The sequence below is a fragment of the Rhizobium sp. BK456 genome (genome assembly GCF_014194045.1).
GTDB lineage: Bacteria > Pseudomonadota > Alphaproteobacteria > Rhizobiales > Rhizobiaceae > Rhizobium > Rhizobium redzepovicii.
On sequence record NZ_JACIAO010000014.1, the window covers coordinates 1 to 54,693 of the forward strand.

The following is a 54,693-nucleotide window of genomic DNA, read 5'->3' on the forward strand; positions in this document are numbered from 1 at the left end:
CTTCTACGCCAAGGCTTCGGTTCAGTACCTCGATCCGGAAGATGCAGACGACTCCACTTCGGGCTACTTCCGCCTGCAGCGTTCGTTCTAATCTGCCTGTTGATGCTCCCGGTCTTCGGGCCGGGAGCACTTCAAATCAGTTTCTGATCCGAGTGACCTCCGATCAGCTACGGGGACGAGTCCGGTCTTCCCTGCCGGGCCGTCCTTGCAGCGTTTTTACGCACAGTCCTCCGGCAGTCTTTCAGCACAGCCTTTCAGGTGAACCGAAGCGGTATGCTGCATATTGCACGGCGGCTTCTCGCCAGCATTGCCTCTCGAGGCACCCACATTTTCAATTTTCAAGTGAGCTGGATTGATCGATAGCATCATCGGCTCCAACCGGCGCGCCGACCTCATCAACGAACGGATCGATCTTGATGTGAGGGCGACCAACGAGCCTGACGATGCGCAAGCTCGACCGGGCGCGGCGCATCCTGGTCGCAAGTCCCTCGCTGGTCGAGCGTACCGGCGGTTTGAATTGCGTGGAAAAGCTCGCCGACCTTCCGACGTTGGCAATGACGTCATGGGTGTCCTTTCATGGTTGGGAATTGATCGCTCCGAATGACGCCAAACGAGTGATTCGGCATCAGCCGCGGCTCACCTGCCGCAGCATGACCGCCATCCTCGACGCGGCCCGGGCGGGTCTCGGCTTCGGGCTTTTGCTCGAAAGCGCCTGCGAGGCCGATCTCCAGGCCGGCAAGCTGGTGCGGGTGCTGCCGGATTGGCAGTCGGAGGAGAGCCCTTTTTATATTGTCTTCACGACCGCCAAGGGCATGCCGCCGGCAGCGCGAGTGTTGATGGATTTCCTCGTCGAAAAATCCCGACAGCATTAGTGAAGCGGCATTGACGAACAAGGGGCTTCGCCTCGAAACCGGAATGCGCTTATTTCAGCCTTGCCAGCAGCTTTTCGCCGGTCAGTTCCTTGACGGCATCCTTGCCGATCCAGCGGGCGGTTTTGTCAGGGCTTTCCGCCAGCGCCTTGGCATGGGCGAGGGCGGGTGAATGGCAGGCGAGATTGCGCTTGCCGATACTGCGGAGTGCCCAATTGACCGCCTTGCGCACGAAGTTTCGAGGGTCGGTGGCATGAGCCTTGATCAGCGGCAGCCAGGCAAGGATGGTGGTGTCGGGTTCGTTCTTGCGATGGACGGCGGCGCCTGCAATCATGGCGAAGGCAGTGCGCCTGACGAATTCACGCTCGTCGTCGGCGAATTCTGAGATGAGTGCGTCCAGTCCGGCCTCGACGAAGAGATCGGCGGCGCAATCGACGATCTCCCAGGAATTGAAATCATTGGCCCAATTCCGGGCTTCTTCCGCCGTCAGCCGTTTCGGCTCGGCAGTGCAGAGGGCGAGCAGGCGGGCTTCACGGATATCGCTTCGCCAGAGTTCGATCGCTCTGGCGTGATTCTTCTTCGCCAGTCTGACGACCGCCCTGATATCGGGATTGGAGATGCCGAGGGCGTGTGTGGTCACGATGCCGAAGCGCGCCATGCCGGCGACGTTCTCCTCCGAACGCAGCGTTTCGAGATGCGCGATCAGTTCTGCCGCATCGGAGGAGGCGTCAATCATTTTTCGAGACGTGCAAGCAATGAGGATGTATCCCAGCGATTGCCGCCCATCGCCTGGACGTCGCCGTAGAACTGGTCGACGACGGCGGTAACCGGCAGCTTGGCGCCGTTGCGGCGGGCTTCGGTGAGCACGATACCGAGATCCTTGCGCATCCAGTCGACCGCGAAGCCGAAATCATATTTGCCGGCGTTCATGGTCTTGTGGCGGTTTTCCATCTGCCAGGAGCCGGCCGCCCCCTTGGAGATCACCTCGACGACCTTTTCGATATCAAGGCCGGCGCGCTTGCCGAAATGCAGCCCTTCGGCAAGCCCCTGGACGAGGCCGGCGATGCAGATCTGGTTGACCATCTTGGTTAACTGGCCAGAGCCTGCCGGTCCCATCAGACCGACCATGCGGGCATAGGCGTCGATGACGGGCCTGGCACGATCGAAGACGGCCTCGTCGCCGCCGCACATCACGGTCAGGACGCCGTTTTCAGCGCCGGCCTGGCCGCCGGAAACGGGAGCATCGATGAAATCGACGCCTTTTTCCTTTGCTGCGGCATAAAGTTCGCGCGCAACCTCGGCGCTGGCGGTGGTGTTGTCGATCAGCACCGACCCCGGCCTCATGCCGTGCAGGACGCCGCTTTCGCCCGATGTCACCGACCGGAGATCTTCGTCATTGCCGACGCAGACGAAGACGAAATCGGCGTCCGCGGCAGCCTCGGCCGGCGTGGGGGCGGATTTGCCGGAGAATTTTTCTGCCCAGGCGACGGCTTTTTCGGCCGTACGATTATAGACGGTGACATCGTGGCCGCCCTTCGTCTTCAGATGACCGGCCATGGGAAAACCCATTACGCCGAGACCGATGAATGCGACTTTAGCCATATGTCCTGTCCTTATCCGGAGTGCGAGACCCTGAGGATTAACCGAAACGGCCGGGCCAGAAAAGCCGTGAAGACGGAGTTCCTTGCGATAGACGGATATGAGGCTGGTCGCCGTTCGCCTCAGCCCTAAATGGAGATCAGGCAAATGTTTCCGGGGGTGACATGCGCGAAACTCCGACGATCGAGCCGCGGCGCAAAGGCCGCAGTGGAATGCAGTCGATGCTTATTCCATCGCAGCAGATGGTCGCAGAGCAGATTCGATCGGCACAGCAAGGTGTTTTCACCGAGCTTGGCGTCCTTCGCCGCCGCCTCGCTGCCGAATACGGGGCGGACGCCTGTTGTCCCGTTACCGTGGAGCGACATCTGCGCGCGATTGCCGATCTGTCTTTCCTCGCCCTACAAAAGGGAGAACCGGTTTCAATGGTCACGCCCTATTGGCGCATGGTCGATCCCATGAGCCTCTTGGCAACGCGTCTTGCGGGTGGGGCGGGCTTTATCCGGGAGCGGCTGGCCGCCGAACGTCAAGAAGGATAGCGGCGGAAGGCTGCTATCAGCAGGCGTTTGCCGGCAAGCGACGGAACTGGGAAAATTATTCCCCCAAGCGGACAACAATGGCAAGTTGATATTGTCGATATAATTTATAGTCTATGCCAGTATTCCGACGAGCGATGGCTCAAGGCATCCGGCCGCGCCATCGATCGACAGGTATTTCAGATGTTCACGCGCAGATGAGCCCGGCATTCCCCTCCCGCCGCACCGCCATCCTCCCAGGCCGGCGCACGTTCTGCACGCTTGCCAAGGGCCAGCTAAACCGCGCGGGCCGACTTTCGAATTTCACAGCAAAGGACCGTTTCCATGACCGCCACATCCGATCCCATCAACTTCCTCTGGTTCATCCCGACGTCGGGCGACGGCACCTATCTCGGTTCCGCCGATCTTAATCGCGCGCCCGAAATCGGCTATCTCACGCAGATCGCCCAGGCTGTCGATCGTCTCGGCTATTCCGGCGTGCTGCTGCCGACCGGGGTTGCCTGCGAGGAGTCCTTCGTGACGGCGGCGGCGCTCGCGGCTAAGACCGACAAACTGCAGTTCCTGGTGGCGATCCGCCCGGGCACGGCCTCACCGGCTTATTACGCGCGTCTGGCGACGACGCTCGACCGCATTTCCAACGGCCGCCTGCTGCTTAATATCGTTGTTGGTGGCAGTCCGGCAGAGCTTGCCGGTGATGGCATCCATCTCGAGCATGACGAGCGTTATGCCCATGCCGAGGAGTTTTTCACCGTCTTTGAGGAACTGCTTGACAAGGGCACGGCAAGTTTCGACGGCAAATATATCAAGGCGACCAATGCGCGCCTCGGCTTTCCCTCGGTGCAGAACCCGCGTCCGCCGCTCTATTTCGGCGGCTCGTCGGATGCCGGCATCGATTTCTCGGTCGGCCGCGTCGGCAAGTATCTAACCTGGGGCGAGCCGCCGGCGCAAGTGGCCGAAAAGGTCGCCAAGGTGCGCAAGGCCGCCGCCGAGCGCGGCCGCGAGGTGAGCTTCGGCATCCGCCTGCACTTCATCGTGCGCGAAACCGACGAGGAGGCATGGGAGGCGGCGGAACGGCTGATCCGTCATCTCGACGACGATACGATCCGCGAGGCGCAGGAGCGCTTCGTTCATGAGTCGGACTCGGTCGGCCAGAAGCGGATGGCTGCCCTTCACGGCGGCCGCCGCGACAAACTTGAGGTCTCGCCGAATCTTTGGGCCGGCGTCGGCCTGGTTCGCGCTGGTGCGGGCACGGCGCTTGTGGGCTCGCCGAAGACGGTGGCCGCACGCCTTGCCGAATATCAGGACATCGGCATCGATACGGTCATCGGCTCCGGTTATCCGCACCTGGAAGAAGCCTATCGCGTCGCCGAGCTGCTCTTCCCCGAACTCGGCATTACCCGCGACCAGCAGCGCCTGGCCTTCAACAACGAGTTCGGCCGCAAGCAGGTTTTCGCAGGCGGCAGCCATGGCGGCAATCTGAAGGTCGTTTCCGGTTCCTGAGGTCGAACGAAGCGGGTAAGTCCGACATCGCCGGAAGCCGCTCGCGGCTTTTGGCGTCCTGTTGCCAACTGACGTGCAGGTGTATGTGGCTATGCCCACTTCGGCTCCTCGTGCCAGCCTAGCGGAAATCGTCCCGGCGCGCGTGAGCTAGCGGAGACGCGTCGATGTATAGTCAATGAGCTATGTTTAAATCGCTGACGGTTTTTTCTCCAGCGGCGAGTTCGTTGCGGGCTCTGGTCAGCAAGCTCACCTATTCAGTGTTTTTCGTTTTAGCCCTTGACTAACGCATACCTGCGTAGCTATACGTTAATCCATAGCTGAATAGGTATTGATCTAAAATGTCCGATGTTCAAGACACGCTGTTCAAAACGCTCGCTGATCCGACCCGGCGGGCTCTGTTCGAGCGGTTGTGCCGGGAAGGGGAGAAGACGGTCGGGGCTCTGACGGCCCGGGCCGGGGTCTCGCAGCCGGTCGTCTCAAAACATCTCGGCATATTGAAGCAGGCCGGATTGGTACGCGACCGCCACGAGGGCCGCCAGACGCATTATAGCGCGCAGCTCGGTGCGCTTGCTCCGCTGGTCGACTGGACCAGCGAGATGGCCGGGTTCTGGCAAAACCGCTTCAACGATCTCGAAGATTTGCTGAAAAGGATGGATCAATGACCGACATATCGACAGAAACGCGCTCCGTCGTCATCGAACGGGAAATCCCTTTTCCTTCGGAAAAGATCTGGCGGGCGCTCACGCAGCCGCACCTGATCCAGGAGTGGCTGATGAAAAGCGACTTCAAGCCGGCCGTTGATCATCGCTTCAGCTTCAACGCTGATTGGGGTTCGGTCGACTGCAAGGTTCTGGAGGTCGAGCCGAACAAGACCCTGTCCTATAGCTGGGATGCCTACGGTCTTGAAAGCACCGTCACCTGGACTCTCACTCCGACCGGTACGGGCACGCATCTGCGCATGGAGCAGTCGGGTTTCCGGCCGGATCAGCGGCAGGCTTACGGCGGCGCCAGGAGCGGGTGGACGCAGTTCCTTGCAAATCTGGAGCAGGTGCTGGCGCGAATGGAGTGAGGCCGCCCGTCGCTTCGGCTGATGCAAACGGGGGGAGGTCCCATTGAACCGGAACAGCTGGTTGCGTCAGCGCCACCGGTGGCTGTCCGTTGCCTTTACCGTGGCGGTTATTGTCAATATTATCGCCATGGTACAGGAGAAATCGACCGTCTGGGGCGGCGTCTTGGCATCGCTGCCGCTTGGCCTGCTATTGCTGACCGGTCCTTACCTCTTCCCGCTGCCTTATGCTGCCAGATGGCGTGGGAGATAGGAGTGACGCAATGGCCGGCAAGACGTCCAAGACCCAGGTGACACTCACCGAGAAGACCGCCGCCAAGCCGGCCGCTGCAGAGCCGACCCTTCTTTCGGGCGGCAATCCGCAGATCGCCAAGGGTTACGGCGAAGCTCCGGTGCAGGCCTATATCGCCGCGATGCCGGGCTGGAAAAGCGATGTCGGGCGCCGCCTCGATGCACTGATCACGCGTACCGTGCCCAACGTGCATAAGGCAGTCAAATGGAACTCGCCGTTCTACGGCATCGAAGGGCAGGGCTGGTTCCTCGGCATTCATTGCTTCACGAAATACGTCAAGGTGGCATTCTTCCGGGGTGCGTCGCTGCAGCCTCTGCCGCCCGGCTATTCCAAGCAGAAGGAAGTCCGCTACCTCGATATCCGCGAGGACGACGAAATCGATGACGCCCAGCTTGCCGCCTGGGTGGAGCAGGCCAGCCAACTGCCCGGCGAACGGATGTAACAACGAATACCCCTCGCATGAGGGCGGGAGGAACTATGAAGAAAGCGACAGCAGCCATGAAGACGAGGGATTCCGGGGACGCAAATGGGGGAGCCTCGCCGTCTCAACTGATCGACGCGAGGATCAAGGAACTCGGCGATTGGCGCGGCGAAATGCTCGCCCGAATCCGTGCGCTCATCAAGCAGGCCGAGCCCGAGGTGGTCGAGGAATGGAAGTGGCGAGGGGTTCCGGTGTGGGAGCGTTCCGGCATCATCTGCACCGGCGAGACCTATAAGAACGCGGTGAAGCTGACCTTCGCCAAGGGCGCCTCTTTGCAGGACCCCTCGGGTCTCTTCAATTCCAGCCTCGACGGCAACACGAGGCGGGCCATCGATTTCCATGAGGGCGACGAGATCGACGAGGAGGCGTTGAAGACGCTCTTTCGCGCCGCCGCAGCCTTGAATATGTCAGCAAAGGCCGCCGCCTCCGGGAAGAAATCGTCGTGATTAGCAGAAAAGCGAAAATGCTCTAAAACGCGTCGCATCAAACTTGATTCATGCGACGCGCTTTAGCTCTTTGTTTTGATGCATGTCGCTATCCCGGAACCGCTGCACACTTCCGGGCGACATGCATCAGTGGATCGGGTTCGCCTCGCGCTCTAGGAAGAGTTCCAGATTGTCGAGGCCGATTTCCGTGCCCTGGAGGCGTGCGCCGTTGTCGGCGTAGCCGTCGAGAAAGACCACCTGTTCAGTAAAGATCATCCTGGTGCCCTCGGGGTCGGCTTCGAAGGCGACGGTGGCGAGCGAGGCGGAGATACGCCTTTCACCGAGCTTCATCTCATAGGCATAGATGATGCGGACATCGGGCACGATATCGATGTAATGGGCGTCAAAAGCATGCAAAAGTCCGTCGGTATCGGCGACATGATTCCGCTCGGTGCCACCGGGACGGAAGTCGAGTCCGTATTCCAGCGGCGCCCATTCGCCGTGGCAGGCGAACCATTGGCGCTTGGCCTCCGGTATCGACCAGGCGCGGAATACGCGGGCGACCGGCGCCTTCAGGCGCCGCTCGATGACGAGGGTGGTGTGTTCGGCGGATCGTGTTGTCATTCGGAAAAGGTCTCCGGCTCTTCGGCGAGATATTGATCCAGCCTGTCGAAGGTAGCGTTCCAGCGGCTCTTTCGCTGTTCCACCCAGCGCTCGACGGCGGCAAGCGCGCCCTGCTGCAGGCGGTAGGTTCGCACCCGGCCGGATTTTTCGGAGAGTACGAGGCCGCTTTCCTCCAGCACCTGCAGATGTTTCATTACCGTCGGCAGGGCAACCGCAAGCGGCGCGGCCAGCTCGGTGACGGAAGCCGGGCCGCGGCCGAGGCGGTCGATCATGCCGCGGCGGCTGCGATCGGAAAGCGCGTGGAACATGCGGTCGAGACCCGCCTGGCCGTCAATCATCCCGCGGCATCCCGGAAGCGGATGGGCAGCCTGTCATGGTAGGGATAGAACTTGAAATAGGGGCGGGCCTCTTCCAGCGCCCTTGCAAAGGATGGGCGGGCGAGCAGCCGGTCGTAGTAGGCGCGAAGCTTCGGCTGCTCCTCTAAAAACGGGACCAGCGTCTCGGCGTAGAAGAGGGCGGGTGCTGCGCCGCAATCGGCCATGGTGAAGGCCTCGCCCGAGATCCATGAGCTCTCCGAGAGCTGTTTTTCGATCATCGCATAGGCGGTGGCAAGCGTTGCCTTGCAGCCGGCCACCTCTGTCTCGTCCTCCTTGCCCTCGGGGCGCCGGCGATTGCTGACGATGGTCTGCATCGGCGCCTGGACATAATTGTCGAAGAAGCGATCCCAGAGGCGGACCTGCAGTGCCCGGTCGATTTCCAGCGGCAGCAGGGAAACGGGGCCGGGATAATAGTGATCGAGATATTCGATGATGATCGACGTCTCGGGAACCGTGCTGTCGCGCGCTTCGTCCCGCAGCAGCGGCATCTTGCCGATCGGCCAGAAGCGGAAAAGATCAGCGCGCGAGGTCTCGTCGGAGAGATCGACGAGGCGGTTTTCGAAGGGTGTGCCGTTTTCGTAAAGCGCGATCAGCACTTTGTGGCAGAAGGAGGCGAGCGGATGCCCATAGAACACGAGCGACATGCGGCGACCTTTCCTGTTAGGCGGAAACTTTACCGACCGACTAAGTATCAGGTCGGAAAGGAATGCGCAACAGATAGTTCGTCGATCGTGAAACTATTGTATCAACCGATATATCTCGCGATCACCAGATGGCCGGGCGTTGGCTGGCCGTCTTCCATGCGCACGTTGATATCCGATATCTCGACGAGTTCGAAACCGGTAGCCGCCAGGCGTTCTTTCACATAGGCGTCGGCATGGGCGAAGCGCTGGTGTGGGCCGACCATGTAGGCGCGGCCTGCAAGGGTCTCCTCCGGCAGGGTTTCCGAGGAGAAGATGAACAGGCCGCCGGAGGTCAGGTTCTCGGCTGCGCCGAAGAACAGCGGTTCGAGCGCGCCGAGATAGGGCAGCACGTCGGTGGCCGTGATGATGTCGAAGGCTTCCTCATCATTGTCGTCGAGGAAGTCCTCGACCTCGGCGACGAAGAGCGTCTCGTAGAGATCCTTCTCATGGGCGATCTCGACCATCTTCTCCGAAATGTCGAGGCCAGTCATATCCGCGCAGAGGTCGCGCAGCGCGCCGCCGGTGAGGCCCGTGCCGCAGCCGAGATCGAGCAGCCGCTTGAACGGCCCGAGCTTCAGCGCCTGCAGCCGCTGGCGCACCAGCATCGGCACGTGATAGCCGAGCTGCTCGACGAGCACGTCTTCGAAAACCTCGGCATGCTGGTCGAACAAGGTCTCGATATAGGCGTCCGGCGCCCTGACCGGCGTCTCGCCCCGACCCATCGCGGCGATGCGCACCGCTGCACCGCCGTGGTCGTCGGGATCGATCGCCAGGACCTCCTCATAGGCTGCAACGGCCGCGTCGACATCGCCGGCCTTTTCCAGCGCCAGAGCGCGGTTATAGGCCTCGCCAAGGGCTTCTTCGTCGATCTTCTTTGCCATAACAGTCCGCCGTCCTTTTGTTTCACGCATGCGTCTAAGGCGGCTTTCGATGTTTTGCAATGGCGTGGCTGTGGGCGCAGAATGGCCAAAAACAAGACGAAGGGAGGAAAAGCCATGAAATCGGAGCAAGAACGGACGTCATCGGTGTTGGAAGGAGAGGCTGCGCGGGCGTTGCTGCTGCCTGGTACGCCGGGCGAGATTACCAATACGCTCAGCCATTATTACCGCGGCGAACTCGGACGGATGACGAGCTGGCGCGACCGCATCGACCGGACATCCAATTGGGCGATCACCGTGGTGGCGGCGCTGCTTTCGGTGTCGCTGTCGACGCCGACCTCGCATCACGGCGTTCTGCTGTTCGGGATGATGCTGGTGACGCTGCTTCTGATTATCGAGGCGCGGCGCTACCGCTTCTTCGACATCTACCGCGCCCGCATCCGCCAGATCGAGCGCAGCTATTTTGCGCAGATTCTGGCGCCAGACGCGGGGGCCGGCAGAGAATGGGCCGCGGTGGTCGCCAGCAGCCTGCGCAAACCGCGTTTCCTGCTCAGCTATCGGGACGCGATGCACCGCCGGCTCAAACGCAATTACGTCTGGATGTATTCCATCCTGTTTCTTGCTTGGTGCCTGAAGATCTCGACGCCGAAACTGCAGACGGAGGGCATGCCGGCGCTGCAGGCGCAGTCCTGGACCTATGTCATCGACAATGCCGTGCTGGGGCCCATTCCAGGCCTTGCGGTCATTGTCATCGTTGCCGTCTTCTACCTCGGCATCCTCTGTTTTGCGCTCAGCCCAGTCCGCGACCAAGGCGAATTCGGCCATGGCGAGGCGCATGTCTGATGCTGCGCAAGCCGGATCAGTGCAGGATGAACTCTCCCTTCAGCGCCCGCCACTCGGTTGCCGAGATCAGCTTGCGGTGGATGTAGCGCACCGAGTGCAGCGGTCCGTCGAGCTTTTCTTCCCAGAATTTCAGGAATCCGCGCATTTCGGGGAAATCGGGGGCGAGATCATATTCCTGCCAGACATAAGTCTGCAGAATTGCCGGATGATCCGGCAGGTGGTAGAGGATCTGGGCGGTCGTCAGACCATAGCCCTGCAGTTGTTTTTCCATGTCCTTGTGCATCGTGTTCACTTCTTCTCGTCCCCACCCGCGCGCTTATTAGCGCTACATGATATGGAAACATGCGAGTGGTTAACGGAAGCTTTACAGATACTTCATAAAAGGACAATTTATTTTTGATATCAATGGCTTGGCAGCATCTCTCCGAGAGTGCTGCCAAGCCGGACCGCAGGGGTCAGCGCTTGAGATGCCGGGTCAGGCGGCGTTCGATCCAGGCCCAGAGATGGCGCAGCGCTTCGACGATGGCGAGGTAGAAGATCGCCGCCCAGAGATAGGTCTGGTAATCGAAGGTGCGGGAGAAGGCGTAGCGGGTTTCGCCCATCAGGTCGAGCACGGTGATGATGGCGACAACAGCCGAACCCTTGATTAAAAGGATGATCTCGTTGCCGTAGGGGCGAAGGGCGACGATGAGAGCCTGCGGCAGGACGATCTTGCGGAAGGCGATGAACCTGTGGATGCCAAGGGCCGCGGCCGCTTCGTGCTGTCCGTGCGGCACGCTTTCGACAGCGCCGCGAAGGATTTCCGCTTGGTAGGCCGCGGTATTGATGGTCATGGCAAAAAGGCCGCAATACCAGGCTTCGCGGAAGAACCACCAGATGCCGACGGCCTCAAGCTGCGGGCGGAATACGCCGAGGCCGTAATAGACCAGGAACAGCTGGGCAAGCAGCGGCGTGCCGCGGAAGAAATAGATGTAGCCATAGGCGAGCGCATTCAGCACCCGGTTCTTCGACATGCGCGCCGCCGCAAGCGGCAGCGACAGAACTGCGCCGCAGATGACGGAAATGAAAACGAGGCTCAGCGTGACCCAGAGGCCGTGGAGGTAACGCGGTCCGTAGCGAGCGAATTTTTCCGGATCCCAGCCGTTTATCACGGAGATCATCAGCAAAGCGCCGAATACCGCCCAGAAGGCGACGAGAATATAACCGGCGATGCGCGCCGGCGTGACCGGCTTCATCACTTCGCGCGGTGCGGGCTGCGGCGGGATCAGCGTTTCGGCGTAGCTCATCGGCGGATCTCCGAACGCTTGGCCCAGCGCTCGACATAGACGAGCAGAAAGGAGGAGAGGATGGCCAGCACCAGATAAAGGCAGCAGGCCAGGCCATAGAAGAAGAAGGGTTCCTTGGTCACGCGCACCGCGACGCTCGTCTGGCGCAGGATATCGGCAAGGCTGATGATCGAGACGTAGGAGGTGTCCTTCAGGAGCACCATCCAGAGGTTCGTCAGGCCTGGCAACGCGATGCGCACCAGCTGCGGCAAGATGATGAGACGTAGCGTTCGGCCGTGATGCAGGCCAAGCGAGTCGCCGGCTTCATATTGTCCCTTGGGAATGGCGCGAAAGGCCGAGAGCAGAACTTCCGAACAGTAGGCTGAAAAAACGACCGAAAGCGCGATGACGCCGGCGAGGAAGGCGTTGATCTCGACCGGCGGTCCGTCATAGCCGACGAAGGTCAGCAGAGACTGGATGAGCATCTGCATGCCGTAATAGATGATGAAGAGCGTCAGGAGCTCCGGCAGGCCGCGGAAGATGGTCGTGTAGATGCCTGCCGCCAGCCGCAGCGCTTTTTCTTCCGACTGCTGGCCGAGCGCCACCAGGAAGCCGATGGCGAGGCCGATCGGCAGGGTGACGATCGCCACCGAAACGGTAACCTGCAGGCCAAGTGCGATCTCGTCGCCCCAGCCGGTGTCGCTACAGGCAAGGATCGTCGACTGACCGAGCCAGGTGAAGATGCCGACGGGTCCGCACAGCGGATCCAAAATGTGCACAAGTGCGCTCCAGAAGGAGCCGAGCGCGGAAAATAATCCGCCCATGCGTGAATTCCCCTCACGGCTTTTGCCGTTTTGATCTTGCCATCTTTGTCAAACAAAAATGGCGGAAGAGCAAGCCTTCCGCCATTACCTTGACTGGCCAGATAGCGAATTTCTTATTCGCCGTAAACGTCGAAGTCGAAGTACTTGTCCTGGATCTTCTTGTATTCACCGCTGGCGCGGATCGCAGCAATTGCCGTGTTCAGCTTTTCCTTGAGCGGATCGCCCTTACGGATGGCAATGCCTGCGCCGTTGCCGTTGATTTCCTTGTCGACCGGCAGGGTCGTCAGGATCTTGCAGCAGGCGCCGGCGTCGGATTTGACCCATTCGGAGAGAACGACGACGTCGTCGATGACGGCGTCGACACGGCCGCTGGAGACGTCGAGTTTGTATTCGTCAGCCGTCGGATAGAGCTTCAGCTCAGTATCGGCGAGGTGCTTCTCGGCGTAGTTGGCATGCGTCGTCGAGGTCTGTGCGCCGATCACCTTGCCTTTGAGGCCGGCAACGTCGGTGATCTTCGAATCCTTCGGCACGGCGATGGCCGGCGGGGTGTTGTAGTACTTGTTGGAGAAGTCGACGAGCTTCAGGCGCTCCGGCGTGATCGACATGGAGGAAACGATCATGTCGAACTTCTTGGCGTTAAGCGCCGGGATGATGCCGTCCCAGTCGGTGCTGACGAAGGAGCATTCGGCCTTCATCTCGGCACAAAGCGCCTTGGTGATGTCGATGTCGAAGCCCTGGATCGTGCCGCTGGCGTCGACGAACTCGAAGGGCGGATAGGTCGAATCGGTGCCGATCACATACTTCTCGCCATCGGCCATGGCCGAGCCGGCGAAAAGGGACATCGCCGCGATCGAGGCTGCCGCGAAAATACGGGTGGAGATATGCATGAGGATCCTCTCTGTTGGTAGCCGCCGCTCTTTTTCTCGTGGGCTGACGGCTGCAGTTCAACGGTCCGAGACCGCCTTGCGGCGATAATCAGACTTTTTTTCATGGAATTGCAACACAAATCCCATCGCAATTGGGCGGTGCAAATTGCAGTCGAGATGAACGTCGGCAGACTGCAACATTCACGCGAGGTTAATCTGCAGCTTCCTAGAACCGGAACAAATCGGCGGCTCGGCGATTGCCATTTCGCCGTTTCGCCTCATTGCGACGCTAGGGGCGGAAGCTGGGCCTGTCGGCCTTCAGGAAGCTCAAACAGGATCGAGGAAACCCGATGGGCATGAAATCAAGATTGTTCGCAAGCGCGGCTTTTCCGCTGCTTTCCCTCTCGCTGGCGTTCCAGCCTGCATCGGCAATGGCTGCCGTGCGCGACGTCGCGACGCAGGCTCAGGCCGTGCGGCAAGTCGAACAGGGCGGTTTCGAGGTGGCCCAGGATGCGCCACAGGATGCGCCTTCCGATGAGGAGCTGCTGAAGAAGAAGCGCAAGCAGAAGGAAGAAGCTCCGGCCGAAAAGGCACCGGCCGCCGAGCAGCCGAAGGAGGCGCCCGCCGAAAAGCCGAAGGCCGAGCGCAAGGAGGCGCCGGCGCCTGAACCCAAGGCTCCTGAACCCAAGGCAGAGCCGGAAGCGCCGAAGGAAAAACCTGCGCCGCAGGCCGAAAGCAAACCCGAGCGGAAAGCCAAGCAGGAAGCCCAGCCCGAGGTCAAGCCGGAGGCCGCGCCTCAGCCGGAGCAGCCTGTAGAGCAGGAGAAGCCGAGGAAGCCGAAGAAGCAGGCCGAGCCAGAGGCTCAGCCGCAGCCCGAACAGCAGCCGGCGGCAAAGGAAGCGCAGCCGGACACGGAGCAGGCGCAGCCGGAAGCCAAGCCGGAAGGCGGCAAGCGCGCCAAAGGGCAGGACAAGGCCCAAGGCAAGGATAAAGGCAAGGGCAAGGCCGAGACTGGTGCTCCCGAAGCCGTGACGCCAGCCGAGGAGCAGGCAAAGCCCGAAGTCAAGCCGGAGGCAAAACCCGCCGCCGAAGCACCGGCGGAGAAGAAGCCGGTAAAGGGCGAAGCCGCAGCACCCGCGGAGAAGCCGGCTGAAGGCAAGGCAACTGAAGATAAGGCAACTGAAGGCAAGGCGACCGAAGATAAAGCGACGGCACCAGAAGCTGTACCCGTCGAAAAGCCGAAGGACGGCGCCGCGGCAAAGCCTGCCGGCGAACAGCCCGCCGGCGCGCAGCCGGCCGCGCCGGCGACCGACACTGCTCAGCCGCTGCCGGATGCCAGCGGCGGCCAGCAGGTCGAGCAGGCCATTCCGGCGCCGGAAAAGGTTTCGCCCGAAGAGCTGGAGCGCCGCAAGAAGATTGCCGCGGATCCGGCCAAGAGCAACGAGACCGTCGTGCTGCCGGTCGAGAACGGTGCGGCCGTGCTCGACAGCGACAAGGATGCCGACCGCAGCAAGGGCCGCGAAGGCCGCCGCGACCGCGACAAGATGCGCGCCGAGACCCAGGAGGTGAAGGTGCCGACCTCGGATGCCGATGCGCAGGCCGCCAGCGGCGCCAAGGCGGCGCCGACGATCAAGCTTGAAGCGGTGACCAGCGAGAAGGGCAGAAAGCTCGATGCGCGGCCGCAATTCGTCCGTCCCGACGGTGCGCGCGTCGACGATAGCACCGACGACAATCGTGTGATCATCCAGTACGACAATCGGGTGATCGTGCGTGGCGACGACGACAGGCGGTTCCTGCGCGACGGCGAACGGCCGAGCTACGAGGAACTGTCGGGTGATCGCTACCGCGAGACAATCACGCGGCCGGAGGGTTATCGTATCGTGACAATCCGCAACCGCTATGGCGACATCATTCAGCGGTCGCGCGTCGACGCCCGCGGGCGCGAGCATGTGCTCTATTATTCGCAGGACCTCTACGACGATCCGGACCGCGACTATTTCGAGGATCCGGGCGCCGACCTGCCGCCGATGCGGCTGCGCGTACCGCTCAACGATTACATCATCGATACTCGCAGTGACCCGGACCGGGATTATTACGAGTTCCTGAGCGAGCCGCCCGTCGAGCCGGTGGAGCGTGTCTACTCGCTTGACGAGGTAAAGTATTCGGCCCGTATCCGCGACAAGGTGCGCCGCATCGACCTCGACACGATCACCTTCGCGACCGGCAGCGCCGATATCCCGATGACCCAGGCGCGCACCCTGCGCAAGGTTGCCGACGCGATCAGCCAGGTGCTGAAAAAGGATCCGAGCGAAACCTTCCTGATTGAGGGTCACACGGATGCCGTCGGAACCGATCAGAGCAACCTGGTCCTTTCCGACCAGCGGGCGGAATCGGTCGCGAACGTGCTCTCCGACGTCTACGGCATCCCGCCGGAGAACTTGGCGACCCAGGGCTATGGCGAGCAATATCTGAAGGTCAACACGTCAGGCCCCGAACAGGAAAACCGCCGCGTCACCATCCGCCGGGTGACGGCGCTGGTTCGGCCGGTGGCTGCCAACCAGTAAATATCGTTGCCCCTCTCCATTATGGGGAGGGGCATTTTATGGCCTTTTCCTTCTTCTCGGCGGGGCGAAGGACGGGATCCACGGGTTGGATGAGGGCGGCCGTCGATGATCTGCTGCCCCCATCCCGCCGGTCCTACTCGCCGGCTTTCCTGGCCGCCTTTTCGATGATGTCGGCGACCTTCTCTGCTTGGGACGCGAAGACGGCGTGGCTTGCCTTGATCTCGGTCACCTCGCTGCCGGCCCGTTTTGCCATCTCGCGTTCCAGGTCGGGGTTGATGGCGCGATCCTCCGTGGCGACGATCGACCAGCTCGGTTTTGTCCGCCATGCCGGCTCGGCGCTTTTGGCGGAGAACGCCTGCTTCGAGGCGAAGACCTGTGACCTTGCCAGGAAGTCGGCTTCGGCTTTCGGCAGGTCGGCAGCGAAATCCGCGGCGAAGGCTGCGGGGTCGAGATAGAGATACTTACCGTCCTTGGTTTCCTTAATATCCATGCTGCCGGCGGGCTTGGAGCTCGCAAGGCTCAGCAGGCTTTCGCCCTTGTCGGGCTGGAAGGCCGCGACATAGACGAGGCCTGCGACATTGGGGTCGTTGCCGGCTTCGGTAATCACCATGCCGCCATAGCTGTGGCCGACGAGCAGGCTCGGTCCGTCCTGGAGGTCGAGAACCCGCTTCGTCGCTGCCACATCGTCGTCGAGCGAGGTGATGGGCTCCTGGACGATGCTGACGTTGAAGCCGCGTTTCTGGAGAATCTCCGTCGCCTTGCGCCATCCCGACCCGTCGGCGAGCGCGCCGTGCACGATCACGATGTTTTTAACGGCGGCAGCCTCTGCTGCGAAAGCGATGACGGTGGTGGCGAAGGCAAGGGCTGCCGTGAAGAGAAGACGTCTGTTCATGGGTATCACTCCTTTGGTCGTTGTCGAGGATCGGAACTGATCAGTCTGCAGGTCAGCCGAAAGTGAAGGCGTAGGCCTGCACTCCGGGATCGAGGAAGCGGATCTGGAAGTTGCGGGCGCCGACCGTGCCGGACTGGCGCACCAGCTGGTAAAGCTTGGTCGCCGTCACCGTGCCGTTGCCGTCGGCACCGATGTCCGAGCCGTGGTCCGGCCCCGGCGCCTTGCCATCGACCGTCACCTGGAAGCGGATCGGTTTGCCGTCGGCGCCAGGCCCCAGGACAAGATGCAGGTCGCGGGCGCTGAAGCGATACGTGATGCCGCCGCCGGCCTCATCAAGCCTCGCCTCATCCTTGCCGACAGTCCAGGTTCCGGACAGGCCCCAGCCGTTGAGGCCGGGTTCGGCGATCGAATAATTCTGCGGCGCGTCGGCCTGCAGTCCCTCGGGCGAGGCAAAATTCGCTGCCTGTTCGTAGCCGAGATAGGTTTCGCCGGAGCGGATATTGCCAAGGTCCGGACCGGCTTCCACGCCCTTGGCATCCGGTGCGACCGCCGTACTTGACGTCATCTGGCCGCCGGCTTCGCGCAGCAGGTCCTGAATGGCTTTTTCGGTCCTGCCATAATTGCCTTCGCCGAAATGGTGGTAGCGGATTTGGCCCTCGGCATCGATGAGATAGCCGGCCGGCCAGTAGCTGTTTTCGAAGGCGCGCCAGATTCTGTAGTCATTGTCGATCGCGACCGGATAGCCGATCTCGAAGTCACTGAGCGCCTTCTTGACGTTGTCGAGCTTCTTCTCGAAGGCAAATTCCGGGGCGTGGACGCCGATCACCACGAGGCCCTGATCGGCGTATTTTTCCGCCCAGGCTTTGACATAGGGGATCGTGCGAATGCAGTTGATGCAGGAATAGGTCCAGAAGTCGACGAGCACCACTTTGCCCCGCAGCTGCTCGGTGGTCAGCGGCTTGGAGTTCAGCCATTCGACGGCGCCGTCGAGCGAGGGCGCATAACCTTCGACGGGCAGATCGCTGCGGAAGGGCTTTTTCGCGTCTGCGATCATCACGTCGTTGCTGGCGACCTCGGCGGAGGCGCCGGCTGCGGGCTTGGCATGCAGCCTGTCGAGCACGGCCTGCTCCAGCGAGGCGGTGCTCGCATAGGAAAGCCGCGATAGCAGACTGGTGTCGAGGCCGAGGGCGATGACGGCAACGCCAGCGAGTACCGCAGCACCGAGACCTTGGCGAATCCGGTCGCCGAAGCCGAGCGAGCGTTTCATGGCGGCGAATATCCTGCCGCCGACAAGCAGGGCGACAGCAAGCGAGGTTGCGGCACCGGCGGCATAGGCGGTCAGCAGGAAGGTGGTCTGCAGGTTGGCGCCCTGCAGGGCGGCGCCTGTGAGAACAAGGCCGAGGATCGGCCCGGCGCAGGGCGCCCAGAGCAGGCCGGTGGCGACGCCCAGGATGAGGGCGCTCTTGACCGTCGGCGCGGCGCGTCCACCGCCGTTGGCGTTCAGGAGATTGTTGCCGAGATCGACGATCGGCCGGGCAAGGGTGCTGGCGAAGCGCGGCGACAGCAGGCTGGCTCCGAAGAGCGCCAGCAGGACGATAGCGGCGAGGCGGCCATATTCATTGGCGCGGATGGCCCAGCTGCCGCCGACCGCGGCCAGCGTGGCGACCAGCGCGAAGGTGGCGGCCATGCCCGCCAGCATCGGCAGCGTGCTCTTGACGAAGGGCTGCCCGGCACGGGCGAAGACGAAGGGGAGGATCGGCAGGATACACGGGCTGAGGATCGTCAGCGCGCCTCCGAGATAGGCAATGATCAGAAGTGTCATCATCGTTTCCTTTGAAACCGATTGATCGGGCTCTGGACGGCGATGGGCCTGAACCAGCAACGACGGGGATATGGCCGGGTCGACGTATCCCGGATGTGTCCGACTTCGCGGGAAAATGTACCGAAGTGTTGCTGATGGGAGATCGCGATACAGAGCGACACAAACCGGGGTCGCAGCAACCGCCAGCGGTGAAAACGGCGCGATTGTATCGGAATGTATCCTGGTGGCCGGAAGTTACATCAGCATTCAATAATGATTGCTCATGACATATCGCTGATACAAGTGGAACGTCTTTTGAAGACGTGATTCATTCGACAGGAGAAACCGATGTCAGAGCAAATCAACCATCACCGCCGCCGCTTCTTCGGCATGACGGCCATCGCCCTTGCGGCCGTCGAATTCAGCGTGGCCGGCACGGCCGTTGCCCAGTCGGCGCTGCCTGCCGTGAAGGCCGGAACCAATACGTCTTTCGAAGCGCTGAAGCGGGTGAATGCCGGGGTGCTCGATATTGGTTATGCCGAGGCGGGCAGGGCGGATGGCCCGGTTGTGCTGCTGCTGCATGGTTGGCCCTATGACATCTACAGTTTCGTCGATGTCGCGCCGCTGCTGGCCTCGGCGGGCTACAGGGTGATTGTGCCTTATCTGCGCGGTTACGGCACTACCCGGTTTCTGGACCAGGCAACGGCGCGCAATGGCCAGCCGTCGGCGCTGGCTGCCGATATGATTGCGCTCATGGATGCGCTCGATATCGAAAAGGCGGTCGTTGCCGGTTATGACTGGGGCGGGCGGACGGCAAACATTATGGCGGCATTGTGGCCGGAACGCTGCAAGGCGATGGTCTCGGTGAGCGGCTATCTCATCGGCAGCCAGGAGGCCAATTTGAAGCCGCTGCCGCCGAAGGCTGAGCTGGCCTGGTGGTATCAGTTCTATTTTGCAACCGAACGTGGGCGGCTGGGTTACGAGAGCAATACTCATGATTTCGCTAAGCTCATCTGGCAGACGGCGTCGCCGAAATGGAATTTCGACGATGCGACTTTCGACAGGTCGGCGGCCGCCTTCGACAATCCCGACCATGTCGCGATCGTCATTCACAATTATCGCTGGCGCCTGGGGCTTGTCGAAGGCGAGGCGAAATACGATGCCTATGAGAAGACGCTCGCCGCATTGCCGATGATCTCCGTGCCGACGATCACCTTGGAGGGGGATGCAAACGGTGCGCCGCATCCGGAGCCCTCGGCCTATGCCGGAAAATTCTCCGGCCGATACGAGCATCGGACGATTAGCGGCGGCATCGGCCACAACCTGCCGCAGGAAGCGCCGCAGGCCTTTGCGCAGGCGGTCATCGACGTGGACCGCTTCTGATCGATGAGGCCGGCCGCAGAGCCTCGTTGCTTGGGCCGGCGGAATATGCGTAGGTCGCGTCAGCCGCCTCGATATCGAGGAGGAGGGCGCGGCCGCTTCTATCGGTAAGGGAACAGGAACATATGGATCATGTCGATCACATCCTGGTCGTCGACGACGATCGCGAAATCCGCGAGCTGGTTTCGGGCTATCTGCAGAAGAATGGCCTGAGGACCAGCACTGCTGCGGACGGGCGCCAGATGCGCAACTTTCTCGAAGCCAACGCCGTCGACCTGATCGTGCTCGACGTGATGATGCCGGGCGACGACGGGCTGGTGCTGTGCCGCGAACTGCGCGCCGGCCGGCACAAGGCGATCCCGATCCTGATGCTGACGGCCCGCACCGACGAGATGGACCGGATCCTCGGATTGGAAATGGGCGCCGACGACTATCTCGCCAAGCCCTTTGCCGCGCGCGAGCTGCTCGCCCGCATCAAGGCGGTGCTGCGGCGCACGCGCATGCTGCCGCCCAACCTGCAGATCAGCGAGGCCGGGCAGTTGCTGAGCTTCGGCGACTGGCGGCTCGACACGGTCGCCCGGCATCTTCTCGACAAGGAGGGGACTGCGATCGCACTCAGCGGCGCCGAGTACCGGCTGCTTCGCGTCTTCATCGATCATCCGCAGCGGGTTCTCAATCGCGACCAGCTTCTGAGCCTGACGCAGGGCCGCGATGCCGATCTCTTCGATCGTTCGATCGATCTCCTGGTCAGCCGCCTGCGGCAGCGGCTGGGCGACGATGCGCGAGAACCGACCTACATCAAGACGGTGCGCAGCGAAGGCTATGTATTTTCCGTTCCGGTCGAAATCACGGAGCTGCGCCAATGAGGGCGATCCCATGGTTCTCGGGTTTGATCTGGCCGAGGACGTTGCGGTCGCGAATCTTCTTGATCCTTTTGATCGGTCTCGCCTTTGCCTACGGGCTGTCCTTCAGCGTGCTCTATATGGAGCGCACCATGTCGGCCAAGGCGGTGATGCTCGGCACGCTGGAGAATGATGTCGCAACGTCTATCGCCGTTCTCGACCGGCTTCCGCCGGGCGAGCGCGGCGATCTCCTCGATCGGCTGAGCCGCGGCAATTACCGCTTCGTGCTCGGGCCCGGACTTCCCGGCGTGCCCGACACGTCAAGCAAAGGGGCCGAGATATCGGGCAAGATCGAGGAGGCGATCGGGCATCGCTTTCCGATCAGCATCGAACGGATTCCGGGTGCGGTGAACCGATTGCAGGCGCATCTGACGCTGAGCGACGGAAGCCCGCTGACGATCGACGTCACGCCGAAGGGCGTCATGCCGATCGCAGCATGGCTGCCCTATGTCTTCGTTATCCAGATGCTGCTGCTCATCCTCTGCACCTGGTTCGCGGTTCGCCAGGCGATCCGGCCGCTGGGTGCGCTTGCGGCCGCGGCCGATGCCCTCGACCCCAACAAGGACGGTCCTGCTTTGAGCGAGGCCGGTCCGAGCGAGGTCGCGCATGCGGTGAGGGCATTCAATGCGATGCGGGAGCGGATCGCCCATTACCTCGAAGAGCGCGTGCAGATACTGGCGGCCATCTCGCACGATCTGCAGACGCCGATCACCCGCATGCGGCTGCGCGCCGATATGGCGGAGGATTCACCCGAAAAGGAAAAGCTGGTGCATGATCTCGGCGAGATTCAGCGCCTCGTCCAGGACGGTATAGCCTATGCGCGCAGCGCCCACGGCAGCGGCGAGAAGAATGCCCGCATCGATCTCGCCTCGTTCATCGACAGCATATCCTATGACTATCAGGACACCGGAAAGGCGGTGACCGTCGTCGGGCTGGTTCAGGGCGCCGCCTTGACCAAGCCGCATGCCCTTCGCCGCATCCTGTCGAATTTCATCGACAATGCGTTGAAGTTTGCGGGTGCTGCCGAAATCAGCGTCGAGCACAATGCGGAAAACAATGTCGTCATCACCGTGATGGATCGGGGGCCTGGAATTCCTGAAGACATGCTCGAAGCCGCCATGCAGCCGTTCTTCCGGCTGGAGCAATCCCGCAACCGGGAGACGGGCGGCACGGGTCTTGGTCTTGCGATCGCCCAACAACTGACGGCCAAGATCGGCGGATCGCTCCGGCTCTACAATCGCGCCGGCGGCGGGCTGGCGGCGGAAGTCACCCTTCGGTGATGCTGGCCTGCCGGAAAAATTTCCGACGGTTTGTATGGGATAATGTCCTGGATGCCGGATGCTACGTTTTGTGACATTTCGGCCGATTTCGGAAACATGCCGGATATAACAGTGGGTCAAACCTCACTCCGTTCAACCCGATCGCCTGAGGCGATCCGATCGCGAGTAGCGACCGAGACAAGGAGTGTTTCCATGACCAAGATCGACAAGGTTCTTTATACCGGCAAGACCCGCACCACCGGTGGGCGCGACGGCGCTTCGCAGAGCGATGACGGAGAGCTAAATATCAAGCTCTCGCCGCCCGGCAGCGCGCGGCCGGGCACCAATCCCGAACAGCTTTTCGCCGCCGGCTGGTCGGCCTGCTTCATCGGCGCAATCGGCATAGCCGCAGGCAAGCTGAAGGTCGGGCTTCCGGCGGAGACCGCGGTGAATGCCGAGGTCGATCTCGGATCGACCGACGGCGGGTATTTCCTGCAGGCCCGCCTCAATGTCAGCTTGCCTGGCATCGAAGCGGATGTCGCGAAGGCGCTGGTGGATGAGGCGCACCGGACCTGCCCCTATTCGAAGGCCACGCGCGGCAATATCCATGTCGAATTGATCGTTGTCTGACGGATAGCGACCGATCGGCCTCGCCGATGGAGGTTTTGATGCGATTGATGATCATCTGCATTCTGGGCGCGACGGTCTTCGCCGCGCCCTGCATCTACGACGTAAGCTCGCGGGAGCCTTCGCCGCTCGCCGGCCTTGTGACGGCGGCGTCCACGGTTTCCTCTTCAGGCCATCAGGGAGAAAGACAGTGAAACTCTATCAGAACGAAATTTCCTCGGCGACCTCAAGAGTTCGGATCGCGCTCGCCCTGAAGGGGCTGACGGCCGAGGTGCTGCCGATCTCCATTCTCGGCGAAGAGGCCGAGAGCCGGCAGGCCGGATATCGCAGCGTCAATCCGCAAGGGCTGGTGCCGGCCTTGCTGACGGATGATGGCGTTCTCATCACCCAGTCGCTGGCGATCGTCGAATATCTCGACGAGGTCCAGCCGCAACCGGCCCTGCTGCCCGACACAGCGGAGGGCCGGGCGCTGGCGCGGTCGATCGCCCTGGCGATCGCCGCCGAGATCCATGCGCTGCTGCCGCCGCGGATCGGGCTACATCTCAAAACGACCTTCCAGGCCGATGCCGATGCCATCGCCGGCTGGAGCCGCCATTGGGTTGGCGAGGGAATGGCGGCTGTGGAGACGATGATTGCCGGCCGGAGGCCGGGCGCCTTCGCCGTCGGCGACCGGCCTGGCGTTGCCGATATCTTTCTCTTCCCGCAGGCGATCAGCGCCCGACGCATGGGCTTCGATCTCGCCCGGTGGCCCAATATTGCCGAGATTGTCGGCAGACTCGAGACAATCCCGGCTTTCCAGGAGAACGCGCCGGCGCCGAGACGATGACGCGATGAAGAAGCGGCCGCAAACGATGGCGGCCGCTTCTGTTCTCAGCGGTTGACCCTTGCCTGCAGATGCGCGGGATAACGATCGCCTTTCACCTTGATGGTGGCGAGCGCGCTTTCAATATTGCCGAGATCCTCAACAGTCAGTTCGACCTCGGCGGCTGCGATGTTCTCGTCAAGCCGATGCAGTTTGGTGGTGCCGGGGATCGGTACGATCCAGGGTTTCTGCGCCAGCAGCCAGGCGAGCGCCACCTGGGCCGGGGTGACCTTCTTGTGCGCAGCGATCTCTGCGAGGAGATCGACGAGCACCTTGTTGGCCTTTCGCGCGTCTGCCGAAAACCGCGGAACGATGTTGCGAAAGTCCTTGCTGTCGAAGGTTGTGGTTTCGCTGATCGCGCCGGTGAGGAAGCCCTTGCCGAGCGGACTAAACGGCACGAAGCCGATTCCGAGTTCCTCCAGCACCGGCAGGATCTCTTGCTCGGGCTCGCGCCACCAGAGCGAATATTCGCTCTGCAGCGCCGTCACAGGCTGGACGGCATGGGCGCGGCGGATCGTCTGGGCGCCGGCTTCGGAGAGTCCGAAATGCCGGACCTTGCCTTCCGCGATCAACGCCTTGACCGTGCCGGCGACGTCCTCGATCGGAACATCCGGATCGACGCGATGCTGGTAGAACAGATCGATGACATCGGTCTTCAACCGCTTCAGCGCCTGGTGGGCCACCGCGCGGATCTGTTCCGGGCGGCTGTTCATGCCGCTCTGGCCACCATTGGCATCGAAGTTGAAACCGAATTTTGTGGCGATCACCACCTCGTTGCGAAAGGGGGCGAGCGCCTCTCCCAGAAGCTCTTCGTTCTTGTAGGGGCCATAGGCCTCGGCCGTGTCGAAGAAGGTCACGCCGCGTTCGAATGCCCGCTGGATTAGTGCTGTCGCTTCCTGAATACCTGTCGCCGGGCCATAACCGTAACTCAGCCCCATGCAGCCGAGACCGATGGCCGAGACATGAAGTCCGCTCTTTCCAAGCTCACGTTTCTGCATAGAAGTTTCCTTTTCTAACCTTGGTATTGCGTGTCGGTGACATGCTCCAGCCAGTCGACGACCTTGCCATCGAGCTGTTCCTGGATGGCGATATGGGTCATCGCCGTCGTCGGCGATGCGCCGTGCCAATGGCGTTCACCCGGGGCGAACCAGACGACGTCGCCGGCGCGGATCTTCTCGACGGGGCCGCCCTCGCGCTGCACGCGACCGCAACCCGACGTGACGATCAGCGTCTGGCCGAGCGGATGAGTGTGCCAGGCGGTGCGGGCTCCGGGCTCGAAGGTGACGCTGGCGCCGGCCGCACGTGCGGGGCTGGTCACGGCAAACAGCGGGTCGACACGCACGCTGCCGGTAAACCAATCGGCTGGTCCCTTTGCCGAAGGTTGCGAACCACTTCGCTTGATATCCATTCTTGTCTTCCTTTCGATGTCGGGCTTTCGATGTCGGGGTGGACATGTCCACTCGAGTGAAAAGGTATTTAGGGTGTGCGCCTGATCGCGATTAGATGGTATAAACGGCAAGAACCCATGAGAAAGTTTCATAAATGCCGCGCCCCGCCGTCAACGACCTCATCGCCTTCCTCGCCGTTGCACGCGCACAGAGCTTCACAAAGGCGGCGGGTAAGCTGGGTGTGTCGCAATCGGCACTCAGCCACACCATCCGCGGGCTCGAGGAGCGACTTGGACTGCGATTGCTGACACGCACGACCCGCAGCGTCGCGCCGACAGAGGCCGGCGAACGCCTGCTCGTCTCCATCGGACCGCGCCTCGACGAGATCGAGAGCGAGCTGGCCGCCTTAAGCGCGTTTCGGGAGAAGCCGGCAGGCACCATTCGCATCAATGCGGGCGAGCATGCGGCCAATGCCGTCCTTTGGCCCGCCTTGGCAAAGCTCCTGCCTGAATATCCCGATATCAATGTCGAAATCATCGTCGACTACGGTCTGACCGACATCGTCGCGGAGCGCTACGATGCGGGGGTGCGGCTTGGAGAACAGGTGGCGAAGGACATGATTGCGGTGCGCATCGGCCCCGACATGCGCATGGCCGTAGTCGGCGCTCCCGCCTATTTCGACACCAGGCCGAAGCCGCTGACGCCGCAGGACCTTACGGATCACAATTGCATCAATCTGCGCCTGCCGACCTATGGCAGCGTTTATGCATGGGAGTTCGAAAAGGACGGGCGCGAGCTCAGAGTTCGGGTCGAAGGGCAATTGGTTTTCAACAATATAGCGCTGCGGCTGAACGCAGTACTGGCAGGTCTGGGGCTGGCATACATGCCGGAGAACTTGGTCGAGGCGCATCTGGCCGATGGACGACTGGTGCGCGTCCTCGAGGATTGGTGCCTGCCGTTTTCCGGCTACCATCTCTACTATCCGAGCCGCCGGCATACGTCGCCGGCATTTGCCCTCGTCGTCGATGCACTTCGCTATCGAGCATAAGCGCTCGCCGTTTCGCACCGCCCGGACAGGCATCTATCCGAACCACTGGTGATCGGCTCTTGCCGGAAGGGAAATCATGCCTGCCAGTGATTTGACATTCCTTCGTTCGCCGCTAATTCACACTTGAAATTGAAGGAAACAGTGAATGAATACTGCGGCACCTGCCACGAAAGCCCGGACCGGCGTGTCCGGTTTGGATACAGTTCTGGCCGGGGGGCTTTCGCCGGGGCACGTTTTCCTCCTGGAGGGAAATCCGGGAGCTGGCAAAACGACGATTGCGCTGCAGTTCCTGATCGAAGGTGCACGGCTCGGCGAGCAGGGGCTCTACATCACCCTTTCGGAAACCGAGAGCGAACTTCGGGCCGGTGCCGCATCTCACGGCATGGTGATCGATGGCAATATCGAGGTCTTCGAGGTCGTGCCTCCGGAAAGCCTGCTGGATGCCGACCAGCAGCAGAGCCTGCTTTATTCGTCGGATCTTGAACTCGGAGAGACGACAAAGGAAATTTTTGCCGCTTTCGAGCGGATCAAGCCACGTCGCGTGGTTCTCGATAGTCTGTCGGAGATAAGGTTGCTCGCGCAAAGTTCACTGCGCTACCGCCGCCAGATCCTGGCGCTCAAACATTATTTTGCCCGACAAGGCGCGACAGTGCTTCTGCTCGATGATCTGACGTCCGAGGTGCTCGACAAGACAGTGCACAGCGTCGTGCACGGCGTCATCCATCTCGAAGAGATGGCACCGAGCTACGGCTCCGAACGCCGACGTCTGAGGGTCATAAAATATCGCGGACAGGCCTTCCGCGGCGGCTATCACGATTTCATCATCCAGACTGGTGGCGTTATCGTCTTTCCCCGGCTCGTCGCCGCCGAACACAGGTCGAATTACGCCCGTGATCAGATTTCCTGCAATATTCCAGAACTGGACCTTCTTTTAGGAGGTGGCCTTGAGCGAGGTTCCAGTACGCTCATCCTTGGTCCTGCCGGCACCGGCAAAAGCACGTTTTCGTTTCAATTCCTGATGGCTGCGGTTGCGCGCGGCGAGAAAGTGGCGGCCTTCATTTTTGACGAGGAGCTGGGCCTGCTCTTCACGCGGCTGAAGGCGCTCGGAATGGATCTCGAAGCCATGCGAAACGCGGGCTATATTCACATCGAACAGCTCGATGCCGCCGAACTGTCGCCGGGCGAATTCGCCCACCGCGTGCGCAATTGCGTCGACAAGTCGGATGCGAAAACCGTCATCATCGATAGTATCAACGGTTATCAGGCTTCGATGCCGGATGAGAATTCGTTAATTCTTCATATGCATGAGTTGCTGCAATATTTGAACAGGCAAGGCGCCAACACCTTCCTCACCGTTGCCCAGCACGGCTTGGTCGGTGATATGAAGGCGCCCGTCGACGTCACCTATCTCGCCGACACCGTCATTCTGCTGCGCTACTTCGAGGCTGCGGGAAAGGTGCGGCGTGCGGTCTCGGTGATCAAGAAGAGGACCGGCTTTCACGAGGATACCATCCGGGAATATCGTATCGACGGTTCCGGCCTGAGGTTAGGTGATCCTCTCGTGGGGTTCCAGGGCGTGCTTCGCGGCGTTCCCGAATTTGTCACGACCTCAACGCCGCTCCTCGCGACCGATGGCGGGGATAGCGGCAATTCCTAATTCCGGCAAACCGAAAGCATTGATCTACACGCCTGCCGGTCGCGATGCCTGGGTGGCGAGATCGTTGGTCGATGAGGCCGGATTGGCATCGATTGCTGCCACTGACCTGCCTATGTTCGCGTCATTGCTCAGCGATGACATTGCGCTTGGCGTGCTGACGGAAGAGGCCGTTCGCTCAAGCGATCTCAAGCCGATTGCCGCCTGGGTTTCGGCCCAACCGAGCTGGTCGGACCTGCCGTTCATCGTCCTCACTCAACGCGGTGGAGGACCTGAGCGAAATCCCGCCGCTGCTAGGCTTTCCGAGGTTCTTGGCAACGTCACATTCCTGGAAAGGCCGTTCCATGCGACCTCCTTCATCAGCGTTGCCCGGACCGCATTGAAGGGGCGCCTGCGCCAATATGAAGCGCGAGCCCGGCTCGAGGCTCTGGGCGAGGGAGAACGACGGTTGCAGACGGCGCTTGCCGCCGGTCGTCTCGGGGCGTGGGAGCTGGAGCTGTCCTCGATGGCCCTGTCTGCTTCGGCGACCTGCAAAGCGGTCTTCGGCCGAGGGCCGGATGACGATGTCACGCGCGACGATCTGATCGCAAGCATCCACCCCGACGACCGGGATAGTGTGCTGGCACGCCTGCGCCAGACGATCGATACTGGACGCGACTATTCGATCGAGCATAGGACGATCTGGCCGGATGGATCGCTGCATTGGACCGAGGTCCACGCGCAGCTCTATTCCGACAGATATGGTTCCGCCAGGAAACTCGTCGGCGTCTGCTCCGATACCACCGTCCGCAAGACCATCGAGGAAAATCTGAGACGGCTCAATGAGAACCTCGAAGAGCGTGTGAGGGAACGGACCAAAGAGGTCAACGCCGCTCACCAGACCCTGCTCGAGGAAGTCGCCCAGCGTGAAAGAGCCGAGGAGCAGCTTCGCCAATCGCAGAAGATGGAGGCGATCGGCCAACTGACCGGCGGCGTCGCACACGATTTCAACAATCTGCTGATGGTCGTTCTCGGAAATCTGGAGTTGCTCGGCAAGCATGTTGCCGGAGATGGCAAGGCGACGCGCCTAGTCGACGGGGCGATTCAGGGCGCGCGGCGCGGGGCGGCGCTGACGCAGCGGCTGCTGGCTTTTGCCAGACAGCAGGATCTGCAGGTCAAGCCCGTCGATCTGGCCGAGCTGGTCTCCGGCATGAACGACCTGTTGCGGCGTTCGGTCGGACCCTCGATCAGCATCGAAACCAACCTGCCGGCGACGCTGCCGCCGGCGCTGGTCGATGCGAACCAGCTGGAATTGGCGCTACTCAATCTTGCGGTCAATGCCCGCGATGCGATGCCGGATGGCGGGACGCTGTCCATATCGCTGCGTGATGCGCAGGTGGCCGGCGATGACGGCATTCTCGACAAGGGCGCCTATCTGGTGTTGGCGGTGGCCGACAGCGGCACCGGCATGGACGCGGAGACGCTGAAGAAGGCAATAGATCCGTTTTTCTCGACCAAGGAACTCGGAAAAGGCACGGGCCTCGGCTTATCGATGATCCACGGACTTTCCGTTCAGCTGAATGGCGCACTTCGGCTGACAAGCGAACTTGGAGTCGGAACGACCGCTGAATTGTGGCTTCCGGCGACCGAACGGCGCCCCGAGCGGGCGATCGAAGCCGAACTGCCCGTTCCCCAAGCTGCATCCAGACTTAAGATCCTGCTCGTCGATGACGATGCTTTGATCGCCATGAGTTCGGTCGACATGCTTGAAGATCTTGGCCACGAGGTCGTCGAAGCAAACTCCGGCGCGCAGGCGCTGGAACTGATCAGCAGCGGTCAGCATTTCGACCTTGTCATAACCGACTATTCGATGCCTGGTATGACCGGCGCACAGCTTGCCCGGGCCGCACGGGACATTCATCCGGCGTTGCCGATCGTGCTGGCGACAGGTTACGCCGATCTTCCTGCCGGCACCGATATAGATCTTCCGAGATTGGCAAAGCCCTATGATCAGTCTCAACTCGCCAAGGAAATCGCCAAGGCGATGGCAAGCGAAACGGCTCCGCTTCTTAGATCCGGCGGCGACGCAGGTGGTTCAAAGCTTCGCCTGTCCAAGGCCAACGGTGCCGGCGATGAAATCGGCGATGGCGCCTGTGTCGTCTAGATCGAAGACCGGCAGGGCTGTATCGGTAACGGCGTGATCGGCGGCGATGGCGCAGATATGGGGATCGCTCGACGCCAGCGGCTGGCGATTGGCGGCTTCCAGCCGGCGGGCCTCGATCTTCGGGATCGGCTCGCGCTTGTAGCCTTCGATCAGCACGAGATCGCAGGGCGCAAGACGCGCAAGAATCTCCTCGAATTCCGGTTCGGGCGCGCCGCGCAGCTCATGCATGATGGCGTAGCGGGTGCCGGAGACGATGGTGACCTCATGGGCGCCGGCCTCGCGGTGGCGGTAGCTGTCGGCGCCGACCTTGTCGATATCGAAATCATGATGGGCATGCTTGATCGTCGAGATCCGGTAGCCACGGCGGGTGAATTCCGTCACCAGCCGGACGGCGAGCCCCGTCTTGCCCGAGTTCTTCCAGCCGGCGATGCCGAAGATTTTGGGTGCGGTCATGCGCGAAGGGCCTCCAGCCAGCGTTCGGCTTCGACGAGATCATCCGGCGTGTTGATGTTGAAGAAAGGATCGAGCAGGCTGGCGCGGGTCGGATGCAGCGGAAATGATACTTCCGTAACGTCATGCCGTGACAGGAAGTCACGCACGCGGCGCTTCTCATCGGTGACGATCCAGGCTTCGAGGTCGGCGGCGAGTATCGCCGGCCAGAGCCCAAAGACGGGATGGCTGCGGCCCTCGGAGGCGGCGATGGCGATCTGCGACGGGCGCTCGAGCGCTGCCGCCAGCCGGGCGACGAGATCGGCCGGGAAGAACGGGCAATCCACCGAGACTGTGACGACATGGGTGATCCCGGGAAGCCCGGCAGCATAGACCATCGCCGCATGGATGCCGGCCAATGGCCCGGCCTTGCCGGGAAAATGGTCGGGGACCGCAGGCACATCCTCGGCGGTGGCATCGGCATTGACGGCAACAGAGAGGACTTGCTGCGAGAGGCGGGTCAGGACATGTCGGAGCAGGCTTTCGGCCCCGAGCATTGCGCCCGCCTTGTCGCTGCCCATTCGCTGCGAGCGGCCGCCGGCCAGCACGACGCCTGCTATATCGGATCTGCCGAGCGAGAATTCAGTCATCATCCTACCTCAAACCGGTGAGCGCGGCGCAGATTCCTGCGCGATCGGCGGCACGCGGCGCTTGGCTTCACGATAGAACGTATAGAGGCCAGAAGCGATGACGATCGCAGCACCCACAAGCATCCAGCTGTCAGGCACTTCGGCAAAGAAGAAGAAGCCGAGCAGCGAGGAAAAGATGAGGCTCGTATAGCGAAACGGCGCGACGAAGGAAATTTCGCCGGTGCGCATGGCGAGGATGACCGACTGGTAGCCAACGAGCACAAGCACCGAGGCAAGCAGAAGATGACCGAGCGACGTGGCGCTGACCGGTTGCCAGCCGCCGAGCACCGGGATGAGCAAAGCGCCGAAAAAGGAGATGGAGATGGCGGTGATGACGGTGATCATCAGCGAGGGAATCTCCGGATCGATCGAGCGGGTGGCGAGATCGCGGCCGGCCGTCGTCAGCACCGCGCCGACGCAGAGCAGGGCGGCAGCGGTGAATCCTTCCGGACCTGGGCGAATGATGATCATCACGCCGACCAGGCCGACAAGGATCGCCGACCAGCGCCGCCAGCCGACGGGCTCATTGAAGAAAAGCGCAGCGCCGAAGGTGACGACCAGCGGCAGCGACTGCAGGATCGCCGAGGCATTGGCGATCGGCATCATGCCGAGCGCGGTGATATAAGTGACGGCGGAGAACATCTCGCAGACGATGCGGAGGATGATGATCGGCTTCAGCACGACGCGCCAGGAGCGCAGAGCGCCCATTTTCCAGGCGATCAGATAGACGAGCAAGCTGGTGAAGAGGCCGCGCAGGCACATGATTTCGCCGGCGTTCATGGAGGCGATCACCGATTTGGAGAGAGCGTCGCTCGCGGAAAACCCGGCCATCGCCATGCTCATATAGATGGCGCCCTCAGTATTGCGTGACCGCGGCATGAAGAGATTCCCTTACCTGTGCGTCCCTTCTTAATCGGGAAGAACAATCAAGGGAATCGGATGAATGTCACACGCTGGATAAATCGATGGTGCAGCGCACAATGGCGCTGACGCTGCGGCAGCTGCGTATGTGGAAAGTCCGGCAAGGCGGCGTTTTGCAACGCGAATTTCGATATTCCGATGCGGCGTCGAGGCTTTTGTCCGCTGCTGCGAGGGGCTGATCGTTGGCCGAAAGCATCGGCTGTCGGCGGTTTTCGTTTGTCCGCGCGGGAAACGGGTGGCTGCATCGCCCGATGTTTGAGATTCCGGATGCCTCGACAATTGAGGAGAAACGGACATGAGACTTCTGAACGACAAGGTCGCGATCATCACCGGCGCAAGCTCCGGCATTGGCCGCGCCGCGGCAAAACTCTTTGCACGGGAGGGCGCCAAGCTCGTGGTCACCGGAAGGCGACAAGAGGCGCTCGACGCCGTCGTCGCCGAAATCGAGGCGGAGGGTGGGCAGGCCGTCGCAATATCGGGCGACATCAGGGACGAGGGGCTGCAGGCCAGGCTTAGTGAAACGGCTGTCTCCCGCTTCGGCGGACTCGACATCGGTTTCAACAATGCCGGCATTCTCGGCGAGATGGGGCCGGTGGCGGAACTGTCGCCGGAGGGCTGGCGCGAGACGATCGAGACCAATCTCACCGCGGCCTTCGTCGGCGCCAAATACCAGTCGGCAGCGATGGGAAAAGGCGGCGGATCGCTGATCTTCACCTCCACCTTCGTCGGCCACACCGCCGGCATGCCGGGCATGGCCGCCTATGCGGCGAGCAAGGCGGGGTTGATCGGCTTCGTTCAGGTGCTCGCCGCCGAACTCGGCCGGCGGAACATCCGCGTCAACGCCCTGCTGCCCGGCGGCACTGACACGCCGGCCAGCATCACCAATGCGCCGGATGCCACGGCAGAAGTGCTCGCCTTCGTCGAAGGGCTGCATGCGCTGAAGCGCATGGCGCAGCCGGAAGAGATCGCCAATGCGGCGCTCTTCCTTGCGTCTGATCTGTCGAGCTTCGTGACGGGGACGGCGATGCTCGCCGATGGTGGGGTTTCGATCAGCCGGACGTAGGATGGGCGAGGGCGGGATCGGCAGCCTATGGCCGCGGACCTGTTGAAATCCATCCGCCACCGATGGCCATGCGCCGCGGGGCTATTGTCGCAACCAGAGACGAATCGTCCTTTAAGCGGCATCGAAACGCGCGGCCGAGCGTGCAATTCATTTGGCGCCGCCAATTCGCGAGAAAGCGGCCAGAACAGTGCGCTCGGACTGCATCAGATACGCCTCAAGTGCCGCGGAGGCTTCGGCCGTCATCCCTGCCTCAAGCTTTTCAAGGATTGCCGCATTAAGATCGACGTAGGGAGCGTGCAACAGCTCGGGATCGGAGAGCAGGCCGAAGCTGAGGCGCAGCTCTGCGGCGATCTGCGCATAGAAGGTGTTCAGACGGTGACTGTCGGCGAGATCTACGATCGCCGCGTGAAAGACCATGTTCTCACTGCCGACCATACCCCAATCCTTGGCCTCGCGCGCGAGCTTGGCACGCGTGACTGCCGCGCGCATTCGTGCCACCGCCGGATGGTTGGGATACGCCTTGGCGAGCGCCTGGCATTCGATCACACGGCGCACGCGATAGATGTCGATGATCGAGGCCATACTGGGTGTGGCGACAAAAACGCCGCGATTGGGCTCGTGCCGCAAGAGCCCTTCTTTTGTCAGAAGCCGGAATGCCTCACGCAAAGAGTTGCGCGACACATCCAGACCGGCACTTAGCGCTGTCTCGGAAAGGCGCTGGCCCGGCTTCAATTCGCCAGCAATCAGTTTGTCGCGGATTTCCTCCGCCAGGCGCGGCGCGAGCGCCGATGTGATATTTTGTTCGACCATCAAATCCCCTAATGCACAGACACGAGTGAAACCTCCGCGCCCTTGCGCACCGGTATAGCGGTTTGCATCTCCGGGAGCCATAAGAGGAGTGGCTTGACCACGCGGACCGGGGCAACGCCAGACGCCGTACATGGCCCCTCGGGCAGACAGAAAGTGAAAGCCCCCGCAACCCGTTCCTTATCGTTGATGCACGAAAGGAGGCAAGAGCCACTTCGGATGTGGCCGGAACTTGCAACAACACCTGGTCCAAGTGCGTTTGTTGCGGCCGAATTGCAGTTATTTGGTAGAACGATACAGCAAAATCGTTGAACAATCTTGACAGAATTGTAAAACGTGTCACCGTGATGCTGTCAACAAACCTAGGCAGCCCGCCGAGATCTCGGCGTCGGCCTGCACATAAGGAGGGGTTCATGGAACAGTCAGCAATTTCAATGACAACCGTTGCGCCGGCGCGGATGTCGGCCAAGTCGCGCCGCGCTGCGCTCGTGGCGGCCATCTTCCTGATGGCCACGTCTGCCATCGGTCCGGGCTTCATCACCCAGACGGCGACGTTCACAACAAAACTCGGTGCGGCCTTCGCCTTCGCGATCCTCGCCTCTATCCTGATCGATTTCGTCGTTCAGCTGAATATCTGGCGGATCGTCACGCTGACGAAGATGCGGGCTTCCGACCTCGCCAACGCCGCCCTCCCGGGCTCCGGCTATCTGCTCGCAATTCTCGTCATCGTCGGCGGATTATTCTTCAACATCGGCAACATCGGCGGCACAGGCCTCGGCATCAATGCGATGATCGGCCTTGATCCGAAGCTTGGCGGGGCGATCAGCGCGCTGCTTTCGATCGGCATCTTCCTGTCGAAGCGTGCCGGCATGGCGATCGATCGCTTCATTGTCCTGGCCGGTATCCTGATGATCGCCTTGACGGTCTATGTTGCCTTCGCATCGGCGCCGCCGGTTGGCGACGCGCTGTTCCAGACCTTTCTGCCGTCCACCATCGATTTCGCTACCATCACCACCATCGTCGGCGGCACGGTCGGGGGCTATATCACCTATTCCGGCGCCCACCGACTGCTCGACAAGGGCACGGTCGGCATCGAGAATCTCGGTGCGGTCAACCGTGCAGCGCTGATGGGCATCGCTGTCACCGGCCTCATGCGCTACGTGCTTTTCCTGGCCGTCCTCGGCGTGGTTGCGGGCGGAGCCGTCATCGATGTTTCCGGCGCGGGTGCGAATCCGGCTGCCCAGGCTTTCCAGGCCGCCACTGGCAACATTGGCCTGCGCATCTTCGGCGTCATCTTCTGGGCTGCTGCGATCACCTCAGTCATCGGTGCCGCTTACACGTCGGTCTCGTTCGTCACGATTTTCAAGAGAGACATCACCGAACGGGCCCGCAGCATCGCGACTGTCATCTTCATTGCCGTGTCGCTGTTCTTCTACGTGATCATCACCACGCCGCCGGCACAGATGCTGGTCTTCGTCGGGGGGCTGAACGGCCTGATTCTGCCGATCGGCCTGTCGATCTTCATCTATGCGGCCTGGGCCCGGTCCGACCTGATGGGAGGCTATCGCTATCCGCGTTGGCTGCTGGTGCTCGGCGTACTGGTCTGCGCACTGACCTGGTACATGGGCTACAAGTCGATCGGCCCGATCTTCGCGCTGCTTGCCGCGTAACGCGGGACGAGGAGGGCGCGGGCGCCTTTGCGCCCGGGCCCCGCTCTGACTTTTTGAATCAATCACGCTTTCGGTTCCGGACAGCCCGGCCTACATCGTTCGTGATTCACAGGGAGATCTGACATGACTGCCATCGATCTGAACAGCGATCTCGGCGAAAGCTACGGCGCCTGGGGCATGGGCGACGACGCGGCTATGCTGGCCATCGTCTCCAGCGCCAATATCGCCTGCGGCTTCCATGCCGGCGATCCGCTCGGCATTCTGAAGACTGTCAAAGCCGCCGCTGAAAGGGGCGTTTCGGTCGGAGCCCATGTTTCCTATCCCGACCGAGTCGGCTTCGGACGGCGCGACATGGGCGTCACCAGCCCGGAACTGACCGCCGACGTCATTTATCAGATCGGCGCGCTGAAAGGCGTCGCCGCTGCTGCGGGCGTCGTAGTCGGCTACGTTAAGCCGCACGGCGCGCTCTACAACCGCATTGCCCACGATCCAATACAGGGCCAGGCGGTGATCGACGGCATCAAGGCGATCGATCCGGACCTGGTTCTAATGGGCCTGGCCGGAGCACCCATCCTCAAACTCGCGCACAAATCCGGCCTCAAGACCGTGGCCGAGGCCTTCGCCGACCGCGCCTATACGGCCGGCGGGGAACTCGTTTCGCGTCGTGAACCGGGCGCGGTTCTGCACGACACAACCGTGATCGCCCGTCGCATGCTGCAACTTGCTCACGAGGGTACGATCGAAGCGATCGACGGCTCGACCATCAAGGTCGATGCTCAGTCGATCTGCGTCCATGGCGACAGCCCCGGTGCGGTCGCGATCGCCCAGGCGATTCGTCAGGCCTTTGAGACCGACGGGATCACCGTTCGCTCGTTCCTGGCGGCGTGAGCAAACATTTGGAGGAAACCATGATTGCGATTGAGAACCTTGGTCACATCGATGCCGAAGCGGCGCGCCTCGCGCGCCGGCGCTATCGGGCCGGTAATGCCGAGCCGACGTCGGGTGTGGCGCCGGGATTTACCCAGGCAAACATGATCGTCCTGCCGCGCGACTGGGCCTTCGATTTCCTGCTCTTTGCGCAGCGCAATCCGAAGGCCTGCCCATTGCTCGACGTTTCCGATCCCGGCTCGCACATGACGCTTCTGGCTCCGGGGGCCGATCTTCGCACGGATCTGCCGCTCTATCGCATCTGGCGCGACGGCAAGCTCGCCGAGGAAATCGCGGATGCGACGACGGCCTGGGCGGAACGCCCCGACCTCGTCAGCTTCCTCATCGGATGCAGCTTCACCTTCGAAACGTCGATGGCCGAGGCGGGCATCGAGATCCGGCATATCACCGACAAGTCGAACGTTCCGATGTATCTGACCAACCGCGCCTGCCGCCCGGCAGGCCGGCTGCGCGGCAACCTGGTCGTATCGATGAGGCCGATCAAGGCGAGCCGCGTCGCCGATGCCGCGACCATCTCCGGTCGCTTCCCGGCGGTGCACGGCGCACCTGTCCATATCGGCGCGCCGGAAGAAATCGGCATCCGAGACCTGTCGAAGCCGGAATTCGGCGAGCCGGTGCGTATCGAGCCTGGTGAAATCCCGGTGTTCTGGGCCTGCGGCGTGACCCCGCAGGCCGCCGTGATGGCATCCGGCGTGCCCTTTGCCATCACCCATGCGCCGGGGCATATGTTCATCACCGACATTCCCGACACCGCCTATCACGCCTGAGGATCCGATGCGCTTCCTGCCCGTCAACCTGACGACCCTTCTGGTCGAACTCGACGATCTCGACCAGACGCTGGCGCTGTTTGCTTCGCTCGAAACCGATCCGGTGGAGGGCATCGAAGAGATAGTGCCGGCCGCACGCACGCTGATGATCGGCTTTCGCGCAGAGAGGCTCACCGCGGAACGGCTTGCCGGCGAGATCGCCACCCGCGACCTTTCGGCCCGCATCGCGCCGTCCGACCAGCTCGTCGAAATCCCGGTTCACTATGACGGCGAAGACCTTGCCGATGTGGCGCAACTGACCGGTCTGTCAGTCGAAGAGGTCATCCGTCGTCACACCGAGAGCACCTTCACCGTCGCCTTCTGCGGCTTTGCCCCCGGTTTCGGTTATCTTGTCGGTGGTGATCCCGCGCTGCATGTGCCGCGGCGCCAAAGCCCGCGGACTCGGATTCCGGCGGGATCGGTCGCTCTTGCTGGCGCCTTTTCCGGCGTCTATCCGCAGGCAAGTCCCGGCGGCTGGCAGATCATCGGCACGACGTTGGAAAAAATGTGGGACCTGTCGCGCGATCCGCCGGCCTTGTTCCAGCCCGGCTACCGGGTGCGCTTCTTCGATCTCGAAAAGCGGACGGTTGCGATTTCCACTCTGGCGACGAAGGTCGCAGATGCGGGCCCGGCCGAGGTCTCCGGCGGGGCTGTCACACTAAAGGTCCTGGCCGCACCCATGCCGGCACTGTTTCAGGATCTCGGCCGCTTCGGGAAGACCGGCCAGGGCGTGTCCTCCTCAGGCGCGCTCGATCGACGGGCACTCAAGGCGGCCAACCGTGTGGTCGGCAATGCTGCCGGCACCCCGTGCCTCGAAATCACCCTCGGCGGATTTTCTTTCGAGGCGTCGGGCCGGACGGTGATGGCACTGACCGGCGCGCCCTGTCCGATATCGATCCGCGATGCCTCAGGGCGCACCATTGCCGCCGAAACCTATCGGCCCATCTCGCTGGAGCCCGGCGATGTGGTGACGCTCGGCCATGCGCCGCGCGGCATGCGAAGCTATTTGTCGATCCGCGGCGGTCTCACTGTCGAGCCGGTGCTCGGCAGCGCCTCGACCGATACGCTTGCCTTCATCGGCCCGGACCCGGTCACGGCAGGGACGATCTTGACACTGCAAACGGCGACGCAGTCTCTCGGCAGCGTATCGCTTTCCGAAGCGCCGGCCTTCGCGTTTCCGGCTTCCGGCGAGATCGTGACGCTCGACGTGATCATGGGACCGCGCAGCGACTGGTTTACCGAGGCCGCCATCACCAGTTTCTCGGGTCAACTCTGGCAGGTGACCCCGCAGTCCAACCGTGTCGGTATCCGTCTTTCCGGCGACATCGCCATCGAGCGTAAGGACAAGACGGAGCTGCCGAGCGAGGGAACCGCAACCGGCGCGATCCAGGTGCCGCATAGCGGCCAGCCGGTGCTTTTCCTTGCGGACCATCCGTTGACCGGCGGTTACCCGGTCATCGGCACGGTCGCCGAATATCATCTCGATCTCGCCGGGCAGATCCCGGTCAATGCCCAGATACGCTTCCGGCCCGTGACGAGGTTTGCCGATGTTCGGCCGCACGTGCCCGACACCAAAGCCCGGCCGCCAAGAAATAAGTGAGGAGACATCCATGCAGAAAGTCCTGATCGCCAACCGAGGCGAGATTGCGGTGCGCATCATCCGGGCTTGTCGCGACCACGGCCTGCAATCGGTCGCCGTCTATGCCGATCCGGACATGGATGCGCTCTTCGTCAAGCTGGCGGACGAAGCCTACGGGCTCTCCGGCAGCCGTCCGGCGGAAACCTATCTCGATATCGACAAGCTGATCGACATTGCCAAACGTTCGGGCGCCGACGCCGTTCATCCCGGCTACGGGTTCCTGTCCGAGCGTGCGGAGTTCGCCCGAGCCGTCATCGATGCAGGCCTCATCTGGATCGGACCGGATCCGCATGTCATCGAAGCCCTTGGCGACAAGGTCGAGGCCCGGCGCATTGCGCTGAGTGTCGGTGCGCCTCTCGTCGCTGGCAGTGACGGTCCGGTCGAGACCGCTGCGGAAGTCACCGCCTTTGCTGAAAAACACGGTCTGCCCGTTGCCATCAAGGCGGCGCATGGGGGCGGCGGACGCGGCCTGAAGGTCGCCTGGAAGATGGAGGAGGTGGCGGAACTCTACGAATCCGCCGTGCGTGAGGCCAAGGCCGCCTTCGGCCGCGGCGAGTGTTTCCTCGAACGCTTCCTCGATCGTCCGCGCCACATCGAGGCGCAGGTGCTGGCTGACAAACATGGCAATGTGCTGGTTCTCGGCACCCGTGACTGCTCGCTACAGCGGCGCAACCAGAAGCTCGTCGAGGAGGCGCCGGCACCGTTTCTTTCCGACGCTCAGCGCCAGTCGATCCACGACGCCGCGAAGAAGATCTGTGCGGCGGCCGGCTACTCGGGGGCGGGAACGGTCGAGTTCCTGCTCGGTGTCGACGGTACGATCTCCTTCCTCGAAGTGAACACGCGCCTTCAGGTCGAGCATCCGGTAACCGAGGAGACGACCGGCATCGATCTCGTGATCGAGCAGTTCCGCATCGCCGATGGCCTGCCGTTGCGCGTCACCGAAACGCCTGCCCCGCGTGGCCACTCGATCGAGTTCCGTATCAACGCCGAAGATCCCGGCCGTGGCTTCTTGCCGACACCCGGCGCGATCACGGCTTTCGACGCGCCCTCCGGTCCCGGCATCCGTCTCGACACCGGTGTCGGCGTGGGCTCGACCGTTCCCGGCACCTTCGATTCGCTGATGGCGAAGCTGATCGTCACGGGCAGTACCCGTGAGGAGGCGTTGAGCCGCGCCCGCCGTGCCCTCAAGGAGTTCAGGATCGAGGGCGTCGCAACGGTCCTTCCCTTCCACCGCGCCGCGATCGAGACAGAAGAATTCATCGGCGAGACAGGATTCAAGGTGCACACGCGCTGGATCGAGACCGGCTTCGCCGATCGGCTTTCGGCCGTCGCCCGGCCCGAGCCGGTTGCCGATGGCCACCTGATCCGCACCCACGTCGAGATCGATGGCAAGCGACATGAACTCGGCATTCCCGCGGCGCTCCTTGCCGGTCTCGGCGGACTTGCAGGCGCGGGTAGTGGAGGTGCGACAGCGGCAAGGACCGACGACGCGGCGACCATAACCGCACCGATTTCCGGCACGCTGCAGGCGTTCAAGGTCGAAGATGGCGCGGAGGTTGTTGCCGGTGATCTCATCGCCGTCATGGAGGCGATGAAGATGGAAACCCAGGTCACGGCATCGCGGGCAGGCAAGATTCGGATCAAGGTAGAAGTTGGCGGATATCTTCAGGCGGGAGCGGAAATCGCCCGCTTCGAGGAGCCGGTGTCCTCCGCTCCACCTACGACATGATCAACCCGCCGTCGACATTGATGGTCTGGCCGGTGATATAAGCCGCGTCGTCGCTGGCCAGGAAGGCGACCAGGCCGGCGACATCTTCTCCTGCTCCAGCCCTTTTCATCGGGATGCCCTCGACCCATTCCTTCATCAATTCGCCAGGGGCGTAATTGCCGAGCAGTTTTCCCCAAGCCTGGTCGTTATAGGCCCACATGTCGGTTTCGATGATGCCGGGGCAGAAGGCGTTGACGGTGATGTTTTCGGTCGCGACTTCCTTGGCCAGGCTCTGGGTGATGCCGACGACACCCATTTTCGAGGCGGCATAATGCGGCGTAAAAATGAAGCCGTCGCGGGCCTGGCCGGAGGCGGTGTTGATGATGCGGCCGCCGCGGTTGTGCTTGCGCATGCGCGATATCGCCTCTTGAGCGCAGAGGAAGACGCCCTTGGTGTTGACGGCCATGACCTTGTCCCACTCGTTCTCGGTCAAGTCCTCGACGCGGGCGATGGTGATGACGCCGGCATTCTGGATCGAGACGTCGACAGAGCCGAATTCCGTCTCGGCCGCATCGTAGAGGGCGATGACGCTTGTTTTGTCGGTAACGTCGCCGATGAAGGAGATTGCCTTGCCGCCTTCGGCCCGGATCTGCTCGGCAACGCCGTGGACCAGATCCTCGTTGGCCGAAACGACAAGGTTGGCGCCTTCGCGGGCAAAACGCCTGGCGATGGCCGCGCCGATGCCGCGGCTGCCTCCGGTAATGACGACAGTCTTTTGCTCAAAGCGTTTCATGCTCTTTCCTTCCGGGTATCGTCGATAAACAGCAAATCTGGATGCCTGCCTTACGGTCATTGTTGAAGCTCAAGCGGCTGCGACAGCCGTTCGATCAGCGCGAAGGGCGGGCAGGCGGCGATATCGCGCGCCGTCTGGCCCGTTGCTCCCTTCAGCGCCTCGGTCTCAGCCAGGGAGGAAGCGAGACCGGTTCACTTTCTGTTGCCGGCAATGCGTCTTCTTATCCATCACCAGCAGCAGAAACCGCCGTCGACGAGAAGATCGACGCCGGTGACGAAACTTGCCGCAGTCGACAGAAGGAACACCGCCGGACCGACCATCTCGTCGACCGCTGCCATGCGCTGCATCGGCGTCTGCTCTTCGAAGAGCTTGGTCTGATGAACCATCTCCGGACGGGTGTTCATGGGCGTCGCCGTGTATCCGGGGGAAATGGTGTTGACGCGAATGCCGCGGTCGACCCATTCCATCGCCATAGACTTCGACATATGGATCACGCCCGCCTTAGAGGCGTTGTAATGCGCCTGGTTCAGCCCCCGGTTGACGATCACACCCGACATGGAAGCAATGTTGACGATGGAGCCGCGTCCATTCTTCAGCATGGCGCGAGCCTCGGCCTGGCAGGAAAGGAAGATGCCTTTCAGGTTGATATCCATCAACGTCTGATATTGATCCTCCTCCATCTCCTCCGCCGGGTTCGCGTTGGCGATGCCTGCCGCGTTGACGGCAAGCGTCAAGGTGCCGAGATCGGCTTCGGTACGTGCGACTGCATCTCCAAGGGAAGATTTGTTCGTAACATCAGCCGCGATCTGGATCGAGCGGCGGCCGGCGACGCTGATATGTTCAGCCGTCCTGGCCAATCCGTCGTCGGTCCGACGGTCGAGCAGGGCCACGTCGGCGCCGCATTGCGCAAGGCCGATGGCAATGCGCTGCCCGATGCCGCTTCCGGCCCCGGTGACGATGGCAACCTGGCCGCTGAGATCGAAAAGCTTCGGGGCGTTCAGAGTGATGTCGGACACCGCTCTTCCTTTCTCTATATGTTTAGATGGTAGCTAGCTCCATGACCGAGACGTCATTTGCCTGGCCACGATCGAGGATCCCCGCCTGCTTGCCTTGGGCAAGCACGAGAATGCGGTTGGAGACTCCGAGAACTTCCTCGAGGTCCGAGCTTACGACGATGACCGCCACGCCCTGTTTGGCAAGATTGACGATGATGTCGTAGATGCCTGCGCGAGCGCCGACATCGATGCCTCTCGTCGGTTCGTCGAGCACGACGACTTTGGGATCACGCATGAGCCACTTCGCGATCACGACCTTCTGCTGGTTGCCGCCCGAAAGGTCGGAGGCGTACTGCTCCGCACGGCCCTTGACGCCGAACTTGGCAACTGCCTTTTGCGCAAACGAGCGCTTGACGCTCGGCGTAATCCAACCGCCGCCCAGTTTGTCGAGATTGGCGTAGATAATGTTCTCGCTGATCCGGTGCCCGACCACCAGGCCCTGTTCCTTGCGGTCTTCCGGAACCATCACGATGCCCTTGGCGATCGCGTCCGCCGGATCGCGCAGCCTGAGTTCCTCGCCTTCCAGCTTGATCGAACCGGCACTGATCGGATCTGCGCCCGAAATCGCACGCACCAGTTCGGTGCGGCCGGCGCCGACCAAGCCGGCTATTCCGAGAATTTCACCGGCCCGCACCTCGAAGGTAACGTCTCGGAACGAGTTGTCGGGCGAGCTCAGCCCGGACACCTGCAGGACTGGACGGTCTGTCGGAACGGGCAGGGTGGGGAACAAGCGGTCAAGCGGGCGTCCGACCATGCTCTCGACAATCGTTCGCACCGGGGTCGCGCTGTCCGAGAATTCCTGCACCCGCTCCCCGTCGCGAAGAACGACGATCCGGTTGGTTATCTGCTTGATCTCTTCCATGCGGTGGGAAATGTAGACGATGCCTACGCCTTCCGAGCGAAGCTTGCGAACCTGTTCGAAGAGGGCTTCCGTCTCCGCGCCGCCAAGCGCGGCTGTCGGCTCATCGAGGATCAAGAGCTTTGCGTCGAGAGCCAGCGCCTTGGCGATCTCGATGAGCTGCTGATTTGCTGTGGAAAGGCCGGCGACCGTTCGCGTTGCCGGGATGTGAAGGTTCAAGCGAGCGAGCTGGTCCTGGGCTCGGCGAACCATCTGGGCACGGTCGACGACGCCGTTCTTCATTGGCCAGCGTCCGATGAAGACGTTTTCGGCGATCGACAGCTGCGGCAGAAGCTGCAGTTCCTGATGGATCAGCACAACGCCCTTGTCGATCGCTTCCCTGGGGGTGGCCGGGGCATAAGGCTGCCCCAGCCATGTCATTGATCCTTCGGACGGTGTGCGTGACCCGGCGATGATCCCCGACAGGGTCGACTTGCCCGCTCCGTTTTCGCCGAGAAGTGCAACCACTTCGCCAGGATAAACGTCCAAGCTGACATCCTTCAGCACCTGGAGCGGCCCGTACCACTTGGATATGCCCCTCAGGGAAAGAACCGGATCTGTCATTGGCACACCTCCTCAAGACCTCGACTTCATTACGGGTGGTTGGCGATGAAGCCTGCCACGTTTTCCTTGGTTGTCAGCGTGGCATCGAGGAGCTGGACCGGGGGCACTTTTTCTCCGGCGACAAGCTTGGCGGCATTTTCAACCGCGTCACGGCCCATCTTCTGCGTCTGCTGTGTCGCAGTGACGTTGAAGACGCCCTTGCTGAGGGCTTCGAGAGCTGCAGTGTCGCCATCGAAGCCGCCAACGACGATCTTCTGCGACGGATTGGCGACCTTGATCGCCTGCGCGGCGCCAAGTGCGAGACCGTCGGCCTGGGCGAACACGATCGAAACGTCGGGGTTTGCCTGCAGCATGTTCTGCATGATCTGGAAGCCTTCGTCCTGGCTCCAGATGTTGGAGAACTGCTCAGCGACAACCTTCACGTCAGGATAGGCCTTGAGGGATTCAGCGCAGCCCTTAGAGCGATCGACTTCCGGCGTCGTGCCCTTCTGGCCGTGGATGATGACCATCTTCCCCTTGCCGCCGGCTTCCTTCAGAATGTAGTCGCATACTGCCTTGGCAGAGGCGACGGAATCCGTTGCGAGGAAGGTGTCGCCCGGTGCACCCTCGGCGTTGCGGTCGACGTTGACAACCGGGATGCCGGCGCTCTTGGCCAGCTTGACCGGAACGGTCGCAGCGGCCGCACCGGCCGGAATGTAGATCAGCGCGTCGATTTTCTGGGTCAGAAGATCCTGGATCTGGTTGACCTGCGTCGGTCCGTCGCCTTTTGCGTCGACCGTGATGACTTCGATGCCGCGCTTCTTGGCTTCGGCCTCGACCGATTGCTTGATCTGGTTGAAGAAGTTTGCCTGAAGATTGGCAACGGCCAGGCCGAGCTTCTTCAGTTCCGCAGCGTGTACGGGACCGAGCATGAGGCCCAGCAGGGCGGCAGACGCGAGCATGGTGCGCGCTATTTTCATTGTATTTCCTCCGTTGTTTGATGGGACCCTCGGGTATGTCCTCCCCCTTGGGTTATTGATCCGCCCCAAACGTCCGGGGCGGAATTCCAGGTCCGCCAATGCGGCGGACCACGCTCGTCAGGCGCGACGCCTGCGAATGGTTTCCGCGCCGACCGCGAGCACGATGACGATGCCGATGATAACCTGCTGAAGGAACGGCGAGACGTTGAGAAGATTGAGCCCGTTGCGAAGCACACCGATGATAAGAACGCCGATCAGCGTTCCCCCGATGCCGCCGGCGCCGCCGGAGAGCGAAGTCCCGCCGATGACAACAGCGGCGATGGTGTCCAGCTCATAGCCGAGACCGCTGGATGGCTGGACGGAATCCAGCCGGGCGGCGAGCACGATGCCAGCAAGCCCCGCAAGGACGGCACTGACGACATAGACTGATATCGTCACGAGCGGGACGTTGATCCCGGCCAGGCGTGCGACTTCCGGATTTCCGCCCACCGCATAAAGCATGCGCCCTTCGGAGCGGAAGTGCAGGAACAGCCATGCCGCAAGAACAACCGCAAGCATCAGAAATACCGTGGCCGTCATGACGCCGAAATGGCGGTCGATTGCCAGCATCATGAACCAGTCGGGGAATCCGACGATCTGCTGGCCATCGGTGATCATGTTTGCAACGCCGCGAGCCGCGGACATCATCGCAAGCGTGGCAATGAAGGCCGGTACCCTGAATTGCGTCACCAGAAGTCCGACGATCAGGCCGGAGACTGCCGATGCGACCAGAGCAAAAGCGATCGCGACCGGCAGCGGCAGACCGGCGACATTGGCGGTCCAGCCCATGACCATCATCGCCAGGGCAAGCGCCGAGCCGACGGAGAGATCGATGCCGCCGATCAGGATGACGAAGGTCATTCCGACCGCCATGATGCCGAGAACGGTGATCTGGTCGAGGATGTTGAGGCCGTTTCGAACCGAAAGAAACGTGTCGGTGCTCAGGCTCAGAAAGACGCACAGCGCGAGCAGTCCGACGAGCGGACCGGTTGCTCCCTTGAGCTTGCTCAGCCAGGCTCCGGACGAAAGCCTGTGTTCATTGATATCGAGCGCCACCATTGCTCCTCCCTATATGCCTAGGCTTGTATCCGATATTCGTGCAAGCAAGAATAATTATTCACGCTTGTTGGAAAATTCATTAACAAGTTGCTTTCCGGCTGTCAACAAGATTTCCTCGGGCGTTCGCTGTCGTTGCTTTGTATAAGGGGCTTGACTAATCAGCTTCTTGTGCAAAAATATTGATATGTGAATATTTATGCACACATGAGGAACCCATGGATACGATAGAACTTGAGCGCATCGCCCGCGAGATCCGATTGCGCGATCTCCAGGCGGTCTTTGAAGCGGGCGCCGGCCATATTGGCGGGGAGATGTCGGTGATCGACATTTTGACGGCGCTCTATTTTCGTGTCCTGAATGTCTGGCCCGATCAGCCGAAACACCCCGACCGCGACAGGTTCGTCCTTTCAAAGGGACATACGGCATGCGCTCTCTATGTGACGCTCGCAAAACGCGGCTTCATTCCGGAGGAGGAGGTCTCCACCTTTCTGCGGCCGCATTCGAGGCTGAACGGGCATCCGAATTGCAACAAGGTTCCCGGCGTCGAAACCAATACCGGGCCGCTGGGCCACGGTCTTCCGGTGGCAGTCGGAATGGCGAAAGCCGCCAAGCTCTCAGGCGCGAAATATCATACCTATGTCGCCACCGGCGACGGCGAGATGCAAGAGGGCTCCAACTGGGAAGCGATCATGGCGGCCGCCCAGTTCAAACTCGACAACTTGACGCTGGTCATCGATCACAACAGGTTCCAGCAGGGGGCCGCGCTCGCCGAAACCAATGATCTCGCTCCGCTTCGCCCGAAGCTCGAGGCCTTCGATTGGGAGGTCACCGAGATCAACGGAAACGCCATGAGCGAAGTCGTTCCGGCTCTCGAACACCGGGGAGCAAAACCGCATTGCATCGTCGCCCATACCAACAAGGGCCATGGAATCTCGTTCATGCAGGACCGGGTCGACTGGCACCACAAGGTGCCGAGCAAGGAACAGTACGAAATCGCATTGGCAGAACTGTCGGAGGCACTGTAATGAACGCGTCAGTAAACCCACCCAAGCTCTATGATTGCCGCGACGCATTTGCCTCTACGCTTGAGCGGCTGGCAGCCGAAAACGACACGATCGTTGCCGTCTGCAACGACTCCGTCGGCTCTTCGAAGCTCGGCGGCTTCAAGGCGAAGTTTGGAGAGCGCCTCGTCAATGTTGGTATTGCCGAGCAGAACATGGTTGGCGTTGCAGCAGGCCTGGCCAACGGCGGACGTCTTCCATTCGTATGTGCCGCTGCTCCGTTTCTCACAGGGCGGTCGCTGGAGCAGATCAAGGCCGATATTTCCTACTCGAATGCCAACGTCAAGCTGGTGGGCATTTCTTCCGGAATGGCATATGGCGAACTCGGTCCGACACATCACTCGATCGAAGACTTCGCCTGGACGCGGGTCCTGCCCAACCTTCCGGTCATTGCGCCCTGTGACCGCATCGAAACCGCCGCTGCCGTTGCGTGGGCCGCGACCTATAACGGGCCCTGTTTCCTGCGTCTGTCTCGCGTTGGCGTGCCCGATCTGCTTCCGGAGGGTCACAGGTTCGAACTCGGCAAGGCAAATCTCCTTCGCCAAGGTTTCGATGTCACGCTTGTCGCCAACGGCACTTTGACTCATCGCATTGTGAAGGCGGCCGAAATCCTCGCGGATCGCGGCATCAATGCCAGGGTTCTGAACCTTGCGACGGTTCGTCCAATCGACGAGGAGGCTATCATCGCCGCGGCTAGGGAAACCGGAGCGATCGTCACGGCCGAGGAGCATTCTATCTTCGGCGGGCTCGGTTCTGCGGTCGCCGAAGTGGTGGTCGACAATGCTCCAGTGCCGATGAAGCGTCTCGGCGTTCCCGGCATTTACGCCCCGACCGGTTCGGCAGAGTTCCTGCTCGACGAGTTCGGGATGGCGCCAGCCGCCATCGCCGATGCCGCGCAGTCGCTGATCAGGCGCAAATAATTGGGATCACGTGACCGGCGGGGACGTTTTTGTCGTCCCGGCCGTGACCTGATCCGGGGAGGATAGAATGCGGACAATTCTGGCAATCGACCAGGGCACGACCAATTCAAAGGCCGTTCTCGTTTCCGAAAAGGGAGAAATCGTCGGCAGAGGTTCGACTCCCGTCGGCATCTCCTATCCGAAGCCGGGCTGGGTCGAACAGGACCCGCGCCGGCTCTACGCCTCGGTCTGCGAAGCAGTCGACGCCTGCCTGAAGGCCGCCGGCCCGGATGTGGTGATCGAGGCCGTGGCCATTTCCAACCAGCGTGAATCCGTCACTGCCTGGGACGCCGAAATGGGAGATGCGCTTGGACCGTTGGTCAGCTGGCAGTGCCGCCGAACGGCGCCCGATTGCGAACGACTCATTGCCGAGGGCCACCTCGACCGGGTGCAGGCGCTGACAGGCCTGCCCCTGGATCCGATGTTTCCGGGTTCCAAGTTTCGGTGGCTGCTCGACCGTGTTCCGGCCGGGCGATCGGTGCGACTGGGAACGGTGGACAGCTGGCTCGTCCACTGCCTGACCGGCGGGCGCCGGCATGTCTGCGACGCTTCGAATGCCGCCAGGAGCCAATTGTTCGATCTGCGGGAGCAGAGATGGAGCGAGGAGCTTGGCGAGATCTTCGGCGTCGATATCGCGCTCCTTCCCGAGGTGCTCGACAGTTCTGCCGATTTCGGTAGAACGCAGGGATTGCCGGGGGTGGCGGATGGCACGCCGATCATGGCCGCGATCGGCGACAGCCACGCTGCCCTGTTCGGGCACGGCGCTTTCAAGCCGGGCGACGGCAAGGTGACCTTCGGAACCGGCTCTTCCATTATGACGACGCTTGCGCAATATATTCCTCCACGCAACGGCGTCACAACCACCGTCGCGTGGCGTATCGGGGGAAAGCCGACCTTCGCTTTCGAAGGCAATATTCTGGTCTGCGCCGCCAGTCTTCCCTGGATGGCTGATATTCTTGGCCTTGCCGATGTGGCGGCGCTTGTCGAACTTGCGGAAAGTGCTGCGCCGGGCGGACCCGGCTTCGTGCCGGCATTCGTGGGACTGGGGGCGCCTTACTGGAATTCCGACGCCCGTGCCCTGTTCTCCCAGATCAACTTCAATACAACGCGGGCGCAAATGGCGCGGTCGGTCACCGATTCCATCGCCTTGCAGGTGCATGACGTGATCGCGGCCATGCGGGCGCAGAGCGGCGGTGCGCTCGGTGCGCTCTATGTGGATGGCGGACCGAGCCAGAACCGCTTCCTGATGCAATGTGTCTCCAACCTCATCGACCATCCCGTGATCCAATGCGAAGCACCCGAGGCATCGGCTTTGGGTGCTGCTTACCTGGCGGGACTGTCACTCGGCTTGTGGACCGATCTCCAGGTGGTCGCGAGGCTGCCGCGAAACACCCAAACCATAGAGCCGCAACCCATGGATCGAGCGGGGCTTCTCGATGCCTGGAATGATGCGCTCGCCCGCTCGACGTCCCGCGAAACACAGGCTAAAGGTGAATAAAAATTCACTCTGGGATTAGCAATGACTCGGCTCAACGAACTCCGCCTCATTTCAAGGGTCGCCCAGATGTACCACATCGAGGGGCGGCGGCAGGCCGAGATCGCACAGCACCTTCGCCTGTCGCAGGCGACGGTGTCGCGCATGCTCAAGCGTGCCGAGGCTGAAGATATCGTGCGAACCAGCGTCATCCCTCCCGTCGGCACCTACAGCGAACTCGAGAGCGTGCTTCGCGAAAAATACGATCTGCCGGAGGCGATCGTCGTCGAGTGCACGGAAGACCGGGACGGCGCCATTATGGCCCGTATCGGCGAGGCAGCGGCGCATCTCCTCGAGGTGACGCTAGCGCCGGGGGAGATCATCGGCGTTTCCAGCTGGAGCCAGACCATTTTCAAGATGGTCGAGAACATTCATCCGCAGAAGAGCGCGCAGGTGAAATATGTCGTCCAGACGCTTGGAGGCATGGGTGACCCTTCCGTGCAGACGCATGCCACACAGCTGACCACGCGGCTTGCGCGCCTGACCGGCGCCGAGCCGAAACTGCTACCGGTGCAGGGCGTGACGTCATCCCGAGAGGCAAAACTTCTGATGCAGGCCGATCCTTACGTCCGCGAGACGATGGACCTGTTCGGCAGCATAACGCTGGCGATCGTCGGCATCGGAGCCGTCGAACCGTCCGAACTTCTCGCACGGTCCGGCAACATCTTTTCATCTCGGGAACTCTCCGATCTCGCGGAAGCGGGCGCCGTCGGCGACATCTCGCTGCGCTTCTTCGATAAAAACGGCAAGCCGGTCAAGACGCCCCTGGACGACCGGGTCATAGGACTTCCGCTTGAGGATCTCGAGCGGGTGGAGCGGGTTATCGCTCTTGCTGGTGGATCGAAAAAGACCGACGCAATCGCCGGTGCGTTGCGCGTGGGGGTCATCGACATGCTTGTTACGGACAAGTTTACGGCGCAGCGATTGATCGACTGATTGATTGATGAGGTCGGAAGGATCCTGCCGCTCCGTCGTTTCTGGGCTTTTCAGGATGGTTGTGCCTGGGCGGGAGCGCCCGCCTCGTCCTTCGAGGCTTCGCCCTATGGGCTAACCCACTCTCCGTCATTCCTGTGCTCGTCACAGGAATCCAGTGCGCCCAAGTCTTTGGGCGCGGGAAACCCTTCGCTTGGGCTCAGGGCGTTCGACGCTGCGATCGATTCACTGGATCGATCGCTCCCGCTTCGCGGGACCGCGTCTCACCCGCCGGTGACACTCATATGCCGCGCCACGGCCGGGCGATTGTGGGTGCGGTCGATGATGAAATCATGGCCCTTCGGTTTGCGGGTGATGGCTTCGTCGATGGCAGCTTGGAGGAGGGCGTCGTCTTCGGTGGCGCGGAGTGCTGCGCGCAGATCGGCGGCGTCGTTCTGGCCGAGGCACATATAGAGCGTGCCGGTGCAGGTGAGACGGACGCGGTTACAGCTCTCGCAGAAATTATGGGTCATCGGCGTGATGAAGCCGAGGCGCCCCCCGGTCTCCGTGACCCTGACGTAACGGGCCGGGCCGCCGGTCTGGTAGTCGATGTCGGTAAGCGTGAACTGCTTTTCCAGATCGGCGCGAAGCTCGGAGAGCGGCAGGTACTGGTCGGTGCGGTCCTCGTCGATCTCGCCCATCGGCATGGTTTCGATGACGGTGAGGTCCATGCCGCGGCCATGGGCGAAGCGCAGGAGTTCGGGCATCTCGGAGTCGTTGAAATCCTTGAGCGCCACGGCGTTGAGCTTGATCTTCAGCCCGGCCTTTTGAGCGGCATCGATGCCTTCCATGACCTTGGCGAAATCGCCCCAGCGGGTGATCTTGCGGAATTTGTCGGGGTCGAGCGTATCGAGCGAGACGTTGATGCGGCGCACGCCGCACTCATAAAGCTCCTCGGCATGGCGGGAGAGCTGCGAGCCGTTGGTGGTCAGCGTCAGCTCGTCGAGGCCGGAACCGATCTTTTCGCCGAGCTGGCGCACAAGATACATGATGTTCTTGCGCACCAGCGGCTCGCCGCCGGTCAGCCGGATTTTCCTCACGCCTTTGGTGATAAAGGCGGAACAGAGCCGGTCGAGCTCTTCCAGCGTCAACAGATCCTTCTTCGGCAGGAAGGTCATATTCTCCGCCATGCAATAGGTGCAGCGGAAATCGCAGCGGTCGGTGACGGAGACGCGGAGATAGGTGACTGCCCGGCCGAAAGGGTCGATCATCGGATTTGCATCCGCCGTGAGCGGCGATGCGTTGCCTATCGTTCCGACTCTCGTATTCACCAATTCCTCCGCGAGCGAACCTGAAGCGCGCCAGACCTGCCTATTTTCAAGCGATATCTTCCTATGTGTGCATATGTGATTGCGCCGTCAAGGGAAACGGATTTCGCACACGCTAATTTGCGCTTGCCTCGAAAAAGGCGAACGCCTACTGCTCCAGAGGAAAGAGGGTGATAGAGATGAGCGATATCTGGCCGAGCGAACTTCGCGTTTCGAAAGACCGGCAGCGGCTGGCGATAACCTTCGACGATGGCCAGAGCTTCGACCTGTCGGCCGAACTCTTGCGCGTGCTGTCGCCGTCGGCCGAGGTGCAGGGCCACGGGCCGGGGCAGCGGGTGACGGTGCCGGGCAAGCGCAACGTCGCGATCATCTCGATGACGCCGACCGGCAATTATGCCGTCAGGATCGGCTTCGACGACATGCACGATACCGGCATCTACACCTGGACCTATCTGCGCGAACTCGGCGAAAGGGGCGCCGAGCTGTTTTCGGCCTATGAGGATGAACTCAGGGAAAAGGGCATGAACCGCGACACGGCTGAAAAGCCGCGCTGAACTTCACATAACCAGCCATCGGGGGGCCATATGGCGAAAACGAACGGAAAGAACTGGCTGCGCGCCAAGGGGAGTGCGGCCGGCAGCAAGGTGACCTTCCTCGAACTGTTCTTCGACCTGGTCTTCGTCTTTTCGATCTCGCAGCTTTCGCATGCGCTTGCCGCCCATTATACGCCGCTCGGTGCTGCCGAAGCGGCGCTGATGACCTTTGCCGTCTGGTGGGTTTGGATTTTCACCGCCTGGGTGACCAACTGGCTCGATCCCGACAAGATGCCGGTGCGCGGCATGCTGGTGGCGCTGATGATGCTCGGGCTGCTGCTGTCGGCCTCCATTCCCGAGGCCTTCGGCGACAAAGGGCTGCTGTTTGCCGGCGCCTATGTGGCGATGCAGGTCGGACGCTCGTTGTTTACCACCTATGCAATGACGCGCGTCGACCGCGCCAATACGCTGAATTTCGTCCGCATCACCACCTGGCTCGTGGTGGCCGCCGTCTTCTGGATCGCCGGCGGGTTGCTGGAGCATGAAGCCCGGCTGATCGCCTGGGTGATCGCGCTGGCGATCGAATATATCGGGCCGGCCGCGGGCTTTGCCGTGCCCGGGCTCGGCCGCTCGAAGCCGAGCGACTGGGACGTTTCCGGCGCCCATATGGCCGAGCGCTGCGCGCTGTTCGTCATCATCTGCCTCGGCGAGGCGATCCTGGTTTCCGGCCGCACCTTTTCGGAGCTGCCGGTTTCGGGGCTGACCGGCATCGTCTTCGTCACCGGTTTCATCGGCACCGTCGCCATGTGGTGGCTTTATTTTCGCTTCGGCCATGGGCGCGCCGCCCATCGCATCGAGCATGAGGCGACGCCGGGGGCGTTGGCGCGGCTTGCTTTCACCTATGGGCATATCCCGATCCTGGCCGGCATCATCGTCCATGCGGTGGCCGTCGAGTTCATGTTCTCGCATCCGCATGAGACGGGCGATCTCGGCATCGCTGCGGCGGTGCTCGGCGGCTCCGGCCTGTTCCTCATCGGCAATCTCTGGTTCAAGGGCGCGACGAGCGGGCAGCTGCCGCTGTCGCATCTTGCCGGTCTGGTGCTGCTGATCCTGCTTGCCTTCGCGGCACCCTTCCTCGAAATCTATCTGCTGGGCATTCTGGCGACGCTGGTGCTGATCGTCGTCGCCGCCTGGGAATACCGCTCGCTGAGCGGTGCATCGCCGGCGCCGACGCTGCATTGATCATCAGTCGTCGTCGCTGAGATCCTTGAGCAGCGTGGCGATGATGCGCTCCATCGAGGTGGCCGTCGCCATGCATTGTTCGATCGGCTCGTCGGAGAGCGTGCGTTCGATAAGATCGGTCTGGATCGCCATCGCCGCCTCGGTCAGCCGGCGGCCCTCCGCAGTGAGATAAAGGCGCAGCACGCGTTTGTCGCGCGCGTCGCCGCGACGCTCGATCAGCTCCCGTTTTTCCATCTGCGGCAAGAGCATGCTCATATTGGAGCGGCCAACCAACAGCTTGCGCGCCAGCTCCTGCTGCGAAATGCCTTCGAAACGGTAGAGATTGACGAGAATATCGAGGTGCGGCGGCTTGATATCGAGATCGGCCAGCGAGCGCGTCAGCGACTGCTGCATCAGCTGGCAGGCGCGCGCCACCGCGATCCAGCTGCGAAAACGCGGATGATCCCAGGGAAGGGATTGATTTTTGTTCATCGTTGTACTTTATTGTTCAGTGTTGAACAGTCTTTTGGATTCTCACTATGGCAAATTTTGCGCTTGAGGTCACCCGCCTAGGGTTTTCGGCTCTGCAGGCGATTTCGCCCGATCTGGCGGGCAGGGCGGCGTTCCGGCTGTTCTGCCGCACCCCGTCGCCGCGGCCGAAGGGAGCAAGGGCGAAGGCGGCGCATGCCGCGGGCGCGGCCCGGCTGGCAGGCGCCGAACGCTTCACTCTCAAGATCGCAGCCGGGGCGAAAGCGCATGCCTATCGGCTGAATGGCGGGGCGCTGGGAAAACGCCAGCGTTTGCTGGTGACACATGGCTGGGGCTCGAGCGCCGAATATATGGCTGAGCTGGTTTCGATGCTTGTGGCAACCGGCGCGGAGGTGGTGGCGCTCGATTTTCCCGGTCACGGGCGCGCCGGCGGGCGTTTCCTGCATATGGGCCTTGCGGTCGGAGCGATCGCCGCGGCCGAGCAGCGGTTCGGCGCCTTCGATGCGGTTATCGGCCATTCCTTCGGCGGTGCGGCGCTGACGGTGTCAGCGGCGGGCTTGCTGCCCGGGGTGGCGCCTGTTGCCTGCGAGCGGCTGGTGCTGATCGGCGCGCCAAGCGAGATGGCCTGGCTGTTTGTCGATTTCGGCCGGATGATCGGCCTTCACCCGGCCGCGCAAGCGGTGCTGGAGGATGAAGTCCATCGCGTCACCGGCCGGAGACTTGAGGAGTTCGAGGCGCGCGATACGCTGGGCGCAATCGGCCGGCCGGTGCTCGTCATCCATGCCGAGGACGACAAGGAGGTGCCGCCGACCCATGCCAGGCGCTATCAGGCTGCCGGGAAGGACGTCCGGCTGCTTTGGGCGAACGGCTTCGGCCATCGGCGCATCGTCGGCGCGGCGCCCGTCCTCGGCGCGATCGCGGCATTTCTCGACTGCGATGGGGGCGAAGAGGGTGTTTCCGACGA

The 54,693-nt window shown here is 61.9% G+C and carries 56 protein-coding genes and 1 pseudogene (1 of these 57 only partly in view); 32 read left to right on the top strand and 25 right to left on the bottom strand.

From position 1 onward, the window contains the following. Positions 1-364: 364 nt before the first annotated feature. A pseudogene (locus FHX03_RS29675) lies at positions 365-872 on the top strand (LysR substrate-binding domain-containing protein); the annotation flags it as partial. Between the two features lie 49 nt (positions 873-921). On the opposite strand, the gene FHX03_RS29680 reads toward FHX03_RS29675, so the two are convergent. Both FHX03_RS29680 and FHX03_RS29685 read right to left on the bottom strand, forming a co-directional pair. Next, a complete protein-coding gene (locus tag FHX03_RS29680) occupies positions 922-1,605 on the bottom strand; it encodes a DNA alkylation repair protein (protein ID WP_183856702.1) in 684 nt (227 codons plus the stop codon). Beyond that, positions 1,602-2,471, bottom strand: coding sequence for an NAD(P)-dependent oxidoreductase (locus tag FHX03_RS29685; RefSeq protein ID WP_183856704.1), 870 nt, complete (start codon positions 2,469-2,471; stop codon positions 1,602-1,604). Before FHX03_RS29685 ends, FHX03_RS29680 begins: the two co-directional genes overlap by 4 nt. 161 nt (positions 2,472-2,632) lie before the next feature. Between FHX03_RS29685 and FHX03_RS29690 the strand changes: the two genes are divergently transcribed. The 7 genes from FHX03_RS29690 (at position 2,633) to FHX03_RS29720 (ending at position 6,786) form a co-directional block, all read left to right on the top strand. After that, the gene (locus FHX03_RS29690) at positions 2,633-3,004 is read left to right on the top strand and encodes a hypothetical protein (RefSeq protein ID WP_097628492.1); all 372 of its coding nucleotides are present in this window, start codon (positions 2,633-2,635) and stop codon (positions 3,002-3,004) included. Between the two features lie 321 nt (positions 3,005-3,325). After that, positions 3,326-4,501 (top strand): FMNH2-dependent alkanesulfonate monooxygenase, encoded by a 1,176-nt coding sequence (gene ssuD / locus FHX03_RS29695; protein ID WP_183856706.1) that lies wholly within the window; start codon positions 3,326-3,328, stop codon positions 4,499-4,501. Positions 4,502-4,839: 338 nt separating this feature from the next. Then, entirely contained in the window at positions 4,840-5,163 is a 324-nt protein-coding gene (locus FHX03_RS29700; RefSeq protein ID WP_097628494.1) for an ArsR/SmtB family transcription factor, read from the top strand. Next, positions 5,160-5,570 (top strand): SRPBCC domain-containing protein, encoded by a 411-nt coding sequence (locus FHX03_RS29705; RefSeq protein WP_097628495.1) that lies wholly within the window; start codon positions 5,160-5,162, stop codon positions 5,568-5,570. Before FHX03_RS29700 ends, FHX03_RS29705 begins: the two co-directional genes overlap by 4 nt. Positions 5,571-5,613: 43 nt before the next feature. Continuing rightward, positions 5,614-5,820, top strand: a complete 207-nt coding sequence (locus tag FHX03_RS29710; protein ID WP_097628496.1) for a hypothetical protein — start codon at positions 5,614-5,616, stop codon at positions 5,818-5,820. A 10-nt stretch (positions 5,821-5,830) separates the two neighbouring features. Beyond that, positions 5,831-6,301, top strand: coding sequence for a DUF1801 domain-containing protein (locus FHX03_RS29715; protein ID WP_097628497.1), 471 nt, complete (start codon positions 5,831-5,833; stop codon positions 6,299-6,301). Positions 6,302-6,336: 35 nt separating this feature from the next. Then, complete coding sequence (locus FHX03_RS29720) at positions 6,337-6,786, top strand: DUF1801 domain-containing protein (protein ID WP_097628498.1); 450 nt, start codon at positions 6,337-6,339, stop codon at positions 6,784-6,786. Positions 6,787-6,912: 126 nt separating this feature from the next. Here FHX03_RS29720 and FHX03_RS29725 read toward each other — a convergent pair whose 3' ends face one another. The 4 genes from FHX03_RS29725 to FHX03_RS29740 form a co-directional block, all read right to left on the bottom strand. Further along, positions 6,913-7,389: an SRPBCC family protein gene (locus FHX03_RS29725; protein ID WP_097628499.1), complete on the bottom strand. Its 477-nt coding sequence runs from the start codon at positions 7,387-7,389 to the stop codon at positions 6,913-6,915. Beyond that, the gene (locus FHX03_RS29730) at positions 7,386-7,727 is read right to left on the bottom strand and encodes an ArsR/SmtB family transcription factor (RefSeq protein ID WP_097628500.1); all 342 of its coding nucleotides are present in this window, start codon (positions 7,725-7,727) and stop codon (positions 7,386-7,388) included. Before FHX03_RS29730 ends, FHX03_RS29725 begins: the two co-directional genes overlap by 4 nt. Next, the gene (locus FHX03_RS29735) at positions 7,724-8,410 is read right to left on the bottom strand and encodes a glutathione S-transferase family protein (protein WP_097628501.1); all 687 of its coding nucleotides are present in this window, start codon (positions 8,408-8,410) and stop codon (positions 7,724-7,726) included. Before FHX03_RS29735 ends, FHX03_RS29730 begins: the two co-directional genes overlap by 4 nt. Before the next feature lie 101 nt (positions 8,411-8,511). After that, positions 8,512-9,330, bottom strand: a complete 819-nt coding sequence (locus tag FHX03_RS29740) for a class I SAM-dependent DNA methyltransferase (protein WP_097628502.1) — start codon at positions 9,328-9,330, stop codon at positions 8,512-8,514. Positions 9,331-9,444: 114 nt separating this feature from the next. Between FHX03_RS29740 and FHX03_RS29745 the strand changes: the two genes are divergently transcribed. Further along, positions 9,445-10,170 carry a DUF2270 domain-containing protein gene (locus FHX03_RS29745; RefSeq protein ID WP_097628503.1) on the top strand — a complete coding sequence of 242 codons (726 nt, stop codon included), beginning with the start codon at positions 9,445-9,447 and terminating at the stop codon, positions 10,168-10,170. Between the two features lie 16 nt (positions 10,171-10,186). Here FHX03_RS29745 and FHX03_RS29750 read toward each other — a convergent pair whose 3' ends face one another. The 4 genes from FHX03_RS29750 to FHX03_RS29765 form a co-directional block, all read right to left on the bottom strand. Continuing rightward, on the bottom strand, positions 10,187-10,453 hold the full coding sequence (locus tag FHX03_RS29750) for an usg protein (protein ID WP_003594110.1): 267 nt from the start codon (positions 10,451-10,453) through the stop codon (positions 10,187-10,189). A 172-nt stretch (positions 10,454-10,625) separates the two neighbouring features. Then, positions 10,626-11,456 (bottom strand): ABC transporter permease, encoded by an 831-nt coding sequence (locus FHX03_RS29755; RefSeq protein WP_097628504.1) that lies wholly within the window; start codon positions 11,454-11,456, stop codon positions 10,626-10,628. After that, positions 11,453-12,259: an ABC transporter permease gene (locus FHX03_RS29760; protein WP_097628505.1), complete on the bottom strand. Its 807-nt coding sequence runs from the start codon at positions 12,257-12,259 to the stop codon at positions 11,453-11,455. The genes FHX03_RS29755 and FHX03_RS29760 overlap by 4 nt, the downstream gene beginning before the upstream one ends. A 113-nt stretch (positions 12,260-12,372) precedes the next feature. Continuing rightward, positions 12,373-13,146 carry a transporter substrate-binding domain-containing protein gene (locus FHX03_RS29765; protein ID WP_003569151.1) on the bottom strand — a complete coding sequence of 258 codons (774 nt, stop codon included), beginning with the start codon at positions 13,144-13,146 and terminating at the stop codon, positions 12,373-12,375. Positions 13,147-13,475: 329 nt separating this feature from the next. Between FHX03_RS29765 and FHX03_RS29770 the strand changes: the two genes are divergently transcribed. Beyond that, positions 13,476-15,689: an OmpA family protein gene (locus tag FHX03_RS29770; RefSeq protein ID WP_183856708.1), complete on the top strand. Its 2,214-nt coding sequence runs from the start codon at positions 13,476-13,478 to the stop codon at positions 15,687-15,689. Positions 15,690-15,822: 133 nt separating this feature from the next. Here FHX03_RS29770 and FHX03_RS29775 read toward each other — a convergent pair whose 3' ends face one another. Beyond that, the gene (locus FHX03_RS29775) at positions 15,823-16,581 is read right to left on the bottom strand and encodes an alpha/beta fold hydrolase (protein ID WP_097628507.1); all 759 of its coding nucleotides are present in this window, start codon (positions 16,579-16,581) and stop codon (positions 15,823-15,825) included. A gap of 52 nt (positions 16,582-16,633) precedes the next feature. Next, the gene (locus tag FHX03_RS29780; RefSeq protein ID WP_183856710.1) at positions 16,634-18,403 is read right to left on the bottom strand and encodes a cytochrome c biogenesis protein DipZ; all 1,770 of its coding nucleotides are present in this window, start codon (positions 18,401-18,403) and stop codon (positions 16,634-16,636) included. Positions 18,404-18,730: 327 nt separating this feature from the next. Here FHX03_RS29780 and FHX03_RS29785 point away from each other — a divergent pair, with 327 nt between their 5' ends. The 6 genes from FHX03_RS29785 (at position 18,731) to maiA (ending at position 23,376) form a co-directional block, all read left to right on the top strand. Then, complete coding sequence (locus tag FHX03_RS29785) at positions 18,731-19,765, top strand: alpha/beta fold hydrolase (protein ID WP_183856712.1); 1,035 nt, start codon at positions 18,731-18,733, stop codon at positions 19,763-19,765. 122 nt (positions 19,766-19,887) lie between these two features. Then, a complete protein-coding gene (locus FHX03_RS29790; protein WP_183781936.1) occupies positions 19,888-20,628 on the top strand; it encodes a response regulator in 741 nt (246 codons plus the stop codon). Further along, positions 20,625-21,944, top strand: coding sequence for an ATP-binding protein (locus tag FHX03_RS29795; RefSeq protein ID WP_183781933.1), 1,320 nt, complete (start codon positions 20,625-20,627; stop codon positions 21,942-21,944). Before FHX03_RS29790 ends, FHX03_RS29795 begins: the two co-directional genes overlap by 4 nt. Positions 21,945-22,136: 192 nt before the next feature. Next, a complete protein-coding gene (locus FHX03_RS29800; protein WP_131711033.1) occupies positions 22,137-22,553 on the top strand; it encodes an organic hydroperoxide resistance protein in 417 nt (138 codons plus the stop codon). 38 nt (positions 22,554-22,591) lie between these two features. Further along, entirely contained in the window at positions 22,592-22,744 is a 153-nt protein-coding gene (locus FHX03_RS29805; protein ID WP_165503901.1) for a hypothetical protein, read from the top strand. Continuing rightward, a complete protein-coding gene (gene maiA, locus FHX03_RS29810) occupies positions 22,741-23,376 on the top strand; it encodes a maleylacetoacetate isomerase (RefSeq protein ID WP_097628513.1) in 636 nt (211 codons plus the stop codon). The genes FHX03_RS29805 and maiA overlap by 4 nt, the downstream gene beginning before the upstream one ends. A gap of 44 nt (positions 23,377-23,420) precedes the next feature. Here the strand turns inward: maiA and FHX03_RS29815 are convergent, their stop codons facing one another. Then, positions 23,421-24,410 carry an aldo/keto reductase gene (locus FHX03_RS29815; protein ID WP_183781930.1) on the bottom strand — a complete coding sequence of 330 codons (990 nt, stop codon included), beginning with the start codon at positions 24,408-24,410 and terminating at the stop codon, positions 23,421-23,423. Between the two features lie 14 nt (positions 24,411-24,424). After that, complete coding sequence (locus tag FHX03_RS29820; RefSeq protein ID WP_183781927.1) at positions 24,425-24,820, bottom strand: cupin domain-containing protein; 396 nt, start codon at positions 24,818-24,820, stop codon at positions 24,425-24,427. A gap of 134 nt (positions 24,821-24,954) precedes the next feature. On the opposite strand from FHX03_RS29820, the gene FHX03_RS29825 reads away from it, so the two are divergent. From FHX03_RS29825 to FHX03_RS29835, 3 genes are all read left to right on the top strand, one after another. Next, positions 24,955-25,848: a LysR family transcriptional regulator gene (locus FHX03_RS29825; protein WP_183781924.1), complete on the top strand. Its 894-nt coding sequence runs from the start codon at positions 24,955-24,957 to the stop codon at positions 25,846-25,848. A gap of 145 nt (positions 25,849-25,993) precedes the next feature. Continuing rightward, on the top strand, positions 25,994-27,505 hold the full coding sequence (locus FHX03_RS29830; RefSeq protein ID WP_097628517.1) for an ATPase domain-containing protein: 1,512 nt from the start codon (positions 25,994-25,996) through the stop codon (positions 27,503-27,505). Continuing rightward, a complete protein-coding gene (locus FHX03_RS29835) occupies positions 27,480-29,645 on the top strand; it encodes an ATP-binding protein (RefSeq protein WP_183781941.1) in 2,166 nt (721 codons plus the stop codon). Before FHX03_RS29830 ends, FHX03_RS29835 begins: the two co-directional genes overlap by 26 nt. On the opposite strand, the gene mobB is transcribed toward FHX03_RS29835, so the two are convergent. From mobB to FHX03_RS29850, 3 genes are read right to left on the bottom strand one after another with little or no spacing between them, the layout of a single operon-like run. Beyond that, on the bottom strand, positions 29,577-30,098 hold the full coding sequence (gene mobB / locus FHX03_RS29840; protein ID WP_097628519.1) for a molybdopterin-guanine dinucleotide biosynthesis protein B: 522 nt from the start codon (positions 30,096-30,098) through the stop codon (positions 29,577-29,579). The two genes, FHX03_RS29835 and mobB, sit on opposite strands and share 69 nt — an antisense overlap. Beyond that, the gene (gene mobA / locus FHX03_RS29845; RefSeq protein ID WP_097628650.1) at positions 30,095-30,724 is read right to left on the bottom strand and encodes a molybdenum cofactor guanylyltransferase MobA; all 630 of its coding nucleotides are present in this window, start codon (positions 30,722-30,724) and stop codon (positions 30,095-30,097) included. Before mobA ends, mobB begins: the two co-directional genes overlap by 4 nt. 9 nt (positions 30,725-30,733) lie before the next feature. Continuing rightward, positions 30,734-31,642 carry a DMT family transporter gene (locus FHX03_RS29850; RefSeq protein WP_097628520.1) on the bottom strand — a complete coding sequence of 303 codons (909 nt, stop codon included), beginning with the start codon at positions 31,640-31,642 and terminating at the stop codon, positions 30,734-30,736. A gap of 337 nt (positions 31,643-31,979) precedes the next feature. Here FHX03_RS29850 and FHX03_RS29855 point away from each other — a divergent pair, with 337 nt between their 5' ends. Continuing rightward, positions 31,980-32,747 carry an SDR family oxidoreductase gene (locus FHX03_RS29855; RefSeq protein ID WP_183781922.1) on the top strand — a complete coding sequence of 256 codons (768 nt, stop codon included), beginning with the start codon at positions 31,980-31,982 and terminating at the stop codon, positions 32,745-32,747. Positions 32,748-32,894: 147 nt separating this feature from the next. On the opposite strand, the gene FHX03_RS29860 is transcribed toward FHX03_RS29855, so the two are convergent. Beyond that, positions 32,895-33,557, bottom strand: coding sequence for a GntR family transcriptional regulator (locus tag FHX03_RS29860; protein ID WP_097628522.1), 663 nt, complete (start codon positions 33,555-33,557; stop codon positions 32,895-32,897). 410 nt (positions 33,558-33,967) lie between these two features. Here FHX03_RS29860 and FHX03_RS29865 point away from each other — a divergent pair, with 410 nt between their 5' ends. The 5 genes from FHX03_RS29865 (at position 33,968) to FHX03_RS29885 (ending at position 40,346) form a co-directional block, all read left to right on the top strand. Further along, positions 33,968-35,224, top strand: coding sequence for an NRAMP family divalent metal transporter (locus tag FHX03_RS29865; RefSeq protein ID WP_183781919.1), 1,257 nt, complete (start codon positions 33,968-33,970; stop codon positions 35,222-35,224). A 123-nt stretch (positions 35,225-35,347) separates the two neighbouring features. Continuing rightward, positions 35,348-36,112: a LamB/YcsF family protein gene (locus tag FHX03_RS29870; protein ID WP_097628524.1), complete on the top strand. Its 765-nt coding sequence runs from the start codon at positions 35,348-35,350 to the stop codon at positions 36,110-36,112. A gap of 20 nt (positions 36,113-36,132) precedes the next feature. Beyond that, on the top strand, positions 36,133-36,939 hold the full coding sequence (locus tag FHX03_RS29875; protein ID WP_097628525.1) for a putative hydro-lyase: 807 nt from the start codon (positions 36,133-36,135) through the stop codon (positions 36,937-36,939). Between the two features lie 7 nt (positions 36,940-36,946). After that, entirely contained in the window at positions 36,947-38,578 is a 1,632-nt protein-coding gene (locus FHX03_RS29880; RefSeq protein WP_131711029.1) for a 5-oxoprolinase/urea amidolyase family protein, read from the top strand. A gap of 10 nt (positions 38,579-38,588) precedes the next feature. Continuing rightward, complete coding sequence (locus FHX03_RS29885) at positions 38,589-40,346, top strand: acetyl/propionyl/methylcrotonyl-CoA carboxylase subunit alpha (protein ID WP_097628527.1); 1,758 nt, start codon at positions 38,589-38,591, stop codon at positions 40,344-40,346. Here FHX03_RS29885 and FHX03_RS29890 read toward each other — a convergent pair. The 5 genes from FHX03_RS29890 to FHX03_RS29910 all read right to left on the bottom strand — a co-directional run bounded on the left by FHX03_RS29890 (position 40,336) and on the right by FHX03_RS29910 (position 45,692). After that, positions 40,336-41,118, bottom strand: a complete 783-nt coding sequence (locus FHX03_RS29890) for a glucose 1-dehydrogenase (protein ID WP_183781916.1) — start codon at positions 41,116-41,118, stop codon at positions 40,336-40,338. The two genes, FHX03_RS29885 and FHX03_RS29890, sit on opposite strands and share 11 nt — an antisense overlap. Before the next feature lie 227 nt (positions 41,119-41,345). Beyond that, entirely contained in the window at positions 41,346-42,134 is a 789-nt protein-coding gene (locus FHX03_RS29895; protein WP_183781913.1) for an SDR family oxidoreductase, read from the bottom strand. Between the two features lie 22 nt (positions 42,135-42,156). Then, complete coding sequence (locus tag FHX03_RS29900; protein WP_183781910.1) at positions 42,157-43,635, bottom strand: sugar ABC transporter ATP-binding protein; 1,479 nt, start codon at positions 43,633-43,635, stop codon at positions 42,157-42,159. 29 nt (positions 43,636-43,664) lie between these two features. Then, complete coding sequence (locus tag FHX03_RS29905; protein ID WP_003540275.1) at positions 43,665-44,594, bottom strand: sugar ABC transporter substrate-binding protein; 930 nt, start codon at positions 44,592-44,594, stop codon at positions 43,665-43,667. A gap of 117 nt (positions 44,595-44,711) precedes the next feature. Beyond that, positions 44,712-45,692: an ABC transporter permease gene (locus FHX03_RS29910; protein ID WP_183781908.1), complete on the bottom strand. Its 981-nt coding sequence runs from the start codon at positions 45,690-45,692 to the stop codon at positions 44,712-44,714. 215 nt (positions 45,693-45,907) lie between these two features. On the opposite strand from FHX03_RS29910, the gene FHX03_RS29915 reads away from it, so the two are divergent. The 4 genes from FHX03_RS29915 to FHX03_RS29930 all read left to right on the top strand — a co-directional run bounded on the left by FHX03_RS29915 (position 45,908) and on the right by FHX03_RS29930 (position 50,182). Then, positions 45,908-46,717 carry a transketolase gene (locus FHX03_RS29915; protein WP_183781905.1) on the top strand — a complete coding sequence of 270 codons (810 nt, stop codon included), beginning with the start codon at positions 45,908-45,910 and terminating at the stop codon, positions 46,715-46,717. Then, complete coding sequence (locus tag FHX03_RS29920) at positions 46,717-47,673, top strand: transketolase family protein (protein ID WP_183781902.1); 957 nt, start codon at positions 46,717-46,719, stop codon at positions 47,671-47,673. Before FHX03_RS29915 ends, FHX03_RS29920 begins: the two co-directional genes overlap by 1 nt. Before the next feature lie 67 nt (positions 47,674-47,740). After that, entirely contained in the window at positions 47,741-49,210 is a 1,470-nt protein-coding gene (locus FHX03_RS29925) for an FGGY family carbohydrate kinase (RefSeq protein ID WP_183781899.1), read from the top strand. 21 nt (positions 49,211-49,231) lie between these two features. Then, positions 49,232-50,182: a sugar-binding transcriptional regulator gene (locus FHX03_RS29930; RefSeq protein WP_183781896.1), complete on the top strand. Its 951-nt coding sequence runs from the start codon at positions 49,232-49,234 to the stop codon at positions 50,180-50,182. A 260-nt stretch (positions 50,183-50,442) separates the two neighbouring features. Here FHX03_RS29930 and moaA read toward each other — a convergent pair whose 3' ends face one another. Beyond that, on the bottom strand, positions 50,443-51,489 hold the full coding sequence (gene moaA, locus FHX03_RS29935; protein WP_097628535.1) for a GTP 3',8-cyclase MoaA: 1,047 nt from the start codon (positions 51,487-51,489) through the stop codon (positions 50,443-50,445). A 176-nt stretch (positions 51,490-51,665) separates the two neighbouring features. Here moaA and FHX03_RS29940 point away from each other — a divergent pair, with 176 nt between their 5' ends. Together FHX03_RS29940 and FHX03_RS29945 are read left to right on the top strand one after the other, a co-directional pair. Next, the gene (locus FHX03_RS29940) at positions 51,666-52,040 is read left to right on the top strand and encodes a gamma-butyrobetaine hydroxylase-like domain-containing protein (protein WP_054182994.1); all 375 of its coding nucleotides are present in this window, start codon (positions 51,666-51,668) and stop codon (positions 52,038-52,040) included. A gap of 30 nt (positions 52,041-52,070) precedes the next feature. Next, positions 52,071-53,261, top strand: coding sequence for a low temperature requirement protein A (locus FHX03_RS29945; protein WP_131711021.1), 1,191 nt, complete (start codon positions 52,071-52,073; stop codon positions 53,259-53,261). Positions 53,262-53,264: 3 nt separating this feature from the next. Here FHX03_RS29945 and FHX03_RS29950 read toward each other — a convergent pair whose 3' ends face one another. Continuing rightward, positions 53,265-53,732, bottom strand: coding sequence for a MarR family winged helix-turn-helix transcriptional regulator (locus FHX03_RS29950; protein ID WP_097628537.1), 468 nt, complete (start codon positions 53,730-53,732; stop codon positions 53,265-53,267). A gap of 47 nt (positions 53,733-53,779) precedes the next feature. Here FHX03_RS29950 and FHX03_RS29955 point away from each other — a divergent pair, with 47 nt between their 5' ends. Beyond that, positions 53,780-54,693: the 5' portion of an alpha/beta hydrolase gene (locus FHX03_RS29955; RefSeq protein WP_183856714.1), read on the top strand. It continues 67 nt past the right edge of the window; 914 of the gene's 981 nt are visible here — the first part of the coding sequence; its start codon is at positions 53,780-53,782; its stop codon lies beyond the right edge, outside the window.

Excerpts from the sequence above, each read along its gene's own strand:
- FHX03_RS29680 (WP_183856702.1), bottom strand. The coding sequence starts at position 1,605 with ATGATTGACGCCTCCTCCGATGCGGCAGAACTGATCGCGCATCTCGAA.
- FHX03_RS29685 (WP_183856704.1), bottom strand. The coding sequence starts at position 2,471 with ATGGCTAAAGTCGCATTCATCGGTCTCGGCGTAATGGGTTTTCCCATG.
- FHX03_RS29690 (WP_097628492.1), top strand. The coding sequence starts at position 2,633 with ATGCGCGAAACTCCGACGATCGAGCCGCGGCGCAAAGGCCGCAGTGGA.
- ssuD (WP_183856706.1), top strand. The coding sequence starts at position 3,326 with ATGACCGCCACATCCGATCCCATCAACTTCCTCTGGTTCATCCCGACG.
- FHX03_RS29700 (WP_097628494.1), top strand. The coding sequence starts at position 4,840 with ATGTCCGATGTTCAAGACACGCTGTTCAAAACGCTCGCTGATCCGACC.
- FHX03_RS29705 (WP_097628495.1), top strand. The coding sequence starts at position 5,160 with ATGACCGACATATCGACAGAAACGCGCTCCGTCGTCATCGAACGGGAA.
- FHX03_RS29715 (WP_097628497.1), top strand. The coding sequence starts at position 5,831 with ATGGCCGGCAAGACGTCCAAGACCCAGGTGACACTCACCGAGAAGACC.
- FHX03_RS29720 (WP_097628498.1), top strand. The coding sequence starts at position 6,337 with ATGAAGAAAGCGACAGCAGCCATGAAGACGAGGGATTCCGGGGACGCA.
- FHX03_RS29725 (WP_097628499.1), bottom strand. The coding sequence starts at position 7,389 with ATGACAACACGATCCGCCGAACACACCACCCTCGTCATCGAGCGGCGC.
- FHX03_RS29730 (WP_097628500.1), bottom strand. The coding sequence starts at position 7,727 with ATGATTGACGGCCAGGCGGGTCTCGACCGCATGTTCCACGCGCTTTCC.
- FHX03_RS29735 (WP_097628501.1), bottom strand. The coding sequence starts at position 8,410 with ATGTCGCTCGTGTTCTATGGGCATCCGCTCGCCTCCTTCTGCCACAAA.
- FHX03_RS29740 (WP_097628502.1), bottom strand. The coding sequence starts at position 9,330 with ATGGCAAAGAAGATCGACGAAGAAGCCCTTGGCGAGGCCTATAACCGC.
- FHX03_RS29745 (WP_097628503.1), top strand. The coding sequence starts at position 9,445 with ATGAAATCGGAGCAAGAACGGACGTCATCGGTGTTGGAAGGAGAGGCT.
- FHX03_RS29750 (WP_003594110.1), bottom strand. The coding sequence starts at position 10,453 with ATGCACAAGGACATGGAAAAACAACTGCAGGGCTATGGTCTGACGACC.
- FHX03_RS29755 (WP_097628504.1), bottom strand. The coding sequence starts at position 11,456 with ATGAGCTACGCCGAAACGCTGATCCCGCCGCAGCCCGCACCGCGCGAA.
- FHX03_RS29760 (WP_097628505.1), bottom strand. The coding sequence starts at position 12,259 with ATGGGCGGATTATTTTCCGCGCTCGGCTCCTTCTGGAGCGCACTTGTG.
- FHX03_RS29765 (WP_003569151.1), bottom strand. The coding sequence starts at position 13,146 with ATGCATATCTCCACCCGTATTTTCGCGGCAGCCTCGATCGCGGCGATG.
- FHX03_RS29770 (WP_183856708.1), top strand. The coding sequence starts at position 13,476 with ATGGGCATGAAATCAAGATTGTTCGCAAGCGCGGCTTTTCCGCTGCTT.
- FHX03_RS29775 (WP_097628507.1), bottom strand. The coding sequence starts at position 16,581 with ATGAACAGACGTCTTCTCTTCACGGCAGCCCTTGCCTTCGCCACCACC.
- FHX03_RS29780 (WP_183856710.1), bottom strand. The coding sequence starts at position 18,403 with ATGACACTTCTGATCATTGCCTATCTCGGAGGCGCGCTGACGATCCTC.
- FHX03_RS29785 (WP_183856712.1), top strand. The coding sequence starts at position 18,731 with ATGTCAGAGCAAATCAACCATCACCGCCGCCGCTTCTTCGGCATGACG.
- FHX03_RS29790 (WP_183781936.1), top strand. The coding sequence starts at position 19,888 with ATGGATCATGTCGATCACATCCTGGTCGTCGACGACGATCGCGAAATC.
- FHX03_RS29795 (WP_183781933.1), top strand. The coding sequence starts at position 20,625 with ATGAGGGCGATCCCATGGTTCTCGGGTTTGATCTGGCCGAGGACGTTG.
- FHX03_RS29800 (WP_131711033.1), top strand. The coding sequence starts at position 22,137 with ATGACCAAGATCGACAAGGTTCTTTATACCGGCAAGACCCGCACCACC.
- FHX03_RS29805 (WP_165503901.1), top strand. The coding sequence starts at position 22,592 with ATGCGATTGATGATCATCTGCATTCTGGGCGCGACGGTCTTCGCCGCG.
- FHX03_RS29815 (WP_183781930.1), bottom strand. The coding sequence starts at position 24,410 with ATGCAGAAACGTGAGCTTGGAAAGAGCGGACTTCATGTCTCGGCCATC.
- FHX03_RS29820 (WP_183781927.1), bottom strand. The coding sequence starts at position 24,820 with ATGGATATCAAGCGAAGTGGTTCGCAACCTTCGGCAAAGGGACCAGCC.
- FHX03_RS29825 (WP_183781924.1), top strand. The coding sequence starts at position 24,955 with ATGCCGCGCCCCGCCGTCAACGACCTCATCGCCTTCCTCGCCGTTGCA.
- FHX03_RS29830 (WP_097628517.1), top strand. The coding sequence starts at position 25,994 with ATGAATACTGCGGCACCTGCCACGAAAGCCCGGACCGGCGTGTCCGGT.
- FHX03_RS29835 (WP_183781941.1), top strand. The coding sequence starts at position 27,480 with ATGGCGGGGATAGCGGCAATTCCTAATTCCGGCAAACCGAAAGCATTG.
- mobB (WP_097628519.1), bottom strand. The coding sequence starts at position 30,098 with ATGACCGCACCCAAAATCTTCGGCATCGCCGGCTGGAAGAACTCGGGC.
- mobA (WP_097628650.1), bottom strand. The coding sequence starts at position 30,724 with ATGACTGAATTCTCGCTCGGCAGATCCGATATAGCAGGCGTCGTGCTG.
- FHX03_RS29850 (WP_097628520.1), bottom strand. The coding sequence starts at position 31,642 with ATGCCGCGGTCACGCAATACTGAGGGCGCCATCTATATGAGCATGGCG.
- FHX03_RS29855 (WP_183781922.1), top strand. The coding sequence starts at position 31,980 with ATGAGACTTCTGAACGACAAGGTCGCGATCATCACCGGCGCAAGCTCC.
- FHX03_RS29860 (WP_097628522.1), bottom strand. The coding sequence starts at position 33,557 with ATGGTCGAACAAAATATCACATCGGCGCTCGCGCCGCGCCTGGCGGAG.
- FHX03_RS29865 (WP_183781919.1), top strand. The coding sequence starts at position 33,968 with ATGGAACAGTCAGCAATTTCAATGACAACCGTTGCGCCGGCGCGGATG.
- FHX03_RS29870 (WP_097628524.1), top strand. The coding sequence starts at position 35,348 with ATGACTGCCATCGATCTGAACAGCGATCTCGGCGAAAGCTACGGCGCC.
- FHX03_RS29875 (WP_097628525.1), top strand. The coding sequence starts at position 36,133 with ATGATTGCGATTGAGAACCTTGGTCACATCGATGCCGAAGCGGCGCGC.
- FHX03_RS29880 (WP_131711029.1), top strand. The coding sequence starts at position 36,947 with ATGCGCTTCCTGCCCGTCAACCTGACGACCCTTCTGGTCGAACTCGAC.
- FHX03_RS29885 (WP_097628527.1), top strand. The coding sequence starts at position 38,589 with ATGCAGAAAGTCCTGATCGCCAACCGAGGCGAGATTGCGGTGCGCATC.
- FHX03_RS29890 (WP_183781916.1), bottom strand. The coding sequence starts at position 41,118 with ATGAAACGCTTTGAGCAAAAGACTGTCGTCATTACCGGAGGCAGCCGC.
- FHX03_RS29900 (WP_183781910.1), bottom strand. The coding sequence starts at position 43,635 with ATGACAGATCCGGTTCTTTCCCTGAGGGGCATATCCAAGTGGTACGGG.
- FHX03_RS29905 (WP_003540275.1), bottom strand. The coding sequence starts at position 44,594 with ATGAAAATAGCGCGCACCATGCTCGCGTCTGCCGCCCTGCTGGGCCTC.
- FHX03_RS29910 (WP_183781908.1), bottom strand. The coding sequence starts at position 45,692 with ATGGTGGCGCTCGATATCAATGAACACAGGCTTTCGTCCGGAGCCTGG.
- FHX03_RS29915 (WP_183781905.1), top strand. The coding sequence starts at position 45,908 with ATGGATACGATAGAACTTGAGCGCATCGCCCGCGAGATCCGATTGCGC.
- FHX03_RS29920 (WP_183781902.1), top strand. The coding sequence starts at position 46,717 with ATGAACGCGTCAGTAAACCCACCCAAGCTCTATGATTGCCGCGACGCA.
- FHX03_RS29925 (WP_183781899.1), top strand. The coding sequence starts at position 47,741 with ATGCGGACAATTCTGGCAATCGACCAGGGCACGACCAATTCAAAGGCC.
- FHX03_RS29930 (WP_183781896.1), top strand. The coding sequence starts at position 49,232 with ATGACTCGGCTCAACGAACTCCGCCTCATTTCAAGGGTCGCCCAGATG.
- FHX03_RS29940 (WP_054182994.1), top strand. The coding sequence starts at position 51,666 with ATGAGCGATATCTGGCCGAGCGAACTTCGCGTTTCGAAAGACCGGCAG.
- FHX03_RS29945 (WP_131711021.1), top strand. The coding sequence starts at position 52,071 with ATGGCGAAAACGAACGGAAAGAACTGGCTGCGCGCCAAGGGGAGTGCG.
- FHX03_RS29950 (WP_097628537.1), bottom strand. The coding sequence starts at position 53,732 with ATGAACAAAAATCAATCCCTTCCCTGGGATCATCCGCGTTTTCGCAGC.